The sequence below is a fragment of the Kitasatospora sp. NPDC096140 genome, from assembly GCF_040303045.1.
Classification (GTDB): Bacteria; Actinomycetota; Actinomycetes; order Streptomycetales; family Streptomycetaceae; genus Kitasatospora.
Genome location: NZ_JBEOUW010000016.1, coordinates 56,567 through 113,424, shown reverse-complemented (window position 1 = coordinate 113,424; position 56,858 = coordinate 56,567). Strand labels below are relative to the sequence as shown.

The following is a 56,858-nucleotide window of genomic DNA, read 5'->3' as shown; positions in this document are numbered from 1 at the left end:
CCTGCCGGTGGTCGCGGGGGACTCCGGGGGCGCCCCGGACGCGGTGCTGGAGGGCGAGACCGGGTACGTCGTCCCGGGCGGCTCGGCGTCGGCGTCGGCCGAGCGGATCGTGCGGCTGCTGCGTGACGAGGAGCTGCGCCGGCGGATGGGCGAGGCCGGGCGGCGGTGGGTGGAGCGCTCCTGGCGCTGGGACCTGCTGGCCGGGCGGCTGACCTCGCTGCTGGCGGCCTGACACGACGACGGGCCCCGCCTCCTTCCCGGGAGGCGGGGCCCGTCGTGGTACCCGGTCACTTCCGGTAGATGGCCTCGATGTCGGCCGCGAAGTCCTTGAGGACGACGTTGCGCTTCAGCTTCAGCGAGGGCGTCAGGTAGCCGCTCTCCTCGGAGAACTCGGTGTCCAGCACGCGGAACTTCTTGACCGCCTCGGCGTGCGAGACCGCCGCGTTGCCGTCGTCCACCGCGGCCTGCAGGGCGGCCAGCAGCTCGGGGTCCTGGGCGAGGTCGGCGGCGGTGGCGTCGGCGGGCTTGCCGTTGAGCTCCTTCCACTTCGGGAAGAAGTCCTGGTCGATGGTGATCAGGCAGGCGATGAAGGGCTTCCGGTCGCCGACCACCATGACCTCGCCGACCAGGGCGTGGGCCCGGATCCGGTCCTCGATCACGGCGGGGGCGACGTTCTTGCCGCCGGCCGTGACGATGATCTCCTTCTTGCGGCCGGTGATGGTCAGGTAGCCCTCGGAGTCCAGCGAGCCGATGTCGCCGGTGGCGATCCAGCCGTCCTTGAGGGTGTCGGCGGTGGCCTGCGGGTTGTTCCAGTAGCCGGTGAAGACGTGCGGGCCCTTGAAGAACACCTCGCCGTCCTCGGCGATCCTGACCGAGGCGCCGGGCACCGGCTGGCCGACCGTACCGATCTTCGGCTTGTCCCACGGGTTGAAGGTGGTGGCCGCGCAGGTCTCCGTCAGGCCGTAGCCCTCCAGGACGGTGAAGCCGATGCCCCGGTAGAAGTGGCCCAGGCGCTCGCCGAGCGGGGCGCCGCCGGAGATGGCGTGGGTGGCCCGGCCGCCGAGGGCGGCGCGCAGCTTGCTGTAGACCAGCTTGTCGAAGACCGCGTGCTTGAGCCGCAGGACCAGGCCCGCGCCGCCGGCGTCCAGCGCCCGGCTGTAGGCGATCGCGGTCTCGGCGGCCTTGTCGAAGATCTTGCCCTTGCCGTCGGCCTGGGCCTTGGCGCGGGCGGTGTTGTAGACCTTCTCGAAGACTCTGGGCACGCCCAGGATCAGGGTCGGCTTGAAGGCGGCCAGCTCGGCGGTGACGTCCTTGATGTCGGAGACGTGTCCGAGCTTCATCGGGGCCATCGCCGGGCAGATCTCGGCGATCCGGCCGAGCACGTGGGCCAGCGGCAGGAAGAGCAGCACGGAGCTCTCGCCGGTGGTGAACAGCGGGGCCAGGCGCTCGACGACGTTGCCGCACTCGGCCATGAAGTTGCCGTGCGTCAGCTGACAGCCCTTCGGGCGGCCGGTGGTGCCCGAGGTGTAGACAATGGTCGCGATCGAGTCGGAGGTGGCGGTCGAGCGGTACTCGGCGACGGTCCCGTCGGAGACCTCGCGACCGGCCTCGGCCAGCGCGGCGATCGCGCCCTGCTCGATCTGCCAGGTGTGCTTCAGCTCCGGGAGGCGGTCGCGGACCTCTTCGACCACCGCGTGGTGATGGTCGGTCTCGGTGAGCACGGCGACCGCGCCGGAGTCGCCGAGGATCCACTCCACCTGCTCGGCGGAGGAGGTCTCGTACACCGGCACGGTGATGGCACCGGCCGACCAGATCGCGAAGTCCAGCAGCGTCCACTCGTACCGGGTCCGGGACATGATGCCCACGCGGTCGCCCGGGCGGATGCCGGCGGCGATCAGGCCCTTCGCGGCGGCGTGCACCTCGACCAGGAACTGCGCGGCGGTCAACTCCTGCCACTGGCCGTCCACCTTGCGGCTGAGGACCGCGACGTCCGGGTGCCGCTCGGCGTTCTGGTGCACGAGGTCGGAGAGGTTACCGCCGCTCGGTACCTGGTAGAGGGCCGGAAGGCTGAAGTCGAGCAAGACTGCTCCTCGTTCGCGACGCTGCGGGACGGCAGGACGTTACTGCCCGGTAGGCAGCTTCGACCAGGGGGGTCGGGCCCGGTGTTCGAAGTGTCACACCCGGCCGGGTCCGACCAGGCCGTGACCGGGTCGTTCGAATGGCACCCTACGGTAGCCCTGCGGTGACCGGCCGGTAGCATGCCCCGCCGCCGCCCGCAGGGCACCGCCCGCGCGGCCGAGGGGATCCCCGGTCGCGATAGCCTGCTCCGGGCGGACCGGGCCGAGCGCGTCCCGGACGGACCGGCAGGCAGAGGGACGACGCGGAGGGCCATTCCATGGCGGAGCACACCAGGTCGAGCATCACCATCGACGCGACCCCGGCCACGGTCATGGCCGTGATCGCCGACTTCGCCGCCTACCCGGCCTGGACCGGCGAGGTCAAGGAGATCGAGGTCCTGGAGACCGGCGAGGGCGGCCGCGCCAGCCAGGTCCGGCTGCTCCTCGACGCCGGCGCGATCCGCGACGAGCACGTCCTCGCCTACACCTGGGACGGCGACCGCGAGGTTAGCTGGACCCTCGTCCGCAGCCAGATGCTCCGCTCGCTGGACGGCTCCTACACCCTCGCCCCGCTGGCCGGGAACCGCACCGAGGTGACCTACCAGCTCGCCGTGGACGTCAAGATCCCGATGCTGGGCATGATCAAGCGCAAGGCCGAGAAGGTCATCATCGACCGCGCCCTGGCCGGACTGAAGAAGCGCGTCGGGGACACCTCCGGCACGACGCCCTCCGAGGGCTGACACCGCGGAACGGGGGCCGACGGCATGACGGCGACACGCACCATCCTGGTCAGCGGCGACGCGGGCGCGCCCGCGGTGGCCGCCGCCACCGCCCTGCACGCCGCCCGGCGCGGCCACCGCACCTGGCTGCTGGCGGCCGACGACCCGCACCGCACGCTGGACGCCGTCCTCGGCACCCGGCTGGAGCCCGAACCGCTCGAATACGCGCCGGGCCTGGCCGTCTCCCGGATCGACGAGCAGGCCGCCTTCCGCTACGCGGTCGGCGAGCTCACCGGCCGGCTCAAGCCCGCCCTCGACCTGCTCGGCGCCGAACAGCTCGACCCCGAGGAACTCACCGCCCTCCCCGGCATCGCCCGGCTCGCCCTGCTGCGCGCCCTGCCCGCCGCCGACCAGGACGTCCTGGTGGTGCTCGCCCCGCCGCCCGCCGAACTGATCGCCACCCTCGCCCTGCCCGAGCAGCTGGCGCGCTACCTGGACCGGCTCGTCCCCGAGCAGCGGCAGGCCGCCCGGGCGCTGCGACCGCTGCTGGCCGGACTGGCCGGGGTCCCGATGCCGGCCGAGTGGCTGTACGAGGGGCGCGGCAAGGCCGCCGCGGCGCTCGCCGAGTCCCGCGCCGCGATCACCGACCCCGGTACCAGCGTCCGCCTGGTCGTCCCGGCCGACGGCCACCCGTACGAGGAACTGCGCCGGATCCGGGCCGGGCTCGCGCTGCACGGGCACCGGCCGGACGCCGTGGTCGTGCACGGCGCCCTGCCCGAGGCCGCCGTCTCCTCACCCGACCCCTGGCTCGCCGCGCTGGCCCGCCGCCGGCAGGAGGAGCTGGCCGGGCTCGCCGCCGGGACCGACGCCCCCGTCCTGGTCACCGACCTGGCCGACGCCACCCTGGAGGGCGTCGCCGACCGCCTGTACGGGGACGGCCCCGGGCCCGAGCGGCTCGACCCGGCACCCTGGACCGTCGAGGACCGGCTCGCCGCGGACGGCCTGCTGGTCTGGCACCTCGACCTGCCCGGCGCCGACCGGGCCGAGCTGGACCTGGTCCGCCGGGGCGACGACCTGGTGGTCGGCCTCGGCGCGCACCGCCGGGTGCTCGCCCTGCCCTCCGCGCTGCGCCGCTGCACGGTGGCCGGGGCCGGGCTGCTGGACGGCGTGCTCTCGGTGCGGTTCGCGCCCGACCCCGCGCTCTGGCCGCAGGGCTGACGGGCCGTGCGGCCTTTCCGGGGCGTACGGCCGGTCGGGTAGCGTCGGGCCGGAGGGCCGCGGGGTGCGGCCACGGCTGAGGAGGCGCCCGCGATGACCAGCACCGACGACCGCACCGAACCCGTCGGCGACCGCGCCGGGTCGGCTCGTGAGCACGCCGAGCACGCGGGCGGAGGCGCCGAGCACGCCGAGCACGCCGAGCACGCGGGCGGAGGCGCCGGGGCGGGCGACGGGCGGTCCGGGCCGCAAGCCGACGGTCAGGCTCACCCGTTCGGGCCGGAGCTCGGCCCGCTGGTGGACGAGGTGCGCAGGTTCGCCACCGCGCTCGGGGAGAAGGCCCAGGAGACCAGCGCCACCACCCTGATCACCCTCTCCGGCCTCGCCGACCGCCTGCGCACCCAGCAGCCGGAGGTCTACGGCCACCTCGCCGCCGCCGGCTCCGGGATCGCCGCCGCGGGCGCCGAGCTGCTGGCCGCCTACCGTGCGGCCGTGGTCGGGCACGAGAACCGCTGGACCGCCGGCCGTGGCGCGGCCGCCGAGAAGATCGACCTCGACGGGCCCGGCGGGCCGGACGGGTCCGACGGGACTGACGCACCGTCCGCCAAGCAGTGAAACCGTAACTTCCGGAGGGTGATCGCGTTGCTCTCGTGCGTCACGAGGACGGAGCCTAGATACGACTTTTGAAGAGTCGCGGCCCGGTTGCCCCAGAATTGTCTTCGAATAATGTATGCGAGGCTGTGTACGGGAGCGGACTTGGGCGGTACCGTTCCGTCCAGCGGGAACGAGTGAATAGCTGAGGGACACATGGCTCTGACCATCGGCGTCGATGTCGGCGGGACCAAGATCGCGGCAGGCGTGGTCGACGAGGCGGGCGCGATCCTGGCCCGGACCAGGGTGCCCACCCCGGCCGACCCGCAGTGGGCGGTCGATGCCATCGCGCAGGCCGTGCGCGAGCTCAAGGAGCAGCACCCCGGCGTCGCCGCGGTCGGCGTCGGCGCCCCCGGCTTCGTCGACAGCAACCGCTCCACGGTGATCTTCGCGCCCAACATCGACTGGGAGAACGAGCCGCTGCGCGGCCGCGTCGAGGAGCTCACCGGTCTCGACACGGTGGTCGAGAACGACGCCAACTGCGCCGCCTGGGCCGAGTTCCGCTTCGGTGCGGCCGTCGACCACCAGGACATGGTGCTGATCACCGTCGGCACCGGCATCGGCGGCGGCATCGTCCTGGACGGCCGGCTGCACCGCGGCCGCTTCGGCGTGGCCGGCGAGATCGGCCACCTCAACATGGTCCCGGACGGCCTGCAGTGCGGCTGCGGCGGCAAGGGCTGCTGGGAGCAGTACGGCTCCGGCCGGGCGCTGCGCCGCTACGGCCGGGAGAAGGCGGCGGCCGACCCGGTGCGCGGCCGACGGATGCTGGAGCTCAACGACGGCGTCGCCGAGACCATCCGCGGCATCCACATCACCGAGGCAGCCGAGGACGGCGACCCGCTCGCCCTGGAGTGCTACGCCGAGCTGGCCGACTGGCTGGGCCGCGGCATGGCCGACCTCGCCGCGCTGTTCGACCCGGGCGTCTTCGTGCTCGGCGGTGGCGTCTCCGACTCCGGCCGCCTGCTGCTCGACCCGGTCGCCAAGGCCTTCGAGCACTACCTGACCGGCGGCGTGCACCGCCCGCGTGCCGAGGTCGTGCTGGCCTCGATGGGTTCCGCCGCCGGCATCGTCGGCGCGGCGGACCTCGCCCGCATTCCCGCGTAGCCGCTTCCTCCCTTTTCACCCTCCCCGGGGCGCAACCCGCCCCCTCCCAGCCCGCCGGCGGCGGTGCGACCGGGCCCCGACCGATCCCGGACGCGCCGCCGCCGTCGCACGTCCGGCCCCCGCCGCGTACGGTCGGAGCCGGTGACGACGCACCCGGTGACGACGTACAGGGAGGGCCATGACCGCCGCGACCACGACCGCCGCGACCACGACCGAGGCGACCGCGACCGAGGCGAGCGCCGCGACGGCCGAACCGTTGCCGCCGGGCGGCCCGCGGCGGCTGCGCCTGCTCAGCTACAACGTCCGCTCGCTGCGGGACGACCGGCGGGCGCTGGCCCGGGTGATCCGGGCCTGCGCGCCGGACCTGGTCTGCATCCAGGAGTCACCGCGCTACTGGCGCCCCGAGGGCCAGGCGGCCGGGCTGGCCCGCAGCACCGGGACGGTCGTCCTGGCCGGCGGCGGCCGCACCGCCGCCGGGCCGCTGCTGCTCGGCCGACCCGGAGCGGCGGAGGTGCTGGGCGTGCACGACCGGCTGCTGCCCAAGACCCGCGGCCTGCACGCCCGGGGCTTCGCCACCGCGCTGCTGCGGCTGCCCGGCGCGGCGCCGTTCACCCTGACCAGCTGCCACCTGAGCCTCGACGCCGAGGAGCGGTACGGGCAGTTCGAGCTGCTGCTCGACCAGCTCGGTATCACCGAACACGGCGTCGTGGCAGGGGACTTCAACGAGCACCCGGACGGGCCGGGCTGGCGGCTGCTGGCCTCCCGGCTGCAGGACGGGTACCCGACCGCGCCCTGGGGCGGGGAGTACACCTCGGTGCCCGAGCGCCCCTACCAGCGGATCGACGGCGTCTTCGCCACGCCGGGGATCACCGTCCTGGGCTGCGGGGTGCCGCACGGACTGCCCGGTGTCACCGAGGCCGACCTGCGGGCCGCGACCGACCACCTGCCGGTGCTCGCGGTGCTCGAACTCCCCGAGGGCTGAGGGTCCGTCGGACCCTCAGCCTGCGGGCCGAACCAGCCCTAGACCCTCCCGCCGGGATGTGGCGGACGACGGACGCTAGACGACCGCGCCGTGGTCCGGATCCTCCGGCTCGTCCTCGTCGCGGTCCCGCATCCGGGCCACCAGGGTGACGAAGCCGCCGAGGAAGGAGGTGATCCCGACCCAGGCGGGCCAGCCGGAGATCTCGCGCCAGACCACCGCGTCGACCAGCAGCAGGGCGGGGCCGCCGAGCACGGCGAGCCAGGCGAACTTGGCGGTCACGTCGGCGGCGGGCAGCGGCGGGGGCTCCGGTGGGACGTAGTGGTCCTCGTCGGTCTCCTCGTCCAGCTCGAAGTCGCGCGGGCCGGCGCCGGAGGCCGGCATCACCGGTCGGCCGGAGCGGGGGCGGGGCTGCGGGGCGAGGTCGGACAGGTCCTCCCGGCCGGCGCTGCCGTCCTTGTAGCCGCCCTTGAGCTCGTTCTGCGCGCGGAGGTTCTCGACCTCGGGCCAGTTGGGGTTGTTGAGGTCGACCGGGTCGTCGAACTGGGCGATCAGGGCGGCGAAGATCTCGTCCTGCTCGGCCTGGCTGCGCTCGGGCGCACGGCGCGGCCGGGGCTCGGCGGGGGCCTCCGCCCCCGCGGTGTCCTCGGCGGCGTCCTTCCCGGCTGCGGACGCCGACGCGGAAGCGGCCGCGGACGTGGAAGCGGGCGTCACGGCCCCGTCCGCGCCGGTGTGCTCCGCCGGCGCACCGCCCAGGGTGCCGTCGTCGGTGCCGCCGTCGCCGGTGGCGCCGTCCCTCGTGCCGCTGTCCCTCGTGCCGCCGTCCTTCGTCGCGCCGTCCTCGCGGGGAGCCTCGTCCCCGCCGCCCGCCGTGCTGCTCTCGTGCACTTCCGGCCCTTCAGCCATGGTGATCATCCGATTCGACCCGGGTTGCGCCCGCCGCGTGCGCGGGGGCCAGCCGTCGGATGAAGTCCTGGCTGGCCGCGAATATTTCCGCCGCGTCGTGGTCCAGCGTCGCGACGTGGAAGCTGCGCTCGCACAGCCGCTCCGTCACGTCGGTCGAGGATATCCGGGCCAGCACCAGTTCCGAGTTGGCCGGAGAGACCACGTGGTCCTGCGGGCTGTGGAAGAGCAGCACCGGCTGGGTCACCTCCGGCAGCCGGCGCTGGACCTCCTGCCACAGCCGGCTCAGCGACCAGGCGGCGTGCAGCGGGGTCCGGTCGTAGCCGAACTCGGTCACGCCGTCCTTGGCGATGTCGTCGGCGATCCCGGGCAGGCTCGGCACCAGGTGGCGCAGCACCGGAAGCAGCACACTCGCGGGGGTGTCCGAGCGCACCGACGGGTTGACCAGCACCAGGCCGGACACCGCCGGACCGTGCAGCGCGGCGAGCCGCAGCGACAGCGCCCCGCCCATCGACAGCCCGAAGACGAAGACCCGCTCGCACTCGTCGGCCAGCGTCAGCAGCTCGCGCTCGACCTCGGCGTACCAGTCCTCCCAGCGGGTGAGCTGCATGTCCTGCCAGCGGGTGCCGTGGCCGGGCAGCAGCGGCAGCGAGACGGTGAACCCGGCCGCGGCCAGCTCCTCGGCCCACGGTCGCAGCGACTGCGGCGACCCGGTGAAGCCGTGACAGAGCAGGACCCCCACCGGTCCGCCGTGGTGGCGGTACGGTTCGGCACCGGGCAGCAACGACATGGCGGACTCCTTCGCGGGCGGGTGGCGCTGGGGGAGGGACGCTGGACGGGAAGCTGCTGGAATCCGCATCGTCCCACGCCCCGCGCCGGGTCGTACACCCCCGCCGGAGGCCGGGCGCAGGCCACTTCGGCGGGGCCGGGCACAGCGGGGGGTCGCGGGGCATTAGGATCGACCGGTCCGCATAACAGGAGGCCCGGGTTGTTCTACCGACTGATGAAGATGATCGTCGCGCCACTGCTTCGGATCTTCTTCCGGCCGTGGATCGAGGGTGAGGAGAACATCCCCACCGAGGGTGCGGCGATCATTGCGAGCAACCACCTGTCCTTCTCGGACTCGTTCTTCTTCCCCGCGCTGATCAAGCGCCGGGTCACCTTCATCGCGAAGGCCGAGTACTTCAACACCCCGGGCCTCAAGGGCCGGCTGACCGCCGCCTTCTTCAAGGGCGTCGGCCAGCTGCCGGTGGACCGCTCGGGCGTGCGCGGCGCCGGCGAGGCCGCGATCCGCAGCGCCATCGCGGTGCTGGACCGCGGCGAGCTGTTCGGCGTCTACCCCGAGGGCACCCGCTCGCCCGACGGCAAGCTGTACCGCGGCAAGGTCGGCGGTCTGGCCCGCGTCGCGCTGGCCACCGGTGCCCCGGTGATCCCGGTCGCCATGATCGACACCGAGAAGGTGCAGCCGCCCGGCCAGGTGGTCCCGAACTTCGGCATCCGCCCCGGCATCCGGATCGGCCGCCCGCTGGACTTCTCCCGCTACCACGGCATGGAGAACGACCGCTTCATCCTCCGTTCGGTGACGGACGAGGTGATGTACGAGATCATGCGGCTCTCCGGCCAGGAGTACGTGGACATCTACGCGACCGCTGCCAAGCGGCAGATCGCCGACGACAAGAAGAAGGCCGACGCCGAGCGCCGCGCCGCCGCCAAGGCGGAGAAGGCGGAGGCCGCCGAGGCCGAGAAGGCGGAGAAGGCCGCGGAGGCCGAGAAGGCGGCCGAGGCGGACAAGGACACCGGCTCGGCCTGACGGCCCGGCCGGGCCCGGGGGAGGGGCGGATGACGGACGGCGGCAGAGCCGGCGAGGTGGGCGGCACGGTGGCGGCCGGCGGCATGTCCGTCGAACTCCCGCTGTGGCGGGCCATCTCCTACTTCCGGGTGCTGGCCCTGTGCTACGCGCTGCTGCGGTACTTCAACTCGTACCTGCACTTCCTGCACCCCGTCGCCGGCTGGATCTTCCTCGGCGCGCTCACCCTCTGGACCCTCGCCACCACCCGGGCCTTCGCCAACCCGCAGCGCTGCACCTGGTACGTCCTGGGCGTCGACCTCGTCCTCGCCGTGACCGGCATCGTGATGAGCGGCCTGACCGACGCCCCGGCCCGGATCAGCCACGGCGCGCCCACCCTGCCCACCATCTGGGCCGCCGGTACGGTGCTCGGCTGCGCCGCGAAGGGCGGCTGGCGCCCGGCCGCGGCCGCGGGCTCGGTGATCGGGGTCGCCAACATCCTGGGCCACGGCGGGCCGACCGGCGACAACATCCACAACATCGTGCTGCTGATGGTCGCCGGGTGCGCGATCGGCTACGTGATCGAGCTGGCCCGGGCCAGCGAGGCCACGCTCACCCGCGCGCTCCAGGTCGAGGCGGCCACCCGGGAGCGCGAGCGGCTCTCCCGGGACATCCACGACGGCGTGCTGCAGGTGCTGGCGCTGGTCCAGCGGCGCGGCGCCGAGCTGGGTGGGGGGACGGACGGCGGCACCGGCGGCGGCGCGGACTTCGCGGAGCTGGGCCGCCTGGCCGGCGAGCAGGAACGCGCGCTGCGGACGCTGATGACCGGCGGCCCGATCCCGGCCCAGCGCGGGCCGCAGCAGCCCGACGCCGCCGAGCCGCGCGACCTCACCGCGCTGCTGCGCCCGTACGCCGACGAGCGGATCACGCTCTCCGCCCCCGGCACCCCGGTGCTGTTGCCCGCCCCGGCGGCGGGCGAGCTCGCCGCGGCGGTCGGTGCGGCCGTCGACAACGTCCGCCGGCACGCCGGCGAGGAGGCCCGGGCCTGGATCCTGGTCGAGGACGAGCCGGAGGCGGTCACGGTCAGCATCCGCGACGACGGCCCCGGGTTCGCCCCCGGCCGGCTCGGCGAGGCGGAGCGGGCCGGGCGGCTCGGGGTCTCCCAGTCCATTCGCGGCCGGCTGCTGGACCTCGGCGGCTCGGCCGAGCTGTACTCGGCGCCCGGGGAGGGCGTCGAGGTCGAACTGCGCGTCCCGAGGAAGGCCACTCCATGACCGACCAGCCGATGACGGATCAGCCGACCACCGACCGGCCGGTGCGGGTGATGGTGGTGGACGACCACCCGATGTGGCGGGACGCCGTCTCGCGCGACCTCGCCGAGGCCGGGCTGGACGTGGTGGCCACGGCCGGCGACGGCGAGGAGGCCGTCCGCCGCGCCCGCGCCTGCTCGCCGCAGGTCGTCGTGCTGGACCTCAACCTGCCCGGGCTGCCCGGCGCCGAGGTGTGCCGCCAGGTGGTCGCGCAGGACCCGGCGGTGCGGGTGCTGGTGCTGTCGGCCAGCGGGGAGCACCAGGACGTGCTGGAGGCGGTGAAGTCCGGCGCGACCGGGTACCTGGTGAAGTCCGCCGGGCGTGACGAGCTGCTGGAGGCGGTGCGCCGCACGGCGGTCGGCGACGCGGTGTTCACCCCGGGCCTGGCCGGCCTGGTGCTCGGCGAGTTCCGCCGGCTGGCGGCCGAGCCGGCCCCGGCGTCGTCGCCGGCCGCCCCGCGGCTGACCACCCGGGAGACCGAGGTGCTGCGGCTGGTGGCCAAGGGTCTGTCGTACCGCCAGATCGCCGACCGGCTGGTGCTGTCGCACCGCACGGTGCAGAACCACGTGCAGAACACGCTGGGGAAGCTGCAGTTGCACAACCGGGTGGAGCTGGTCCGGTACGCGATCGAGCAGGGCCTGGACGACGAGATCTGAGCGGTCCCGGGCGGGTGCGCCCGCCCGGGACCGGTCGACTCCTCAGCGCTGCGCGACCGCGGCCTCGCGCAGCAGGCCCGCCACGATGTCCACGCCCTCGCGGGTGAGCACCGACTCGGGGTGGAACTGGAGGCCGGCGAAGCCGGGCCCGCGCACGGCGTGGACGTCGCCGGTGGCGGCGTCCCGGGAGACCTCGATGCCCTCGGCGGCGAGCCCGGCCGCGTCGGCCTCCGTGCAGCGCGCGGTGAAGGTGTTGTAGAACCCGACCGTCCGCTTGGTGCCGAACAGGTCGATGCTCTCCTGCGCCCCCTGGTACGGGACGGCCTTGCGGCCGAGCGCCAGCCCGAGCTCGGCGGAGAGCAGCTGGTGGCTGAGGCAGACCGCGAGCAGCGGCGCCGGCCGGGTGCCGGCGCGGGCGGCGGCCAGCGCGTCCGCGACGATCGGCCGCAGCACCGCCATCTTGGGGTCGTCGGCGAGGGCCGGGTCGCCGGGGCCGGGGCCGAGCACCAGCGGGCCGCGGTGCGCCGCGACCAGTGCGCGCAGCTCCGGCGTGTCGTAGCGGACGACCGTCACCCGGTGGCCGAGCGAGCCGAGCAGGTGGGAGAGCATCGAGGTGAAGGTGTCCTCGCCGTCCACGACCAGGGTCTGCTCGGTCTCGGTGACCTGGGCCGGGGTCTGCATCCGCAGCCAGAACGGCGCGAGGCCGGCCCGGCGGGCGCCCAGCGCGGCCTGCACCCGGTGGTCGTCGGCGAGCCGGGGGCCGGTGGGGTGGGGCAGCCGGGCGGGTGCCGGCCGGGCACCGATCGCGGTGAGCACCCCGGCGGCCTTGGCGTGGGTCTCGGCGACCTCGGACTCCGGGACGGAGTGGCGCACCAGGGTGGCGCCGACCCGGACGACCAGCCGGCCGGTGGCCGGGTCGATGTCGGCGGTGCGGATGCAGATCGGCGAGTCCAGCAGCTGCCCGCCGCTGGCGGAACGTCCGATCAGGGCGAGCGCACCGGAGTAGTAGCCGCGCCCGGAGGGCTCGTAGCGCCGGATGACCCGGGTGGCGTTCTCGACCGGGCTGCCGGTGACGGTGGCGGCGAACATCGTCTCGCGGAGCACCTCGCGGACGTCCAGCGAGGTGCGCCCGCGCAGCTCGTACTCGGTGTGGGCGAGGTGGGCCATCTCCTTGAGCCGGGGCCCGAGCACCTGGCCGCCGAGGTCGCCGACCGTGCACATCATCTTGAGCTCCTCGTCCACGACCATGGTGAGCTCCTCCAACTCCTTCGGGTCGTGCAGGAACTGGAGCAGCGAGTCGATGTCGGAGCCGCCCGCCGGATAGCGGTAGGTGCCGGAGATCGGATTCATCACGACGGTGCCGCCGCTCTGCCGGACGTGCACCTCGGGGGAGGCGCCGACCAGGACGCGGTCGCCGGTGTGCACCAGGAAGGTCCAGTAGGCGCCGCGCTCCTGCTCCAGCAGCCGCCGGAACAGTGTGAGCGCGAGCTCCGGCCCGAAGTCCTCCAGGACGGCGTGGAAGTCGCGCCGGATCACGAAGTTGGCGCCCTCGCCGTTGCCGATCTCCTCCTCGATCACCCGGCGGACGATCGAGGCGTACGAATCGTCGTCCACGTCGAACGCGCCACCGGCAAGATTCACCGGCAACTGCGGTAGGGCGGAGGTGAATTCGGCCAACGGGAGAACGTGCTGCTCGGTGACCGCGAGGGCCTGCAAGGGGGTGCCGTCGTCGTGCGCCTCGAAACCGCGCTCGCGGATCTGCCGGTACGGGACGAGCGCGAGCAGGTCGTGCACCGGGGAGCCGCCGGCCGGGACGCCGTCGGGCACCGGGAGGTCGGCGAGGTGCTCGTAGCTGCCGACGGTGCCCAGCAGCACCTCGACGGTGTCCGGGGCGAGGCGGGGGGTGCGGCGGTGCAGCACGGCGAAGGCGGGGGCGCCGGGGGCGGTGAGACGGGTGAGCAGGTCGGTGGCGGTGGTCACGGTACGGCTTCCTTCCGGGTGGATGGCGAGGGCGGTGCTGGTTCCGCTCCCGGAGGGCCGTCTGCTCAGACGCCGACGGCCGCCCCGAGGGGCGGCCGTCGTGTTCGTCTAGGAACGCGCGATCGGTGGGCCACCCTTGGGGGAGGCCCACCACCAGGAGTGGTTGTGCGGCGCGTGCATGGGTCGAGCGTAGCGGATTCGGCAGGACGGGTGAGCGAGCTCACGCCTTTGTCCGAGATGTGTCTCACCCCTCGGGCAATGGTCACGAATCGCTCGTGTCACCCCGTAGCCTTGGCCGTGTGACCGCTACGACTGACACTTCGAGGGCTGCCCACTCCTGGCAGTCCCTGCCCGCGGCGCAGCAGCCTGAATGGCCGGACCAAGAGGCTCTGCGCAAGACCCTTGCCGAGCTCGCCGCCTATCCGCCGCTCGTCTTCGCCGGCGAGTGCGACCAGCTGCGCGCCCGGCTCGGAGCCGTGGCGCGCGGGGAGGCCTTCCTCCTCCAGGGTGGTGACTGCGCCGAGGCCTTCGACGGTGTCTCGGCGGAGCACATCCGGAACAAGCTGAAGACCCTGCTGCAGATGGCCGCCGTGCTGACGTACGCGGCCTCGGTGCCGGTGGTGAAGGTCGGCCGGATCGCGGGCCAGTACTCCAAGCCGCGTTCCAAGTCGACCGAGACCCGCGACGGCGTGACCCTGCCGGTCTACCGGGGCGACTCGGTGAACGGCTTCGAGTTCACCCCCGAGTCCCGCATCCCGGACCCGGAGCGCCTGAAGCGGATGTACAACGCGTCCGCCGCGACGCTCAACCTGGTGCGCGCGTTCACCACCGGTGGGTACGCCGACCTGCGCCAGGTGCACGCCTGGAACCAGGACTTCGTCCGCAACTCGCCGGCCGGCCAGCGCTACGAGCAGCTCGCCCGGGAGATCGACAACGCCCTGGCGTTCATGAACGCCTGCGGTGTCGCGCCGGAGGAGTTCAAGACCGTCGAGTTCTTCTCCTCGCACGAGGCGCTCGTCCTCGACTACGAGACCGCGCTGACCCGCGTGGACTCGCGCACCGGCGAGCTGTACGACGTCTCGGGCCACATGGTGTGGGTCGGCGAGCGCACCCGGCAGCTGGACCACGCGCACATCGAGTTCGCCTCGAAGATCCGCAACCCGATCGGCGTGAAGCTCGGCCCGACCACCTCGGTGGACGAGGCGCTCGCCCTGATCGAGAAGCTGGACCCGGAGCGCGAGCCCGGCCGCCTGACCTTCATCACCCGGATGGGCGCGGGCAAGATCCGCGAGCACCTGCCCACCCTGGTCGAGAAGGTCACCGCCTCCGGCGCCAAGCCGGTGTGGATCTGCGACCCGATGCACGGCAACACCTTCGAGGCCTCCAGCGGCCACAAGACCCGCAGCTTCGACGACGTCCTGGACGAGGTCAAGGGCTTCTTCGAGGTGCACCGCGCGCTCGGCACCCACCCGGGCGGCATCCACGTGGAGCTGACCGGCGACGACGTCACCGAGTGCGTCGGCGGCGGCGACGAGGTCATGGTGGACGACCTGCACCAGCGCTACGAGACGGCCTGCGACCCGCGGCTCAACCGCAGCCAGTCGCTGGACCTGGCGTTCCTGGTGGCGGAGATGTACCGGGGGCAGTGATCCCCGCGCACGGCCGGCCCCCGGGCCGGATGTGACGAAAGCCCCTCCGGTTTCGGGGTTCCCGAGCCCGGAGGGGCTTTTTCGTACCCGGATCGCCGGGTAAGGTGAGGCTTAGTGAGCTAAGGCAAGCCTTAGTCAAGATCCACTCGACGCTTCACCCCGGGAGAGACCGCGATGTACGTGTGCATGTGCCATGCGGTCACCGAGGACCAGGTGAAGAAGGCGATCGACGGGGGTGCCAGCTCCCCCCGCCAGATAGCGAAGGGCTGCAAGGCCGGCACCGACTGCGGATCCTGCGTGCGCCGGATCCAGGCGCTGCTCGGCGAGCACGGCGCCCGGCCCTGCCCGACCGCCCGGCTGGCCGCCAAGCTCGGCCTCGCCGACCCGCAGCCCGCGCAGCCGCAGCCCGCGCCCGCCGCGCCGGCGCCCGCCTCCGGCCCGATCGCCCCGGTGCTCCCGCTGCGCGCGGCCTGAGGCCTCAGGATTCCGGCTGCTCGATCAGCTGGGCGAGGTAGAGCGGCTCGCCGAGCTTCGCCAGCAGTTCCAGCTGGGTGTCGAGGTAGTCGATGTGGTGCTCCTCGTCCGCCAGGATGTCCTCGAAGATGTTCGCCGAGGTGACGTCGTTCTTGGCCCGCATCACCACGATCCCGCGCTTGAGCCGGTCGATCGCCTCGACCTCGACCTGGCGGTCGGCCTCGAACATCTCCTGGACCGTCTGGCCGATCCGCACGTGGAACAGCCGCTGGTAGTTGGGCAGCCCCTCCAGGAACAGGATCCGGTCGGTGAGCGTCTCGGCGTGCTTCATCTCGTCGAAGGACTCGTGCCGGGTGTACTTGGCGAGCTTCGTCCAGCCGAAGTTCTCCTGCATCTTGGCGTGCAGGAAGTACTGGTTGATCGCGGTCAGCTCGGCGGTGAGCTGCTCGTTGAGGAACTCGATGACCTCGGGATCGCCCTGCATGGCGGTGCCTCCTGCGCTCGTCCTGGGGTGGGTCCTGCGCTGGGAATCCTGGCACCGTGGCGGGAGGAAATTCCAGTAAGTTCACACTCACTAGGACATGTGTCGGAATATCCGATTTGGGCGGAGTGGGTGGACGGGCGGCCGACCGTTGGCCCGTACGGGCGGGGCGTGAATCCTCACAAAGGGGCGCGCGCCGGGGCTCGTCCGCCGTCTGTCACCATGGATCCATGGGTCAGTCCAAACACGAACCGCTGCAGCCGTCTGACCCGAGGCTCCCCCCGGGCCAGCGCGTGCAACGCGGCTGGCCCGCCCTGCACTACGGCCCGGTACCCCGCTTCAAGCCGCTGACCTGGGACCTCCAGGTGTTCGGCGCCACCGCGTCGGCGGAGAAGCACAGCTGGGACTTCGAGGCCTTCAACGCCCTGCCGCGTACCACCGTCGTCGCGGACCTGCACTGCGTGACCAAGTTCTCGGTGCTCGGCAACGAATGGACGGGCGTGTCGGCGGCCGCGGTGCTCGACCTGGTGCCCCCGGCCCCCGGCGTCACCCACGTGATGGTCTGGGCGGAGTACGGCTACAGCGCCAACCTCCGGCTGGCCGACTTCGCCGACCCGCGGACCCTGCTCGCCACCCACCGCAACGGCGAGGCGCTGACCGCCGAGCACGGCTTCCCGGTCCGGCTGGTCGTCCCGCAGCTGTACGCCTGGAAGGGCCCCAAGTGGGTCCGCGCGGTGGAGTACATGCGGGCCGACCGGCGCGGCTTCTGGGAGGAGCGCGGCTACCACAACCTCGCCGACCCCTGGCGCGAGCAGCGGTACTCCTACCAGGAGGAGCCGGGCGAGGGCCCGCTGCGCTGAGCCCGTCCGGCGGGGCCGCGGCGAGCCGCCCGGAGGCCGCGGCGGACCGCCGGGAGCCGGAAGCGGCCGGGGGCGGCTAGAAGAGCGAGAACCTGACCGTCACCGGGCTGTGCTGCGGGCGCCGCTCGCCGGCCGCCGGGGACTGGCCGTTGACCTTGACCGCGCCGAACACGTCCCAGCCGGTGGTCTGCATCGTGAAGCCCGCCGCCTGCAGCGCCTTCTGCGCCTCGTCCTTGGTCAGCCCGGTGACGTTCGGGACCGGCACCATGCCCTTGCTGACCACCAGCGAGACGGCGGCGTTCTCCTGCAGCTGCTGCCCGGCCGCCGGCGAGCTGCTGATCACCGAGCCCTCCGGCACGGTGTCGTCGTACGTCTCGGTCACACTGCCCCTGGACAGCTGGGCGCCGGCCAGGGCCGCCGCGGCGTCGGCGGCGCTCCTGCCGACGACGTCCGGCACCGCGATCCGCTTGGGGCCCTTGGAGACGGTGACGGTGATGCTGTCGCTGCGGCGGGCGCGCGCCCCCACCCCAGGGTCGGTGGAGATCACCTGCCCGGAGGGGACGGACTCGCTGAACGCCTCGACGAACCTGCCGTGCAGGCCCTCCTTGTCCAGGATCCGCTGCGCCTCGGCCCGGTCCTTGCCGAGCACTCCGGGCACCGCGCCGTACAAGCCCTCGGACAGCCCGTAGGTGGCGCCGCCGACCGCCAGCACCAGCGCGGTCAGCGCGGCGGCCCAGATCACCGCCTTGCGGGGGATCCGGCGCAGCACGCCGGGCCGGCGCTCGCGCACCGGGGCGGGCTCGTCGTACGGGCGCGGCTCGGTGAGCAGCTGGTCCATCAGCTCCGGCGGCACGTCCAGCACGCTGGTGCGTTCCGTCGGCGGGGCGTCGGCGGGCTGCGGCAGCGGCTCGATCACCGAGGTCGGCTCGCTGGTCGGGTAGCGCGGACTGGGCCGGGTGGAGGCCGGCGGCTCGGCGTCCAGCTCGGCCGGGGTGAGGGTGCGGCGGGCCCGCTGGAGCGCGGCGAGCAGCTCGACCGCGTCGTACGGGCGGCCGTCGGCGGCCCGGGCGCAGGCGGCGGCCACTATGGCGTCCAGCTCGGGGCCGACCGCGGGGGCGACCAGGGACGGGGCGGGGACGTCCTCGTGCAGGTGCTTGTACATGACCTGGACGGGGTTGTCGCCGGTGTGCGGGCGGCGGCCGGTCAGCATCTCGTACAGCAGGATGCCGGCCGCGTAGACGTCGACCCGCTGGTCGGTGGGGGCGTCCGGGAGGATCTGCTCGGGGGCCAGGTAGGAGACGGTGCCCAGGACCGTGCCGCCGGTGGCGGTGTCGGCCGAGGTGGGCGCGCCGTCGGCGGTGCCGAGCACCCGGACCAGGCCGAAGTCGGCGACCTTGACCAGGCCGCCCTCGGTGATCAGCACGTTCTCCGGCTTGACGTCGCGGTGGACCAGTCCGGCCCGGTGGGCGGCGCCCAGGGCGGCGAGCACCGGCTCCAGGACGTCCAGGGCGGCCCGGACGGAGAGCGCGCCGCGGTCGCGCAGCAGGTCGCGCAGGGTGCGGCCGGGGACGTACTCCATGGCGAGGAAAACGTTTCCGCCGTCCGCGCCCTGGTCGAAGACGTTGACCACGTTGGGGTGGGTGAGCTTGGCGACCGCCTTGGCCTCGCGGATGAAGCGGGCGGTGAAGCCCTCGTCGCCGGCGAGCGCCGGGTGCATCACCTTGAGGGCGACCACCCGGTCCAGCCGGGTGTCGGTGCCCTTGTAGACGGTGGACATCCCGCCGGTGGCGATGCGCTGCTCGACCCGGTACCGGTTGTCGAGCAGGGTGCCGATCAGGGGGTCGTGCAGTGCCATGTCCACCCGGCGAGTCTAGTGCCGGGCCGGGCGGCCGGACCCTGGGGACACCGCCTCAGGGCCCGGCTGTGCCCGGCTTGTGACACGCCGCCCGCCCGGGGCGCCGGCCGTTCAGAACGCCGGCCGTTCCCGGGTGTCCAGGTCGGCGCGGCCGGCCATCGCGGAGGAGGCCTCGGCGTGGAAGCGGCGCGGGATGCGGCCGGCGCGGTGGGCGAGCCGGCCCGCCTCGGCGGCGTGCCGCATCGCCTCGGCCATCAGCACCGGCTCCTGAGCCCTGGTCACCGCGGAGGCCAGCATCACCGCGGCGCAGCCCAGTTCCATGGCCAGCGCGACGTCGGAGGCGGTGCCGGCGCCCGCGTCCAGGATCACCGGGACACCCGCGCTCTCCACGATCAGCTGGAAGTTGTGCGGGTTGCGGATGCCGAGGCCGGAGCCGATCGGCGAGCCCAGCGGCATGATGGCGGCGCAGCCCACGTCCTCCAACTTGCGGGCCAGCACCGGGTCGTCGTTGGTGTACGGCAGCACCGTGAAGCCGTCGTCGACGAGGGTCTCGGCGGCGTCCAGCAGCTCGATCGGGTCCGGCAGGAGGGTCCGCTCGTCGGCGATCACCTCCAGCTTCACCCAGTCGGTGCCGAGCGCCTCGCGGGCCAGCCGGGCCGTCAGCACGGCCTCGCCGGCGGTGAAGCAGCCGGCCGTGTTGGGCAGCACGCGGATGCCGTTGCGGGTCAGCACGTCCAGGACGGAGCCCTGGGTGGAGGCGTCGACCCGGCGCATCGCGACGGTGGTCAGCTCGGTGCCGGAGGCGAGCAGCGCGCGCTCCAGGACCTCCAGGCTCGGCGCGCCGCCGGTGCCCATGATCAGCCGGGAGGAGAAGGTCGTCCCGGCGATGGTGAGCAGGTCGTCGGCCATCTCAGCCTCCCTGCACGGCGGTGAGGATCTCGATCCGGTCGCCCGCGCTCAGCGGCGTCTCGGACCACGAACTGCGGGGCACCACGGCCTCGTTGAGGGCGGCGGCGACGCCGGTGTTGGCCCGGCTCACGGTGGCCACCAGCTCGGCGAGGGTGGTCGTGGCGGGCAGCTCGCGGGGCGTGCCGTTGACGGTCAGGACGATCCCGGTCGGCGCCGTCCCGGCGGGCGCGGATCCGCGCGGCGCGGGCTCGGTGGGTGCGGTCGCGGTCGCGGTCGTCGCGGGTGCGGTCTCGGCCGGTGCGGATCCGGTCGGTGCGGTCTCGGTCATGCCTGGGCCTTCGTGGTGGAGCGGTCGGGGGAGAACCGGGTGGGGGTGAACGGCCTTGCCGACTCCGGGAGTTCGCCGGTGGCCAGGTACTCGGAGAGCAGGTCGGCGGTCACCGGGGTGAGCAGCACGCCGTTGCGGTAGTGGCCGGTGGCGGCGATCAGCCCGGGAAGGGCGGTCGGGCCGAGCAGCGGTGCGTTGTCGGGCGAGCCGGGACGCAGCCCGGCCGAGGTCTCCGCCAGCGGGAGTTCGGTGATCCCCGGGACCAACTCGTGCGCGTCGCGCAGGAGTTCGTACACCCCTCCGGCGGTGACGGTGGTGTCGTAGCCCTGCTCCTCGGTGGTCGCCCCGATCACCAGCTCGCCGTTCTCCCGCGGCACCAGGTAGACGTGCCGGCCGCGCACCACGGCGCGGACGTTGCGGGAGAGGAACGGCCGGAAGGCGTCGGGGACGCGCAGGCGCAGCACCTGCCCCTTCACCGGGCGGATCGCGGGCAGCACGCCCTCGGGCAGACCGGCCAGCCGGTGGCTGTGCGGGCCGGCGGCGAGGACGACCTGGTCGGCGGTCACGGTCTCGTCGGTGCTCAGCCGGGCGCCGACCGCGCGGCCGCCCTCGACCAGCAGCTCCACCGCTGCGGCGGGCCGGACGACGACGCCCGCCCGCTCCCCGGCCAGCAGCAGGGCGGCGAGCATCCGCCGGCCGTCCACCTGGTGGTCGTCCGCGACGTGCAGGCCGCCGCGCACACCGGGGGCGAGCATCGGCTCCAGCCTGCGGGCCTCCCGGCCGGTCAGCCACGTCGAGTCCAGGCCGAGCCGCTGGTGGAAGGCGTGCAGTTCGCGCAGCTCCTCGCGGTCGTCGGAGTCCAGCGCCACGGCGATCGTGCCGCAGCGCCGGTAGCCGGTGTCCTGGCCGCCGCTCGCCTCGGTGAGCTCGGCGGCGAAGGCCGCGTACCGCTCGTTGGAGGCCATGCCGAGCCGCAGCAACGGCTCCTCGCCGTACTGGAGCTCGGTGACCGGGGCGAGCATCCCGGCCGCGACCAGGCCCGCCCCGCCGCCGGGGGAGGGGTCGACCACGACGGTCCGCAGCCCGCGCTGCGCCGCCCGCCAGGCGACGGCGAGGCCGATGATGCCCCCGCCGATCACCAGGACGTCGGCGCGGACGTCCGATGGCATGCGTGTCAAAGCTGCTCTTCTCCCTTCGCCGGTATGACCCGGATCAGGTTCGGACGGTCGCAGGCCGTGCCAGCCCGCCTCTCAGCCCGGTTCGCCGGGCTCCCGTGATGGTGTCCCCACCATAACGCCGGGGCCGGGGGCGGCCGAAGGGCCGTACGAAGGGTGGGACGGCCCCCGGGCCGCCGCGTGGTGCTGAGTACAGTGACGGGCGTGGCAGAGCTGAGCGGAACGGATCAGGTGGTCGTCGTCGGAGCCGGGCTGGCCGGGGCGCAGTGCGCCCTGAAGCTGCGGCAGGGCGGGTGGCGGGGGCGGATCACGCTGGTCGGCGAGGAGCCGCACGCGCCGTACGACCGGCCGCCGCTCTCCAAGGACGTGCTGCTCGGCAAGAGCGACAGCACCGCCCTGGACATCGACTACGCGCACCTCGGCATCGAGGTCCGCACCGGCGTCCGGGCCACCGGCCTCACCCCCGGCGTGCTGCACACGGACGGCGGCGACCTCCCGTACGGCTCGCTGGTGATCGCCACCGGCGCCGTCCCGCGGGCCCTGCCCGGTGCCGAGCGGGCGCACCTGCTGCACACCCTGGACGACGCGCTGGCGCTGCGCGCGCTGCTGCGCCCCGGCCTGCGGCTGGTGCTGGTCGGCGCGGGCTGGATCGGCGCCGAGGTGTCCACCGCGGCCCGTGCGGCGGGCTGCGAGGTGACCGTGGTCGAGGCGGGCCCGGCGCCGCTGCCCGGCGCGCTGCCGACCGTGATCGGCTCGGCGATGGCCGCCTGGTACACCGAGGCCGGCGTCGACCTGCGCTGCGGGGTCGGCGTGGCCGCCGTCGAGCCCGGCGCGGTGCTGCTGGCGGACGGCTCGCACCTGCCCGCCGACGAGGTGGTGGTCGGCATCGGGGCCCGGCCCGCGACCGAGTGGCTGGCCGGCTCCGGCGTCGAGCTGGACGGCTCCGGCGCCGTCGTGGTGGACGCGCGGCTGCGCACCGGCCTGCCCGGGGTCTTCGCGGCCGGCGACTGCGTCAGCTACCCCTCGGCCCGGGCCGGGGCCCGGCTGGCCGTCCAGCACTGGGACCACGCGCTGCAGTCCGGCGAGGCGGTGGCCGCCGCCGTCCTCGGCGCGGACGCACCGCCGTACGACCCGGTGCCGTACTTCTGGTCGGAGCAGTTCGGGCGGATGGTCCAGTACGCGGGCCGGCACGCCGAGGGCGACGAGGTGCTGTGGCGCGGCGGCCCGCAGGACGACTCCTGGGCGGTGCTGTGGCTGCGGGGCGGCGTGCCGAGCGCGCTGCTGACCGTGGACCGGCCGCGCGACCTCACCCAGGGGCGGAAGCTGATCGAGCGCGGCACGGCGCTGGACCCGGCCCGCGCGGCGGACCCGGCGGTGCCCCTGAAGTCGGCGGTCGCCGGGTAGCGGCTGGTGCGCGACGGGCCGCCGAGGTGGCAGTCTGGTGACGTGAGCGAGATCGAAAGCAAGATTGAAGACCTGGTCCCCGAGTGGATGTACCTCCCCGACATCTCGGAGCAGTGGGGGGTGCGGGTCACCGAGGTGCGTGACCTGGTCCGCAGCGGCGGGCTGATCGCCGTCCGCCGGGGCCCGAACAAGTCGCTGCAGGTCCCTGCGGCGTTCATCGACGGCCCCGGGCTGGTCAAGCACCTGTCCGGCACCCTGACCGTGCTGCGCGACTGCGGGTACGACGACCTGGAGATCCTGGAGTGGCTCTTCACCGAGGACCCGTCGCTGCCCGGCAGCCCGATCCAGGCACTGAGGGAGAACCGCGGCACCGAGGTCAAGCGCCGTGCCCAGGCGATGCTGATCTGATGGCCGCGGACACGCTGCGCGCCCGCCTGGCGGACGCGCGCCTCTACCTGTGCACCGACGCCCGCCGGGAGCAGGGCGACCTCGCCGAGTTCCTCGACGCGGCGCTCGCGGGCGGGGTGGACATCGTCCAGCTGCGCGACAAGGGCCTGGAGGCCAAGCAGGAGCTGGAGGCCCTGGAGGTCTTCGCCGACGCCTGCCGCCGCCACGGCAAGCTGCTGGCCGTCAACGACCGCGCCGACGTCGCGCACGCGGCCCGGCCGGACGTGCTGCACCTCGGCCAGGACGACCTGCCGGTGCCGGCCGCCCGGGCGATCCTCGGCGAGGACGTCCTGATCGGCCGGTCCTGCCACGCCGAGTCCGAGGTGGACGCGGCGATCGCCGAGCCCGGGGTGGACTACTTCTGCACCGGCCCGGTCTGGCCGACCCCGACCAAGCCCGGCCGCCCGGCACCGGGCCTCGGCCTGGTCTCGTACGCGGCGAAGCAGGCCACCGACCGTCCGTGGTTCGCCATCGGCGGGATCGACCTCGGCAACCTGGACGAGGTGCTGGCCGCCGGTGCCCGCCGGATCGTCGTGGTCCGGGCCATCACCGCCGCGGAGGATCCGCGGGCGGCCGCCGCCGAGCTGTCCCGCCGCGTGCGGTCCAGCTGATCCCCGGCCGCCGCCGTCCTCAGTACTTGCGGACGGTGGCGGCCTCGGCCAGCGCCAGCAGGACCCCGCGGGCCCGCTCGTCCACCAGCGGGGCCGCCGCCAGCGCGGCCAGCGACTGCCGCATCAGCTCCTCGATCCGGCCCTCCACCAGCTCGGGCGCGCCGCTGCGGGCGACCAGCTCGCGCAGCCCGGCGACCTCCTCGGGCGCCAGGTCCGGCGCGCCGAGCCGCTCGTCCAGGTGCCGGGCGTCCGCGGCGGGCAGGCCGCGCATCGCGTGCGCGACCAGCAGCGTCCGCTTGCCCTCGCGCAGGTCGTCCCCGGCCGGCTTGCCGGTGACCGCGGGGTCCCCGAACACGCCGAGCAGGTCGTCCCGCAGCTGGAAGGCCTCGCCCAGCGGCAGCCCGAACGCCCCGAGGGCGTCCACCAGCTCCGGTCCGGCCCCGGCCAGCAGCGCGCCGACCTGCAGCGGGCGCTCGATGGTGTACTTCGCGGACTTGTAGTGCAGCACCGTCCGGGCGCGGTCCAGCGCGCCGTCGTCCGTCGAGTCGCCGGCCACCGGCTCCAGCACGTCCAGGTACTGGCCGAGCATGACCTCGGTGCGCATCAGGTCGAACACCGGCTTGGCGGCCAGGACGGCGGCCGGCTCCAGGCCCGAGCGCAGGAACAGCTCGTCGCACCAGATCAGCAGCAGGTCGCCGAGCAGCACCGCGGCCGAGGCGCCGTACTGCTCGCGGTCGCCGCGCCAGCCGCTGTCGCGGTGCAGCGCCTCGAAGCGGCGGTGGATCGAGGGCAGGCCGCGGCGGGTGTCGCTGCGGTCCATCAGGTCGTCGTGCACCAGGGCACTCGCCTGGAGCAGTTCCAGGGCGGCGGCGGCGTTGGCGATCCCGTCGCCCCCGGGGGGCGTGGCCGGGCCGCCGGCGGCGCGCCAGCCCCAGTAGCAGAAGGCCGGGCGCAGCCGCTTTCCGCCGTCCAGCAGGAAGTCGCGCAGCGCGTCGGAGGCGGGCACCAGCTGGGGCGAGATCTTGCCGAGCAGCGCGGACTGGCCGTCCATGAACGCGGCGAGCGCGGCGTTGACGCGTGTGCGGACGTCCTCCACGTCAATGGGGTTGGCCGGCCGGGTGCTGGACGAGGTCACGATGGGGCTCCGCTGGTTCTCTGGGGTGCAGCAAGCGTAGCGGGGCGGCCGGGAACGGGCGTGCGAGCGGGCCCGCGGGGGTGGTGCGACGGGGTCGGCGGACGCGGTGCGAGCGGCCCGGAAGGGACGGCGGGGGCCAACCGGAATGCCGTCCATCAGTTGTCTCAATCCGTGGAACCGAGTTGTCCGGCCTCCTCGAAGGCCGGATAGCCTGCCAGCATGGCACTCGGAATCGCTTCCACGAGAGCGGATCGCGCACTGACCGTCCGCGAGCTCCTGGCGGCCGGCAAGCGCTCCTTCTCCTTCGAGTTCATGCCGCCGCGCACCGAGGTCGGCGAGCAGAAGCTCTGGGACGCCATCCGTCGACTCGAACCGCTCGACCCGAACTTCGTCTGCATGACGTACGGCGCGGGCGGCTCCTCGCGCGAGCGCACGGTCAACATGGTCGGCCGGATCGCCACCGAGACCACGCTCACGCCGGTCGCGCACCTGACCGCCGTCGACCACTCGATCGCGGAGCTGCGCAACATCATCGGCCAGTACGCGGACCAGGGCGTGCGCAACGTCCTCGCGGTCCGGGGCGACCCGCCCGGCGACCCGATGGGCGAGTGGGTCAGTCACCCCGACGGCGTCACCTACGCGTACGAGCTGGTGGAGCTGATCAAGGGCATCGGCGACTTCTGCGTCGGCGTCGCGGCCTCGCCCAACATGCACCCGCGCTCGACGAACTGGGACGACGACATCCGGCACTTCGTGGCGAAGATCCGCTCCGGGGCCGACTACGCGATCACCCAGATGTTCTTCGAGGTGGACGACTACCTGCGGCTGCGCGACCGGGTGATCGCCGCGGGCTGCGAGACGCCGATCATCCCGGAGATCATGCCGGTCACCAACGCCAAACAGCTGGAGCGCTTCCCGCAGCTCAGCGGCTCGGCCTTCCCGGCCGACCTGGAGGCCCGCCTGCGGGCGGCCATCGACGACCCGGCGGCGCTGCGGGCCGTCGGCATGGAGCACGCCACCGCGATGGCCGAACGGCTCCTCGCCGAGGGCGCGCCCGGTCTGCACTTCATCACGCTGAACCACTCGACGGCGACGCTGGAGATCTACCAGAACCTCGGGCTGCACCAGCGCTGAGGTCCCGCGGCCGGCCCGAGCAGGCCGGGTCCGGTCGTCCGGGTGGTCCTTGCGACCGGCGTGCTGACGCTGGGCGTTCACGGGCCCGTCACCGTCCCGACGGTGGCGGGCTCGGTCGTGTGCGGTCGGTACCGGGTGCGCCGGGAACGCGATGCGGTACCCCGGCCGTTGAACCGGTACAGTCGCCGCACACCCGCGGCGGACACGTGCGGGCACGCGACTGGAGGTAGCGGGCGGATGGGCATCGGATACCTGCTGCTGTACGCCGCGTTGGCGGTGGTGGCGCTCTGGCTGGTCGCCGAGGTGCTGCTGCAGAACCGGGCGCCGGTGCACTGGCGGGTCCTGGCCCTGGTCGGCTTCCTGGGCGTGGCCGGCGGGATGGGCGCCGGGTCGGTCGTGGTGATCGGGGCCGGTGCGGCGCTGTTCGCGGTCGGCCAGACCTTCGTCACGCTGTCGGTCAAGCGCGGCTACCGCGACGGCTGGTCCCTGCGGAAGGCCGACGGCAGTCTGCCGGGCCCGCTCGCCAAGGTGCCGCTGCTCGGCGCCCTCACCGGCGGTGGGGCCGCGGTGGCGGCGGCCGTGGTCGCCGCGGAGCGGATCGGCGAGGTCAGCGCGGTCGAGGAGCCCCCGGCCTTCGAGCCGACGCCGACGCCGATGCCCGAGGACGAGCCGCAGGTCGAGCAGACCGCCGCGTTCGAGATGCAGGAACTCGCCCAGGACGGCATCTACGCCCCCGCCTACTACGAGCAGCAGCAGCCGCAGCAGCAGGTCCAGGACCCGTACGCCGCCACGGCCTACCAGGGCGGCTACGACCAGCAGCAGTGGCAGACCCAGCAGCAGCCCGCCTTCGCCTACGACCAGTCCTACGGCGGCTACCCGCAGCAGGACCTGCAGCAGGACCCGTACGGCGCCTACCAGCAGCAGGGCCAGCAGCCGGGCCAGCAGCAGGACCCGTACGCGGGCTACCAGCAGCAACAGCAGACCTGGGACCCGAACGCCCACCAGCACCAGCAGCAGTGGCAGCCCCAGCCCGACCCGCAGGCCCAGGGCATCCCGCAGCAGCAGGCGTACGACCAGAACTACGGCTACCAGCAGCAGAACACCTGGCACCAGGGCTGACGACCCGGGGTGGTCGGGCGGGCCCTTAGGCCGGCCCCACCAGGTTGGCGGCGATGCAGGCCGACATGCCGACGCGGGCCAGCCCGCCGCCGGGGTGGGCGGTGCCGCCGATCAGGTAGAGGCCGGGGACCGGGGACTCGTTGGCGGTCCTCAGCCAGCCCCCGTCCGCTCCGGCCAGCACCGGCAGGGCGACCGAGCCGCCCGGGGCGCCGGTCTCCCGGCGGGTGTCCTCCGGGGTGCGCACGACCCGCCACAGCACCCGCTCGCGCAGGCCCGGCACGGCCGCGTCGACGTGGGCGAGCAGCCGGTCGGCGTAGCGCTCGGCGACACCGGGGGCGGTCCAGTCGACGACGCCCTGCGCCGGGACGGTCGCGGTCAGCACCACGCTCTCGTGCGCGTCGTCGGGGCGCAGCGCGGGGTCGTCCGGGCGCAGCACCTGCACCGTGGGGCGCTCGCACAGCGGGCCGGCGCCGGTCAGGGCCCGCTCCTCGGCGGCGAGGTCGGGCGTGTGCACCACGGTGCGGTGGGCGGTGCCCTCCGGCCGGGCGCCGCGCAGGGCGAGCAGCACGCAGAACCGGCCGGGCGCCCCGGACGGCCGCCACGCCCCGGCCGGCTTCCCGGGCCACTCGGCCAGGCCGCGGCCGAACAGCGCGTCGGCGTCCATCGCCGAGAGCACCAGATCGGCCTCGATCCGGCCGTCCGGCGTCTCGACGCCGCGGGCGCGGCCGTCCTCGACGACGACCCGGGTGACGGGCGTGTCGAAGCGGAAGTCGACCTTGCGCAGCTCGCAGCGCCGGTACACCGCCTCCGCGAGGGCGCGCAGGCCGCCCCGGACGTACCAGACGCCGAAGGACTGCTCCATGTACGGCAGCACGGTGGCCCCGGCCGGGGCCAGGCCCGGGACGAAGCCGTAGCGGACCGCGGACTCGAACAGCAGGGCGGTCAGGCCGGGGTGCCCGTCCAGTTGCCGCGCCGCCACGTCGTGGAGGGTCCACGGGGCGGCGCGGCGCAGCCGGGCCAGGCCGGTGCGCGGCGGGACGGGGTACGGGTCGGTGCCCAGGAAGCCCCGGTCGGCGGGGAGCGGCTCTTCGAGCAGCGGGCGGCGGGTGGCCTCCCAGACCGTCCGGCCGTCGTTCATCACCGCGCTCCAGCGGGCGCCGGAGCCGGCCCCGAAGGCCATGTCCAGGGCCTGGCTGACCCCGCCGCGGGAGGCGTTGGGCAGGGTGACGGCGGTGCCGTCGGGGAACAGGTGCCGGCTCTCCGGATCGACCGGGGCCAGCTCGACCAACTGCTCCAGCGGCTCCTTGCCGGTCTTCAGCGCGAGGTCGCGGTACACCGCGGGGAGGGCGAGCAGCCCCGGTCCGGTGTCGAAGGCGAAGCCGTCGCGCTCGTGGCGGCCGACCATGCCCCCGTACGTACCGCTCGCCTCGCAGACCGTCACCCGGTGGCCGAGGGTCGCCAGCCGGGAGGCCGCCGCGAGCCCGCTCATTCCTGCGCCGATGATGACGATCCGTGCCATGGCACCCGATCCTAGGGGCCCCGGGGGCCCGGCTCAGACCCCCGGCTGCCGGGCGTACGCGCCCTGCACGCCCTGCGCGGCCTGCGCGGCCTTGGCGGCCCGGCGCTCGCGACGGCGGGCCCGGAAGGCGCGGATCTTGCCGATCACCAGGCGGACCAGCAGCAGCCCGGCCACCAGGACCACGGCGGCGATCGAGGCGGCCAGCCACGGGTGGAAGATCGCCAGGGTGACCAGGCCGGCCACCGAGAGGTCCTCCGCCATGCTGACCACGATGTTGCTGGCCGGCTCGGGGGAGGTGTTGACGGCCATCCGCAGCGAGGCCTTCACCAGGTGGCTGACCAGCGCCGTCGTCCCGCCCATCGCACCGGCCACGACCTCGCTCAGCGAGCCGGGGTCGTTGCTCGCGATCAGGACGCCCACGGTGGCGCCGGCGATCGGCCGGATCACGGTGTGCACGAGGTCCCAGACGCTGTCCACGTACGGGATCTTGTCGGCCACCGCCTCCAGCGCGAACAGCACGGCGGCCACGACCAGCACGTCCGTGCGCTCCAGCGCGTGCGGCACCGACTGCGCGTCGGCGAACCGGCCCAGCAGGCCGAGCAGCAGCACCACCGCGTAGGCGTTGATGCCGCTGGCCAGTCCGCTGGTGAAGATCAGCGGCAGGATCGTCATGGCCTCCCCCTTCTCGTGAACCGGGCCGGTTCCGCCCGGCCCCGCCGTACCGTACCGGGAGCCGGGACGCCGTACGGCCCGGGGCCGGTTCCGCGCGGGGTCTGAGTACGGATACTCAGATCCGCGGTTGAGTACGTCAGCGGATGGCCTCCGACCTGCGGAGACGGGAGAGTGGTGGCATCCGGGAGGAGCGGCGCGTCGGGCGCCGCCCCGCCCGGGTGGCGGATCCGTCCGTCCCTCCGGCCGTGAGTGCCGGGGGACGGCGGCGGAGATCCGCGAAACGGGGCTGGTCACGGTCCCCGCACCGCCGACACGGGGCGGCGGAGCGGGCCGGGGGGAGACCGGCCACGGGGGAAGTTCGTCACCGCCGCCCGTGGGGGGACGGCGGAGCGACGGCACACGGCGGCGGCGCGGACCGGGGGAGGGCCCGCGCCCGCCGCCGATCGCGTTTCCCGGGCTCCGTCCCGGAACGGACGGATTGTCAGTGGTGCCGTTCACGATGGAGGGGCACGGACCACCCGGTCCGCGCACTGCCTCGGAACGGGGGAGACCATGACCATCAGCCGTCCTGAGCCCGTCACCGCCCGCCTCCACTCCGCCGCCCACCCGTACACCCCGGACCAGCCGGGCGGACGCCCCGGCGGTGGGGACGTCCACCCCGTGGTCCGCCGGATCGCCGCGCCGCCGGCCGCCCTCGACCTGCTCGCCGACGCCCACCGCACCCTCGCCCGCGCCCGCGCGCTGGAGGACCCGCTGGAGCGCTACGCCACCGCGCACCTGGCCGCGCTGCGCACGGTGGCGGCCGTCCTGGCGGTGCGCGGGCGCCCGGAGAAGAACCCGCGCCGGCGCAAGGCCATCCGCAGCGCCTGGGAGGTGCTGCCCGAGGTGGCTCCGGAGCTCGCCGAGTGGGCGCTCTACTACGGCGCCGGCGCCCGCCGCCGGGCCGCCGCCGAGGCCGGGATCCGGGGTGCCGCGTCGGCCCGCGACGCCGACGACCTGATCCGCAACTCCGCCCTGTTCCTGCGCCTGGTCGAGCGGCTGCTGGGCCTGCGGGCGGTCCCGCCCGCGCCCCGGCTGCCGCTGGACGGCGACGAGCCGCCGGGCGCCGCCGGACCGGCCACCCGTAAGGTGGAGGCAACCTGATCGAACTGCACGTGCCAAGGAGCCGCACCTTGTACCCGACGCGTCCCCGCAGTGCCCTGCGTACCGCCGTGGTGTGGGAGGTGGTGCGGGCAGCCCTGGAGAAGCGGGCGGCCGAGCTGGAGCAGCCGGTGCTCGACGTGGTCGACACCGGCGGCGGCACCGGCAACTTCGCCGTGCCGGTGGCCAAGCTCGGCCACCGGGTCACCGTCGTTGACCCGAGCCCGGACGCCCTGTTCGCGCTGGAGCGCCGGGCGGCCGAGGCCGGCGTGACGGACCTGGTGCGCGCCGTCCAGGGCGACACCCAGACGCTGCCCGAGCTGGTCGCCCCCGGCACCGTGGACGCGGTGCTCTGCCACGGCGTGCTGGAGGTCGTGGACGACCCGGCCGAGGCGCTCGGCAGCCTGGCGGGCACCCTGCGCAAGGGCGGTCTGGTCAGCCTGCTGGCCGCCAACCGCAACGGCGCCGTGCTGGCCCGCGCGCTGGCCGGCCACTTCAACGAGGCCCGCACGGTGCTCTCCGCCACCGACGGCCGCTGGGGCGAGAACGACCCGATGCCGCGTCGCTTCACCGGTGAGGAGCTGTCCGGCCTGGCCGAGGCCGCCGGTCTGCGGGTGGAGTCGGTGCACGGCGTCCGGGTCTTCGCCGACCTCGTCCCCGGGGTGCTGGTGGACACCGAGCCGGGCGCGCTGGAGGCGCTGCTGAAGCTGGAGGAGGCCGCCGCCGAGCAGCCCGCCTTCCACGCCGTGGCGACCCAGCTGCACCTGCTGGCCACCCTGGCCTGAGCCCCCCCGCCGGGCCTCCGCGAGACCTCCGCGAGACCTTCGCCGCCGCACGGTTCGCACACCGTACGGCGGCGGTTCGCGTGCCCGTCGCCCGCCGGTTCCCCGGCCCGGCCGACCGGCCGGTTTCCGCTCTCCTGCGGCGAAGCTGCCCAGGTCCGGACCGATTCCAACGGATCGGGCACTTGTCCGGGGTGTGGCCCGTTGACACCGGTGCGGCCGGGCCCGGTCGAAGTGGCCCGTCCCACGCGGCGCAGACCACTCCGTAACAGGCTCACGGACCGTATGATCTGGGTAAAGCCGGAAAGCATGACAGCCGGATGCGTGGGGCATATGGACGACACGGGCCGGGCCCCCCGCACAGGCGTCCGACCGTGTTGCCCCAAGGCTGATTGGACTTGCCTCCCCGACCGGGGTGGGCGGACCGGTCGCACCCGCGACCGACGAGTAGGAGGACTCCGTGCCGCTCTCGGAGCACGAGCAGCGACTGCTCGACCAGATGGAGCGAGCGCTGTATGCCGAAGATCCCAAATTCGCGTCGGCGCTTGAGGGAACCGGGCTGCGCACCTACACCCGTCGGCGGGTCTACCTGGCCATTGCCGGATTCGTGGTGGGGATCGGGCTCTTGATGGGCGGCATGGTCGTTCCGGACCAGATCTGGGTCAGCGTCGTGGGCTTCCTGGTGATGCTCGGGTGCGCGGTGTTCGCCGTGACCGGCTGGCGCCGCGGGCCCGCGGCCCAGGGCTCCGGGCCCCGCCAGGCCGCTGCCCCGCGCCGCAAGGCCGGGATGATGGACCGGGTCGAGCAGCGCTGGCAGCGCCGCAGGGACGAGCAGACCGGCGGCTTCTAGCCACCGGGCCGTACGGCGCATCAGGACCGAAGACGCCGGGGGCGGGCAGTCGACCGACTGCCCGCCCCCGGCGTCTGCCGTGTCCGGGGCTAGGACTCCCGGGTGTCCGACCCGGGAGCGTCCGGCCCGGGGGTGTCCTGCCCGGGCCGCCGGGTGAGGACCCGCCGGACCGGGGCGGAGACCGCCTCGACCGCTCCGGCCACCGTGGTACCGACGGTCGTCCGGGCCGCCCGCAGCGCGTCGGAGATCCGCCACCACAGCTGCGCCGAGGACGGCGGCAGCAGCAGCGCCCGGGCGCGCCCGGCCCGGCCGACGCCCGCCCGCAGGCCGCGCCGGGCGGTGTGCACGTCGGCGGCCAGCGGCGCCTCGGTGACCTGTCCGGGCGGGGCGTACAGCACCCGCTCGGTGGCCAGCGCCAGCCGCCCGGTGGCGGCCGCGGCGTCCGCGTCCAGGTCCGCCTTCTCGGTGATCCGCCGGGCGGCCGACCGCGGGGTGCGTGACTCGTCCGGGGGAATTCCGATGTCCCAGGCGGAGTCGACCAGCTCGTCCCAGGCGGCCAGCACCTGGGCGTCGGTCAGCTCCGCGGGACCGCTCCCGCCGGGCCGGCGCCGCCCGCCGCCGCCGAGCCGACGACGGCGTACGGCCGTGCGCCAGAGCATCGGCGAGAGCAGCAGCGCGATCACCGCCAGCACCGCGGCGAAGGTGCCGAGCACCTGCCCGGACAGCAGCCAGGACTCCTCGGTGGGCTTGGCGGCGGTCTTGCCCTTGGGCCCGCAGTCGCCCAGCTGACGCTGCTTGGCGGTGCAGTCCGAGCTGCTGGACGGCGCCGGAGCGGCCGACGCGCTCTGCGGGGCCGCGGTCGCGTGCTGGGTCGGCGCGGTGGTCGGCGCGCTGGACGCCTCGGTGTAGTGGGTCGGAACGCCCCGGCTCGGGGTCGGCTCGAAGCGCAGCCAGCCGTAGCCCGCGAAGTACAGCTCGGGCCAGGCGTGGTACATCCGGCCGTTCACCGAGTAGACGTTGCCGCCCTTGGTGTCGCCGGGGGTGAAGCCCACGGCGACCCGGGCCGGGATCTTCAGCACGCGGGCCATCGCCGCCATGGTGGAGGCGAAGTGCACGCAGAAGCCCCGGCGGTCGCGCAGGAAGACCGTGATGGCGTTGCTGCCGGTGCCGGCCGCGACCGTGGTGTCGTACTTGAAGTCCGGCCCGGTGAACCAGTTCACCAGGGCCACCGCCCGGTCGTAGTCGTTCTGTGCGCCGCCGGTGACCGTCCTGGCCTGCTCGGCGACCACGCTCGGCAGGTCGGCCGGGACGGCGGTGTAGCGGTCCCGGATGTCCTGCGGTGCGGCGGCGGCCTGGCGCAGCTCGTTCGCGGTGGGCCGCAGGTCCAGGGCGCTCACGTGGTAGCGCAGGCCGTGCATCGCCTTGTCGTTGGCCGGCACGACGGTGCGGGTCAGCGGGTCGAGCTTCCACTCCCCGCGGTTGGGCAGCTGGACGGAGGCGGCCGGGTAGGGCATCGGCAGCCAGCTGTTCTGCAGCCGGTCGCTGACCTGGAAGTCGCCCTCGATCCGGGGGACGTTGGCGTTGCGCAGGCCCTCGGGGTTCGGCATCGAGACCGGGAGGTCGTTGACCGTGGTGCTGCTCAGCCGCCAGCTGGTGCCGTCGAACTGGTCCAGCGAGCCCGTCCGGAGGTAGGTCTGGTCGGCCACGTCGCTGTCCATGGTGTAGGTGAGCAGCTCGGCGTCGGTGGGCCGGGTGATCGCGGCCTCCAGGCTGACCAGCGGGTCGAGGGTGCTCGCCACGCCCCCGCCGGCGCCCTTGCCGGAGCTTCCGCCGGAGCCGGAGTGCAGCAGCCCGAGGTCCCAGTGCGGCAGGACGACGGGGAGCAGCATCGCCACGGCGAGCGCCAGGATGCCGACCTGCTGGCCGCCCGGGCTGACCCGGCCGGAGCTCACGGTGCCGCGCGGGGTGCCGCGGAAGACCCGGCCCCAGCGGGAGACCCGGTCCTGGCCCTCGGCGAAGAGCAGCACCAGGTAGCCGACCGCGGCGAGCGCGAACCAGAACCAGCTGCTGTGGTCCCCGGCCAGGATGTTGCCGATCGAGTAGAGCGCCAGCAGCGGCAGCCCGGCCAGCGCCGAGCGGCGGTAGGTCACCGCGACGGTGTCCACTGCGACGGCGATCAGGCCGACCGCGGAGACCAGGATCAGCCGCAGGCCGGCCGTGGGAGGTGCCGGGATCGCGTACTGCTGTATGTCGTCCAGACCGGAGGCGAAGACCTGGTCCAGGACCCGCAGCGCGGACGGACCGGGCAGCGCGGTGCCGGAGAAACCGACGACCATCAGCAGGAGCAGCACCAGCAGCTGCCCGACCGGCACCGTCCAGCGGTACAGCGGGGAGCGCCGCAGGCCGGCGCCGACCGCGGCGAGGACGGCGATCACCAGGACGGCGTGGGTCAGCCAGCTGCGCGAGGTCAGCAGCGGGAGCATGCAGAGCGAGGCGAGCACGGTGGCCAGCGCCGCGTAGACGGTCAGTTTGGCCCGGGTGGTCACGCGCCGGCCTCTTCTCGGTTGGGGGCGGTCGTCTTGGCGCCTTCGGCGGCCCGCCACAGGTCCGGAACGGAGTCCCCGGCGCGCACCGGGATGACCGTCCAGCCGGCCTCGCGCAGCTTCCGGACCCGGGCACGGAACTCGTCGCCCCCCGTGCCCGGGGCGAGCATCCGCAGGCCGGCCCAGGTGCCGGTGTCCAGCAGGAAGGCGATCGCCCCGCCGGTGCGGCTGCGCAGCCGGCCCAGCCGGGCGGTCTGCGTGTCGTCCAGCTCGCCGAGGATGGCGACCAGCAGGCCCTCGCCGCCGGTGCGCAGCGGCTCCTCGGCGCGGGAGAGCGTGCCGCCGTCGGACAGGTCGGCGACCGCGAGGGCGTCCAGGATCAGCCCGGAGGTGTCGGCGGCGTTGTTGTGGCCGCCCGCGCCGGGCCCGGGCACCGCGAGGCCGGTGTCGGTGAGCAGCTGGGTCTGGTAGCCGCGCTCCAGCAGGTGCGTGGCGACGGAGGCGACGCAGCTGACCGCCCACTCGAAGGAGGAGGCGGGGCCGCTGCCCCGGTGGCCGATCTCCCGGGTGTCCAGCAGGACGGTGGCCCGGGCCTTCTGCGGCTGCTCCTCGCGGCGCACCATCAGTTCGCCGTACTTGGCGGTGGAGCGCCAGTGCACCCGGCGCAGGTCGTCGCCGGGCCGGTACTCGCGCAGGATCACGTCGTCGTTGCCGGCCAGGGCCAGCGTGCGGCTGTGGCTCTCGCCCTGGCCGAGCCACTCGCCGCTGAGCCGGACGTACGGCAGGGCCTGGACCAGGGGGACGACGGTGAGCACGTCGGAGGCGGTGAAGGCCCGGGTCACCTCGCACATCCCGAACGGGTCGGCCAGTCGCAGCTGCAGGGGCCCGAGCGGGTAGCGGCCGCGCAGGTCGGAGCGGACCCGGTAGGAGACCTCGCGGTAGCCGCGCGGCTCGACCCGGTCCAGCACGAAGCGCGGGCGCGGCCCGAGCACGTACGGGACCTTGTCCTCCAGGAGCAGCAGGCCGGTGGGCACCCGGGAGACGTTGTCGAGCCGCAGGTGGACCCGGGCCTCCTGGCCCGCGATCGCCCGGCGCGGGCTGAGCCGGCGGCCGCTGGCCACCCGGTAGCGGGTGTTGGCGACCACCACCACGGCGACCAGCGGGAGTGCGGAGAGCAGCACGCCCACCCGCAGCAGGGCGTCCTGGTCGAGCAGGTAGGCGCAGACCACCGCGGTGATCCCGGCGGCGAGGAAGGACCGGCCGCGCGTGGTGAGGCCGCGGAACCCGGCCCGCAGCCCTGACGCGGCGTCGGACTGGGCCACCTCAGCCCCTCCGGACGGCCGGGCCGCCCTGCGGGCGCGGCAGCGGCAGCCGGGCGACCAGGTCGGCCACGATCTGCTCGGAGGTGCGGCGGCTGAGCTGGGTCTCGGCGGTCGGCATCAGGCGGTGCGCGAGGACCGGGACGGCGAGGCGCTGGAGGTCGTCCGGGGTGACGTAGTCGCGGCCGTCCAGCGCGGCGGCGGCGCGGGCGGCCCGGACCAGGTGCAGGGTGGCGCGCGGCGAGGCGCCCAGGCGCAGCTCGTGGCTGTTTCGGGTGGCGCCGACCAGGTCGACGGCGTAGCGGCGGACCGGGTCGGCGATGTGCACGCTGCGGACCAGGTCGACCAGCTTGAGGATGTCGGAGGCGTGCGCGACCGGCTGGAGGTCCTCCAACGGGCTGGCGCCGGCGTGCACGTCCAGCATCGCGAGCTCGGCCTCGGGGCTGGGGTAGCCGATCGAGATCCGGGCCATGAAGCGGTCGCGCTGGGCCTCCGGGAGGGGGTAGGTGCCCTCCATCTCGACCGGGTTCTGGGTCGCCACGACCATGAACGGCGAGGGCAGCTCGTAGCTGGTGCCGTCGATGGTGACCTGGCGCTCCTCCATGGACTCCAGCAGCGCGGACTGGGTCTTGGGCGAGGCGCGGTTGATCTCGTCACCGACCACGATCTGGGCGAAGATCGCGCCCGGGCGGAACTCGAAGTCGTGCCGCTGCTGGTCGTAGATATTGGTGCCGGTGACGTCCGAGGGCAGCAGGTCGGGCGTGAACTGGATGCGGCGCACGGTGCAGTCGACCGAGCGGGCGAGCGCCTTGGCCAGCATGGTCTTGCCGACGCCGGGCACGTCCTCCAGCAGCAGGTGGCCCTCGGCGAGCAGGACGGTCAGGGCGATCCGGACGGCCTCCGGCTTGCCCTCGATCACGCTCTCGACGTTGGCGCGGACCCGGTCCACGACCGCGGCGAGTTCGGGGAGCCCGACCCGCTGGTGCCCGTCCGTCCTCTGCTCGCCCCCCGCAGGACCGCCGAGACCGGCCTGATCGTTGTAGCTCGTCACCCGTTTACGCTCCCTGGCACCCTGTGCCCGCCCCGTCCCGAGGCCGGACCCCACCCCATGCTTGACGCGGCCGTCCCGGGGTCGGTTCCGATGGCGGATCCGGCGTCGGGGAGGCGGCCTGCGGCCCGGCCGCCCCAGGTGGTTCGGGGTCCGACCGGCAGGCGCATTCTCCCCCGCGCGGTGGCCAGAAGTCACCATTCGGCCGACCCCGAATGCCCGGGCACGGCTCGACCGCCCCCGGGTGCTCCCGGACCTCCCTAGTCGATCTCGCGCAGCAGGCCGGTGTGGACGTCGAAGACGAAGCCGCGCACGTCGTCGGTGTGCGGCAGGAAGGGCGAGGTGCGGACGCGCTGCATGGACTGGCGGACGTCGCCGTCGAGGTCCACGAAGGACTCCACGGCCCACTGCGGGCGCTGGCCGACCTCCAGCTCCAGCTCGCGGCGGAAGTCCTCGGTGAGCCCGAGCAGACCGCAGCCGGTGTGGTGGATGAGCGCGATCGAGCGGGTGCCGAGGGCGCGCTGGCTGATGGTCAGGGACCGGATGGTGTCGTCGGTGACGACCCCGCCGGCGTTGCGGATGACGTGCGCGTCGCCCAGTTCGAGGCCGAGCGCCGCGAACAGGTCGAGGCGGGCGTCCATGCAGGCCACCACGGCGATCTTCTGCACCGGGCGGGCGTCCATGCCGCCGTCCTGGAAGGTCACCGCGTACTCGCGGTTGGACGAGACGAAGCGGTCGATGATCGTGGGGTGGGCAGGGGCGGCAGCGGCGTTCGGCGCGGGCCGGTCGGGGGTCACTGTCATGTCGGCGACGTTAGTGCCGATCCGGTGTCCGCGGTGGGGTGGAGAGCTACAGAACAGGCGGCTGTGATCGAGTGCATAGCCACAACCGGAGGGTTTGTCCGAGCTGGTCCCGGATGGGTCGTACGCGGTCGCGGGGCGGGGGGCGCGCGGCGGTCGTCGAGGGCCCCCGGGTCGGGCGGCCCGGGGGCCACCCCAACGGCCGCGACCTGCAGTGATCCGTACCGCCGCCCGGGTGGTGCGCCGGAGCGGACCATTGACTGGCAGGGCCCGGGCGATAGAGTTTGCGGCGCAGTGGAGCACACCCGTCGGGGCCCGTCAACCGGGCTTTCCCGGCCGGTGCGGCCCGGTCGACGCGGTCCGTGGCCTCCACCCGCTCCGTGCCCACCTGGCGCACCTTCCCCGGCGCCGGGCGGTCACGACCTTCCCCTTGAGCGGGCGGGGACCACGGGCCGCTTCGTCGTGCCGGGACACGGTGGGCGAGAATGGTCGCAGCTCCCGGACGTCGGGCTGCTCCGCACCGAGGAAGGGCGCCACCGCGCATGACCACCAACGAACCGGGCCCCAAGCACGTTCCGGTGATGCTGCAGCGGTGCATGGACGCACTGGCGCCGGCGATCTCCCGTCCCGGCGCCGTGGTGGTGGACGCCACCCTCGGCCTCGGCGGGCACAGCGAGGCGCTGCTCACCCAGTTCCCGGAGGTCCGGCTCGTCGCGGTGGACCGTGACCCGCAGGCGCTGAAGCTCTCCGGCGAGCGGCTGGCCCCGTTCGGCGACCGGGCGACCCTGGTGCACGCCGTCTACGACGAGATCCCCGAGGTGCTGGAGCGGCTCGGCATCGACCGCGTGGACGGCGTCCTGTTCGACCTCGGCGTCTCCTCGATGCAGCTGGACGAGGCGGACCGCGGTTTCGCGTACGCCCAGGACGCTCCGCTGGACATGCGGATGGACCAGACCCGGGGGATCAGCGCGGCGGAGGTGCTGAACACCTACAGCCACGGCGACCTGGCCCGGATCCTCAAGGTCTACGGGGAGGAGCGGTTCGCCGGGAAGATCGCCTCGGTGATCCTGCGGGAGCGGGAGAAGGAACCGTTCACCAACAGCGCGCGTCTGGTCGAGTTGGTGCGCAACGCCATTCCGGCGGCGACCCGCCGCACCGGTGGGAACCCGGCGAAGCGGACGTTCCAGGCGCTGCGGATCGAGGTCAACGGCGAGCTGGAGGTCCTGGACCGGGCGATCCCCGGGGCGCTGGACGCCCTCGCGATCGGCGGTCGGATCGTGGTGATGTCCTACCAGTCCCTGGAGGACCGCCTGGTGAAGCAGTACCTCGCCGCCGGGGCGACGAACACCGCCCCGCCGGGGTTGCCGTTCATCCCGGAGGAGCACCAGCCCTGGCTCAAACTGATCACCCGCGGTGCCGAGCAGGCCACCGAGGAGGAGATCGAGGAGAACCGGCGCGCCGCGCCCGTGCGGCTGCGGGTGGCGGAGAGGATCAGGGACCGACGCAAGCGGGGCTGACGAACCGGCCCGGCGGGGTCCGAAGGGCGGAGGGAAGGCAAGTGGGGCCGGTGGCCGGTGTGGTCCGGGCGGGGCGGGGAGGACTCCCCGGACAGGGCAGGGCACGCATCACGGTCCGGCCGGGTAAACGCCCGGTCCGGGGGCGCACGCCGTTCGCGGTGCTCGTCGTGGTGCTGCTGGCGGCGGGCCTGCTCGGGCTGCTGGCGCTGAACACCGCGCTCAACGAGGGCTCCTTCGAGCTGTCCCGACTGCAGAAGCAGACCACCGTGGCGACCGACGAGCAGCAGAGCCTGCAGCACCAGATCGACCAGAGCTCGGCCCCGGACGCGCTGGCCAGGCGCGCCGCCGAGCTGGGCATGGTCCCGGCCGGGGGGATGGCGTTCCTGGACGTCCCGAACGGCGGCAAGGTGGTCGGCACGCCCGGCCCGGCGCAGGACAGCCCGCCGGTCAAGCGCTCGACGGCCGAGCCCTGGCCGACGAAGCCCGTACCGGGCGGCGCCCAGCCGAGCGCCGGGCCGTCACCGGCCGCCCAGCCGCCGGCTCCGGCGGCCGCGCCGACCGCTCCGCCCGTCCCCGCCACTCCGACGACGGCGGCCTCGGCCGGTGACTCGGTGATCCAGCTCAACCCGGCCCCGACCGCGCAGCCGAGCGGGGGTGCCGGTCGATGACGACGCCCCGTCAGCCCTCCGGAGGCTCCGGCTCCGGCAACGGCCGCCGCCCGGTGCCCCGGGGCGCCGCGCCGCGCGGCCAGTCCGCCGCCGGCCGCACCCCGTCCGCCAAGGGTCAGCCCGCCAAGGGCCAGTCCGCGAAGGGGCAGCCGGTGCGCGGCCAGTCGGCGAAGGCCCAGCCCGGCAAGGCCGCGGCTGGTCGGACGACCCCGCGCACACCGCAGCCGCGAAGCCCCGAGGGCCGTCCGCCGGCCCGCAGTCAGGCAGCGGTGCGGCCGCGCCCCAAGAGCCGGCTGCCACAGCGCGCCAAGGCCCTGAAGCTGGCCGAGCCGAAGCGCCGGCTCCGGGTGATCACCGTGGTGATGTCGCTGGTGTTCTCCGTCTTCGCGGGCCGCCTGGTCCAGCTCCAGCTGGTCGACGCGGACGCGCTGGCCGCCGACGCCAACACCAACCGCTACCTGAACATCCCGATCACCGCCGAGCGCGGCTCGATAACGTCGGCCGACGGGGTGGCCCTGGCCGCCACCGTCGACGCGTACGACATCACCGCCGACCCGGCGATGTTCACCCCGGCCGCGACCGGCATCCCGGACGCGCCGGAGCAGGCGGCCGCCCTGCTGTCGCCGATCCTCGGCGTGCCCAAGGAGCGGATCGCCGCCGACCTGCACACCCCGAAGACCCGTTACAAGCGGCTCGCCGCCCAGCAGACCCCGGCCGCCAAGAACCAGATCAGCGACCTCAAGTCGAGCCTGGAGAAGCAGGTCGGCTCACGGGCCTGCCAGCTCCAGAAGAAGCAGCTCGGCAAGCCCGCCGACCAGGGCGGGCGCACCCGGGTGGACAACGAGTGCGCCAACCCGCTGGCCGGGGTGTTCAACCGGGAGACCCAGAAGCGCGTCTACCCCGCCGACGGGCTGGCCGCCAACCTGGTCGGTTTCGTCAACGGCGAGGGCGCGGGCGCCGGGGGCCTGGAGCTGCAGTACCAGCAGCAGCTGGCCGGCAAGGACGGCCACAGCAGCTATGCCCAGGCGGGCGGACGGCTGGTGCCCACCGCCGGGGGCTCGATGGACCCGGCCGTGCCCGGCAGCGATGTGAAGCTGACCGTCAACCGGGACATCCAGTGGGCCGCCCAGCGGGCGATCACCGACCAGGTGGCCAACTCCGGTGCGGAGAAGGGCTACGTGGTGGTCCAGGACGTGAAGACCGGCCAGGTCCTCGCGATGGCCACCGCGCCCGGCTTCAACCCGAACGACCTGAGCCTGTCCAAGCCGGCCCAGCTGGGCAACCCGGCCCTGGTAGACGCGTACGAACCGGGCAGCACCGCCAAGCTGATGAGCCTGGCCGCCGTCCTGGACTCCGGCAAGGCCACCTGGGACACCAAGGTCACCGTCCCCAACCGGCTGGTCCGGGCCGGCCAGCAGTTCAAGGACGACGTCAACCACGACCCCTGGTACCTGACCCTGGCCGGGGTGCTGGCCAAGTCCTCCAACATCGGCACCATCGAGGCGATCGAGACCCTCGGCGGCGGCGACCAGCTCCAGGCCAACAAGGTGCTGGACGCCTACATGCGCAAGTTCGGCGTCGCCCAGCCGACCGGCCTGAACTTCCCCGGGGAGGCCTCCGGGATGCTCAAGAAGCCGGAGGACCTGGTCGCCTCGGAGAAGTACAACATCTCCTTCGGCCAGGGGCCGCTGCAGATGAACGCGCTGCAGGCCACCTCGGTCTACTCGACCATCGCCAACGGCGGGGTGCGGGTCGCGCCCAGCATCGTGCAGGGCATCACCGGCCCGGACGGCAAGTACAGCCCGACGCCGGCGGGTGAGCAGACCCGGGTGGTCAGCGAGCAGACCGCCAAGACCCTCACCTCGATGCTGGAGTCCGTCGTCGACGACGAGCAGGGCACCGGCGGCAAGGCCGCCATCCCCGGCTACCGCGTCGCCGGCAAGACCGGCACCGCCGACCGGGGGGCCGCCAACGGCGTCGGCTACGACGGCTACACCGCCTCGTTCATCGGCTTCGCCCCGGCCGACGCCCCCCGGGTCACCGTCTCCTGCACCCTCCAGGGCCCGGTCAACGGCCACTTCGGCGGGCAGCTGTGCGGGCCGGTGTTCAAACAGGTGATGGAGTTCACCCTGAAGACCCTGCAGGTCCCGCCGAGCGGCAGCCAGGCGCCCAACCTGCCAGTCGAGTGGAAGCCGTGAGCGAGCATGAGCAACGAGCGGGCCGGGCTGGACGACGGCGCGGCGCAGGGCCGGTTTGGCCCTGGGCACCCTTCGGCGGATAGCCTTCGCGCCGTGCCGAAACCCGATCAAACCACCGTGAGTCCACCCCGCCCGACCGGGACCGCCGCTCTGCCGCTCACCGAGCTGGCCGTCCGGCTCGGTCTCGCGCCCGTCGAGGGCGGTGCCGTCACCGGCGTCACCCACGACTCCCGCGCGGTCCGCCCCGGCGATGTGTACGTGGCCTTCCCTGGCGCCAACCACCACGGCGCGGCCTTCGCCGCCAAGGCCGCCGAGTCCGGTGCGGTGGCCGTGCTCACCGACCGGGCCGGTGCCGACCTGGCGGCCGGCACGGGCCTTCCGCTGCTGGTCGTGGAGCGGCCGCGGGCCGTCATGGGCGAGCTCGCCGCGATCGTCTACGGCAGCCCCTCCGAGCGGCTGCTGATGATCGGGCTGACCGGCACCAACGGCAAGACCACCACCTCGTACCTGGTCGAGGGCGGTCTGCGCGGCGCCGGGCGCCACCCCGGTGTGATCGGCACCGTCGAGATGCGGGTCGGCGACGAGCGGATCAAGAGCGAGCGCACCACCCCCGAGGCCACCGACCTGCACGCGATCCTCGGCGTGATGGCCGAGCGCGGCGCCGACGCGGTGACCATGGAGGTCTCCAGCCACGCCCTGGTCTTCGGCCGCACCGACGGCGTCGCGTACGACGTCGCGCTGTTCAACAACCTCACGCCCGAGCACCTCGACTTCCACCCGGACATGGAGGACTACTTCCAGGCGAAGGCCCGGCTCTTCCAGCCCGGCAAGTCCCGCCGCGGTGTGGTCAACGTGGACGACGAGTACGGCCGCCGGCTCGCCGCCGAGGCCAAGATCCCGGTGACGACCTTCTCCGCGGCCGGCGACCCGCAGGCCGACTGGCGGGCCGTGGACGTCGTGCTCGGCCCGGTCGGCTCCACCTTCCGGGTGCTCGGCCCGGACGGCGCCGAGGCCGATGCCGCCGTCCCGCTGCCCGGCCCGTTCAACGTCTCCAACGGGCTCGCCGCGATCACCCTGCTGGTCGCCGCCGGGCTGCCGCTGGAGCAGGCCGTGGCCGGCGTCGCCGCCGTCCCCGGCGTGCCCGGCCGGCTGGAGCGGGTCGACGCCGGCCAGCCGTTCGTCGCCGTCGTGGACTACGCGCACAAGCCGGACGCCCTGCAGGCCGTCCTCGCCTCGCTGCGCGAGGTCACCAAGGGCCGGCTGCACGTCGTCGTCGGCTGCGGCGGCGACCGCGACCCGCACAAGCGCGGCCCGATGGGCGCCATCGCCGCCCGCCTCGCCGACACCGCCCTGCTGACCAGCGACAACCCGCGCAGCGAGGACCCGCTGGCGATCCTCGCCACTATGCTGACCGGCGCCGCCGGGGTGCCCGAGGCCGAGCGCGGGGACGTCCTGGTCGTCCCCGACCGGGCCGAGGCGATCCGGCTGGCCGTCACCCGCGCCCAGGCGGGGGACACCGTGCTGGTGGCCGGCAAGGGCCACGAGCTCGGCCAGTACGTACGAGACGAGATCCGCCCCTTCGACGACCGGGAGGTGCTGCGCGAGTCCATCGCGCGGACCACCGCCGTGCGGGGCGACCGAGGAGTAGAGCAGCAGTGATCGCACTGACCCTCGCCGAGGTGGCCGCCGCAGTCGGGGGCACCCTGGACGGCGCCGATCCGGACACCCTGGTCACCGGCCCGGTCGAGGTCGACTCGCGCAGGGTGAGCCCCGGCGGCCTGTTCGCGGCCTTCGTCGGCGAGAACGTGGACGGCCACGACTACGCGGCCACGGCGATCGACGCCGGCGCCGTCGCGGTGCTGGCCTCCCGCCCCGTCGGCGTGCCCGCCGTCCTGGTCGACAGCGTGGTGGAGGCGCTCGGCAGGCTGGCCCGTACCGTGGTCGCCCGCGCCGAGGGCACCGCCGTGGTCGCGCTGACCGGCTCGGCCGGCAAGACCAGCACCAAGGACCTGATCGCGCAGGTGCTCCAGCGCCACGGTGCGACCGTCTACCCGCCGGGCTCGCTCAACAACGAGATCGGCCACCCGATGACCGCCCTGCGGGTCGAGGCCGGCACCCGGCACCTGGTCATGGAGATGGGCGCCCGGCACAAGGGCGACATCGAGTACCTCACCTCGATCACCCCGCCCCGGGTCGGCGTGGTGCTGAACGTCGGCACCGCCCACGTCGGCGAGTTCGGCTCCAAGGAGGCGATCGCCGAGGCCAAGGGCGAACTCGTCGAGGCACTGCCCGCCGACGGGGCGGCGATCCTCAACGCGGACGACCGGCTGGTGCGCGCGATGGCCTCCCGCACCAAGGCGAAGGTGGTCCTCTTCGGGGAGTCCCCGGACGCCCACGTGCGGGCGACGGACGTTCGCCTGGACGCCACCGGACGGCCATCGTTCACGCTCACCACCCCAGCCGGTTCCGCGCCCGTGCAGCTGCGCCTGTACGGTGAGCACCACGTCTCGAACGCCCTCGCCGCCGCCGCGGTGGCGGTGGAGCTCGGGATGTCCGTCGACGACACCGCCGCCGCCCTGGGCGAGGCGGGTGCGCTGTCCCGCTGGCGCATGGAGGTCGTCGACCGGGCCGATGGTGTCACCGTCGTCAACGACGCCTACAACGCGAACCCCGACTCGATGCGGGCCGCGCTGCGGGCGCTGGTCTCGATGGGGGGACGCGGTCCGGAGCGCCGCCGTACCTGGGCGGTGCTCGGCGAGATGCGGGAGCTCGGCGAGGAGAGCCTGGCCGAGCACGACGCCATCGGGCGGCTCGCCGTCCGGCTCGACGTCACCAAGCTGGTGGCGGTCGGCGGACGCGAGGCGGCCTGCATGGAACTCGGCGCGAGGAACGAAGGTTCGTGGGGTGAGGAGTCGGTGCTGGTGTCCGACGCGGACGCGGCGGTCGAGTTGCTGCGCAGTCAGCTGCGGCCGGGGGATGTGGTCCTGGTGAAGGCTTCCCGTTCGGTGGGGCTGGAGAAGGTGGCCGAGGCCCTCCTTGCGGACGGTGATGCCCGATGATGAAGCAGATCCTCATCTCCGGGATGATCGGCCTGATCCTCTCGCTGATCGGCACGCCCGCCCTGATCAAGCTGCTGGCCCGTCAGGGCTACGGCCAGTACATCCGCGACGACGGCCCCAAGGCGCACCACAGCAAGAAGGGCACGCCCACCATGGGCGGCATCGCCTTCATCCTGGCGACCCTGATCGCGTACTTCGCCACCAAGGCGATAACGGGCGAGTCCCCGACCGCCTCGGGGCTGCTGGTGCTCTTCCTGACCACGGGCCTCGGCCTGGTCGGCTTCCTGGACGACTACATCAAGGTGGTCAAGCGCCGCTCGCTCGGTCTGCGGGCCAAGGCGAAGCTGGCCGGCCAGTCCATCGTCGGCCTGGTCTTCGCGGTCCTGGCACTGCAGTTCCACGACGACCGGGGGCTCAGCCCGGCCTCGCAGTCGCTGTCCTTCGTGCGCGACTTCAAGTGGTCGATCGGCCCGGTGCTGTTCGTCATCTTCGCGTACTTCATGATCGCGGCGACCTCCAACGGCGTGAACCTGACGGACGGTCTGGACGGCCTCGCCACCGGCGCCTCCGTGATGGCCTTCGGCGCCTACACCTTCATCGGGGTCTGGGAGTACGGGCAGAGCTGCGCCTACTTCCTCTCCGCGACGAACGCCTGCTACGACGTCCGCGACCCGCTGGACCTCGCGGTGGTCGCGGCCGCCCTGATGGGCTCCTGCTTCGGCTTCCTGTGGTGGAACACCTCGCCCGCCAAGATCTTCATGGGTGACACCGGCTCGCTCGCCCTCGGCGGCGCCCTGGCCGGTCTGGCGATCTGCTCCCGCACCGAGCTGCTGCTCATCCTGCTCGGCGGCCTCTTCATGATCATCACCCTGTCGGTGATCATCCAGGTCGGCTCCTTCCGGATGACCGGCAAGCGCGTCTTCAAGATGGCACCGCTGCAGCACCACTTCGAACTCAAGGGCTGGAGCGAAGTCCTGGTCGTGGTCCGCTTCTGGATCATCCAGGGCCTCTGCGTGGCCGTCGGCCTCGGCCTCTTCTACGCGGGATACCGGACCGGATGATCAATCCTGATTTCACTGAGCTGCCCGTCGTCGTCGCCGGACTCGGCGTCTCGGGCATCAGCGCCGCGCGCGTCCTGCACGGCCTCGGCGCCCGCGTCACCGTCGTGGACGGCGGCAGCGGGCCGGGCCTGGTCGCCCGGGCCGCCGAGCTGGAGGCGCAGGGCGTCGCCGTGCGCCTCGGCGACGGCGCGAGCCTGCCCGAGGGCACCGAGCTGATCGTCACCTCGCCCGGCTGGGCGCCGGACAGCCCGCTGTTCGCCGCCGCCGGGGCGGCCGGGGTGCCGGTCTGGGGCGACGTCGAGCTCGCCTGGCGGCTGCGCAAGCCGCTGCCGGGCACCGGCGAGCCCGCCCCCTGGCTGGCCGTCACCGGCACCAACGGCAAGACCACCACCGTCCAGATGCTCGCCTCGATCCTCACCGCAGCCGGCAGGCGCGCCGCCGCGGTCGGCAACGTCGGGGTCTCGGTGCTGGACGCGGTGCTCGCCGAGGAGCCGTACGACGTGCTCGCCGTCGAACTCTCCAGCTACCAGCTGCACTGGGCGCCCTCGCTGCGCCCGTACTCGGCCGCGGTGCTCAACCTGGCGCCCGACCACCTCGACTGGCACGGCTCGATGGAGGCGTACGCCGCCGACAAGGGCCGGATCTACGAGGGCAACGTCGTCGCCTGCGTGTACAACCTGGCCGACCCGGCCACCGAGGCGCTGGTCATGGCGGCCGACGTCGAGGAGGGCTGCCGGGCGATCGGCTTCGGCCTCGGCGCGCCCGGCCCGTCGAACTTCGGCGTGGTGGACGGGCTGCTGGTGGACCGGGCCTTCGTCGAGGACCGGGCCAAGAACGCCGCCGAGCTCGGGGCCGTCGAGGACGTGAACCCGCCGGCGCCGCACAACATCGCCAACGCGCTCGCCGCGGCGGCGCTGGCCCGGGCGTATGGCGTCGAGCCGAAGGCCGTCCGGGAGGGCCTGCGGGCCTTCCGCCCGGACGCCCACCGGATCGCCGAGGTCGGCGTGGTCCGCGAGGTCACGTACATCGACGACTCCAAGGCCACCAACACCCACGCCGCGGCCGCCTCGCTGGCGGCCTACCGGCCGATCGTCTGGATCGCCGGCGGCCTCGCCAAGGGCGCGACCTTCGACGACCTGGTGCAGGGCGCGGCCGAGCGGCTGCGCGCGGTGGTGCTGATCGGGCAGGACCGGGCGCTGATCCGCGAGGCGCTGGAACGACACGCTCCGGATGTGCCCGTGATCGAGGCGGCCGAGGGCCAGACTGGCGCGGTGGCGATGGCCGAGGTCGTCCGCACGGCCGCGTCGCTCGCCCGATCGGGTGACACGGTGCTGCTGGCCCCGGCCTGCGCCTCGATGGACATGTTCACCAACTACGGCGAGCGCGGCGACATGTTCGCGGCGGCCGTCCGGGAGCTGGCGGACGCCGGGGAGTAGGGCTGCGGCACCGGCGGAGGAGCCGCAGCGGACGGAGAGCGGGGAGTGGTGGCGGGGCAGGGCAGGGCGGAATCCGGCGTGCGCGAGCAGGACGCCGCCGAGCCGTGGCGAGTGATCTCCGCCACCACGACCAAGTACAAGTCGGCCGGTCCGCTGGCCCGTGTCCAGGCCTTCCGGGCCCGGCTCGGGTACTGGCTGGACCGGCCGCTCACGCCGTACCTGCTGATCATCGGAAGCACCCTGCTGCTGGTCGTGCTCGGCCTGATGATGGTCTTCTCGGCCTCGCAGATCCTCGCCCTGAACCAGCACCACTCGGCCCAGTACTACTTCCTCAAGCAGCTGATCGCGGCCATCCTCGGCCTGGTCCTGCTGATCTGCTTCGCCTCCGTCCCGGTGGCGGTGCTGCGGGTGATCACCTACCCGGTGATGATCGGGGTGATCGGCGCGCTCACGCTGGTCGCCGTACCGGGCATCGGGGTGCGGATCAACGGCAACCAGAACTGGCTGGATTTCGGCTTCTTCCAGTTCCAGCCGTCCGAGTTCGCCAAGCTCGCGCTGGTGCTCTGGGGCGCCGACCTGCTCGCCCGCAAGCAGAAGGCCGGCACCCTGAACTCCTGGAAGCACCTGCTGGTGCCACTGGTGCCCGGGGCCCTGCTGCTGCTCGCGCTGATCATGTTCGGTGGCGACATGGGCACCTCGATGATCCTGGTCGCCATGGTGTTCGCGCTGCTCTGGATGGTCGGAGCGCCGCTGCGGCTGTTCGTGGCGACCGTCGGCGTGGCGGTGGTGGTCTGCACCGCCCTCGTCGTCACCGTCCCGCACCGGGCGGAGCGGCTGGGCTGCATCGGCGTGACCAAGCTCGACCCCGAGGGCGCCTGCTTCCAGGCCCTGCACGGGGTCTTCGCGTTCGCGAACGGCGGCGGCTTCGGCACCGGCCTCGGTGCCGGCGTCGAGAAATGGGGCCAGCTGCCCGAGGCGCACACCGACTTCATCTTCGCCGCGACCGGCGAGGAACTGGGCCTGGTGGGGACGCTGTCGGTGATCGGTCTCTTCGCGGCACTAGGCTACGCGGGTATCCGTGTGGCCATCGGCACGAAGGACTCGTTCGTCAGGTACGCCGCGGGAGCCGCCACCACCTGGATCATGGCGCAGGCCATGATCAACCTGGGGTCGGCGCTGGGACTGCTGCCCATTGCGGGCGTCCCGCTCCCGCTGTTCTCCTACGGCGGTTCCGCCATGCTGTCGGCCATGTCCGCGATCGGTGTGCTGCTGTGCCTGGCACGCAGCACCTCGGGCGCGAAGGCGGCCCTGGCCGCCCGGAGCAAGAACTCCCGGATCAGGAAGCGACTGGCCCGGGTGCTGCCACGACGACGAACCACAGCGCGCCCGGCCCCAGGGCCGGCACGCAGGGAGCGGTGAATTTCGGTGCATGTCGTACTCGCCGGCGGGGGGACCGCCGGTCACATCGAGCCGGCCATGGCCCTCGCGGACGCCCTCCGCAGGCACGACCCGTCCATCGGGATCACCGCCCTGGGCACCGAGCGCGGTCTGGAGACCCGACTGGTACCCGAGCGCGGCTACCAGCTGGAGCTCATCCCGGCCGTCCCGCTGCCCCGCAAGCCCACCCCGGAGCTGATCACCGTCCCCGGCCGGCTGCGCGGCACCGTCCGGGCCGCCCAGGAGATCATCGAGCGGGTCAACGCGGACGCCGTGGTCGGCTTCGGCGGCTACGTCGCGATGCCCGCCTACCTGGCGGCCAAGCGGGCCGGCGTGCCGATCGTGGTGCACGAGGCGAACGCCCGCCCGGGCCTGGCCAACAAGATCGGCGCCCGCTACAGCGACTTCGTGGCCGTCTCCACGCCCGACAGCAAGCTGCGCGACTCCCGGTACATCGGCATCCCGCTGCGCCGGACCATCGCGACCCTGGACCGCAACGCGGCCCGTCCGGAGGCCCGGCACTACTTCGGCCTCGACCAGCGGCTGCCCACCCTGCTGGTCTCCGGCGGCTCCCAGGGCGCCCGCCGGCTCAACGAGACGGTCACCGCGATCGCCCCGCGGCTGCAGCAGTACGGCGTGCAGATCCTGCACGCGGTCGGCCCGAAGAACGAGCTGCCGCAGGTCGCGGACGTCCCCGGGATGCCGCCGTACCGCCCGGTGCCGTACCTGGACCGGATGGACCTCGCCTACGCGGCGGCCGACATGATGCTCTGCCGGGCCGGCGCCATGACGGTGGCCGAGCTGGCGGCCGTCGGCCTGCCCGCCGCCTTCGTCCCGCTGCCGATCGGCAACGGCGAGCAGCGGCTGAACGCCCAGCCGATGGTCAAGGCCGGCGGCGGCCTGCTGGTGGACGACGCCGAGCTGACCCCGGACTGGGTGCTGCAGAACGTGCTGCCGGTGCTCACCGACCCGCAGCGGCTGTGGGACATGAGCCGGGCCGCCGCCGAGTTCGGCCGCCGGGACGCCGACGACCTGCTGGTCGGCATGGTCTACGAGGCGATCCAGGCCCACCGCGGCGGCCGCCGCCGTGGCTGACGGCCGGCCCGCCGACCCGCTCGAAGCGGAGCTGGAGGACGAGGAGTCCGCTCCTCGCCTCCGGCTCTCCCGGCGGGGCATCGTGGTGCTGGGGGCGCTCGGCGCCGCGGTGCTGGGCGGGCTGGCCTGGCTGGTGTTCTACTCGTCGGTGCTGGACGTGCGCAGTGTCGCCGTCCAGGGCGCGACCGACGACAAGCTGACGGCGGCCCAGGTCCGCGACGCGGTCGGCGGGCTCGGCGACGGCCCGCTGGCCCGGGTGGACCTGGACGACGTCCGGCGCCGGGTGGAGGCGATCCCCCGGGTGGCGAAGGCCGAGGTGTGGCGGGGCTGGCCGCACACCCTGCAGGTGAAGGTCGCCGAGCGCAAGGCGGTGGCCGCCGTCAAGGGGGAGGACGGCCGGTTCACCCAGGTGGATGCCGCGGGCGTGAGCTTCGCCACCGAGGCGGCTCCGCCGGACGGCGTGCCGGTGGTGGAGCTGCGGCTCAGTCAGCAGGCTAACGACGTGGACGGGGTGATCTCCCGTTCGCAGCTGGTCCAGGGCGCGGTCTCGGTGGCCGCCGGGCTGCCGCCGGAGGTCGCCAAGCGGGCCGGCGCGGTGCTGGTGCACTCGTACGACGACATCGAACTGCAGCTCAGCGGGGGTGCGACGGTGCGCTGGGGGAGCCCGGAACAAATCGACCGGAAAGCCCGGGTGCTGGTGGCACTGATGAGTCAGAAGGGTACGAACTTCGACGTGACGGCGCCTGAGGCGCCGGCGGTGTCGGGATGATCCGGTAGGTTCTGTGCCAGAGGGAGGGGTTGACGCCTCGAAGTGTCGGCCCGACCCTTGGTGGTCACCCCGGTTTCCTAAGCCGGCTGATGATCACATAGGCTCAAAAGAAAAAGGGAAGCTCGGCGTGTGTCGTTGAAACACGTGCCTGGGGCCACCTAGTGTCCTGTGTCACCAGACTGTGTCCCTTGGTGATGTGACGGAGGCACAGTACTAACCCTAAAGGTCAAGTTTAGGGTTGGGGTCGGCGGTCGGCATTTCGGACATTCAGTCAGGAACCAGGCCTCCCTACCCATCGACATCCGTCGGAACGGACCCTCGCCGGGCCGGGCCGACCCGGAAATTCGAGGCGAGAGGCCTTCGACGTGGCAGCACCGCAGAACTACCTCGCAGTCATCAAGGTCGTCGGTATCGGCGGCGGTGGTGTCAACGCCATCAACCGGATGATCGAGGTCGGTCTCAAGGGCGTCGAGTTCATCGCGATCAACACCGATGCGCAGGCCCTCCTCATGAGCGACGCCGACGTCAAGCTCGATGTGGGCCGTGAACTCACCCGGGGCCTCGGCGCCGGCGCCAACCCCGAGGTCGGCCGCAAGGCGGCCGAGGACCACCGCGAGGAGATCGAGGAGGTCCTCAAGGGGGCCGACATGGTCTTCGTGACCGCCGGCGAAGGCGGTGGCACGGGCACGGGCGGCGCGCCCGTCGTCGCCAACATCGCGCGCTCCCTGGGCGCCCTGACCATCGGCGTGGTCACCCGTCCGTTCACCTTCGAGGGCCGGCGCCGGGCCAACCAGGCCGAGGACGGCATCGCCGCCCTGCGCGAAGAGGTCGACACCCTCATCGTGATCCCCAACGACCGGCTGCTGTCCATCTCGGACCGCCAGGTCAGCGTGCTCGACGCGTTCCGCTCGGCCGACCAGGTCCTGCTCTCCGGTGTCCAGGGCATCACCGACCTGATCACCACCCCGGGCCTGATCAACCTCGACTTCGCGGACGTCAAGTCCGTCATGTCGGACGCCGGTTCGGCGCTCATGGGCATCGGCTCGGCCCGCGGTGAGGACCGCGCCAAGGCCGCCGCCGTGATGGCCATCTCCTCGCCGCTGCTGGAGGCCTCCATCGACGGCGCCCGCGGCGTGCTGCTCTCCATCTCGGGCGGCTCCGACCTCGGTCTGTTCGAGATCAACGAGTCGGCCCAGCTGGTCAGCGAGGCCGCCCACCCCGAGGCCAACATCATCTTCGGTGCGGTCATCGACGACGCGCTCGGCGACGAGGTCCGGGTCACCGTCATCGCGGCCGGCTTCGACGGCGGGCAGCCGCCGGCGATCGTCCGCGAGCCGGTGGTCAAGTCCACCGCCGCGCCGGAGCGTCCGGCCACGCCGCCGGCCGCCCCGGAGCGCCCGGCCGGCCGCCCGTCGTACGGGAGCATCGGCTCGGTGACGTCCCGCTCCGAGGGCGAGTCCCCGGCCGCCTCGCCGAGCCGGTCGGCCGAGACTCCGGCCGCCACGACCGCGTCCGCCCCGGTGCCGCCGCAGGTCCAGCCGGTCCGGCAGCCGTACGTGGAGAGCCCGGCGGAGGAGCTCGACGTCCCGGACTTCCTTAAGTGATCGATCACGCAGTACACGCGGGTGCTCACTTCGCCTTCACCGACCGGTGGGGCGGGGTGAGCACTTCGCCGTACGGGGAGCTCAACCTCGGCGGCGCCGTGGGGGACGACCCGCAGGCCGTCCGGGAGAACCGGGCGCTCGCCGCCCGCGAGCTGGGGCTCGAACCGGCCGACGTGGTGTGGATGAACCAGGTGCACGGCGCCGAGGTCGCGGTGGTGACGGAGCGCCAGCCGCTCGGGGAGGCCCCGACGGTGGACGCGGTGGTCACCGACCGGCCGCTCGCGCTGGCGGTGCTGACCGCCGACTGCACGCCGGTCCTGCTGGCCGACCCCGTGGCGGGCGTCGTGGGCGCGGCCCACGCCGGCCGGCCCGGGCTGGCCGCCGGGGTGGTGCCCGCGGTGGTCCGGGCGATGGTCGAACTGGGGGCCGAGCCCGGGCGGATCACCGCCGCCACCGGCCCCGCGGTCTGCGGCCGCTGCTACGAGGTCCCGGCCGGGCTGCGCGACGAGGTCGCGGCCGTGGTGCCGCAGGCCTTCGCCGAGACCTCCTGGGGGACCCCGGCCCTGGACGTGCCGGAGGGAGTCGCGGCCCAGCTGGCCGCGACGGGGGTCAACGAGGTGGTGCGGTCATCCGTCTGCACCCTCGAATCCGCCGATCACTACTCCTATCGTCGTGAGCAGCGCACGGGCCGGCTCGCGAGCTACGTCTGGTTGGGCTCTGATCACTGATGACGAACGACATCTACGGACCGTTCCCGGGCGGGCCCGGCCCCTTCTTCCCCGATGAGAGGTGGCTGGCCGCACTGACCGGGGGCCGGCGGGCCCGGTACGAGGAGCTCGGGACCAACCTTGAGGTGGTCGAGCGCCGGATCGCGGCCGCCTGTGCGGCCGCCGGGCGCGCCCGGGACGAGGTCACGCTGATCGTCGTCACCAAGACCTACCCCGCCGAGGACAGCGCGCTGCTGGCCGGACTGGGTGTGACGGACGTCGCGGAGAACCGCGACCAGGACGCCGCACCCAAGGCGGAACAGTGCAGAAACCTTCCTCTTGACTGGCACTTCGTCGGTCAGCTGCAGACCAACAAGGTCCGCTCGGTCGTCGGGTACGCGAACCACGTGCACTCGGTGGACCGGCTGCGACTGGTGGAGTCGCTCTCCGCGGCCGTGCTGAAGTCGGAGCGTCCGGAGCTGGGCTGCCTGGTGCAGGTGGCGCTGGACAAGGAGCACGGCGAGGGGGTGCACCGGGCCGGGGTCGCGCCGGAGGACGTCGCGCGGCTGGCCGACGCGATCGCCGACACGCCCGGGCTGCGGCTGGACGGTGTGATGACCGTCGCTCCGCTGGCCGGTCCGCTGGCCGGGGACCCGGCCGCCGCCTTCGATCGGCTGGCGGAAATCGCAACCGCCGTACGGACGGACCATCCTGCTGCCACCATGGTCTCCGCAGGGATGAGCGGTGACCTTGAGCAGGCGATTGCCGCCGGAGCGACACATGTGCGCGTCGGAACGGCGGTACTCGGAGTGAGGTCACCCCTCAGGTAACGTCACCGAGTAAGTAGATCAGACTGCAGGACAAAATAGGACAGAATCTAGCAGCTCTCCGGAGCGCTAGCGAACCGTGGATCGCAGCTCCGCGGGTCCCACTCCACGAATCCTGACGGGCCGTCGGCCTGACGTGCCGTCGTGGATGGACCGCGGAGTCCGCAGGCAGGGCCGTACGGCCCGGGCCGCCGGGACGGAGCCGGTCCGCACGGAGCGAGCGAAGCGAGCGACCACCGGAAGGGACGCGGCTTCGCGGAGCAGCCACCGAGCGCCAGCGAGGTGGCCATGAGCGGAGGAGACAGGAGCATGGCCGGCGCAATGCGCAAGATGGCGGTCTACCTCGGCCTCGTGGAGGACGAGACGTACGACGGCCAGGGGTACGACCCCGACGACGACTACGACGCGGACCCCGAGCCGATCCGGACGGGACAGCGGACCGAGGACATTCCCCGGCCGGCCGCCGCGGCCGCCGCCACGCCCGCACCGGTCTCCTCGATCACCCCGCAGCCGGTGCCGGCGGCGGTGCCGATCCGGCAGGAGACCCCGAGGATGGCCCCCGTGTCGTCCATCACACCCGAACGCCGCCACAACCTGGAGAAGAGCGCCCCGGTGATCATGCCCAAGGTAGTGAACGAACGAGAGCCCTACCGCATCACCACGCTGCACCCGCGGACCTACAACGAGGCCCGTACCATCGGGGAACAGTTCCGTGGCGGCACTCCTGTGATCATGAATCTGACCGAGATGGACGACACGGACGCGAAGCGGCTCGTAGACTTCGCCGCTGGACTCGTCTTCGGTCTGCACGGCAGTATCGAGCGCGTGACGCAGAAGGTGTTCCTGCTGTCGCCTGCTAACGTCGATGTCACGGCGGAGGACAAGGCTCGGATCGCCGAGGGTGGGTTCTTCAACCAGAGCTGACCCGGCCACGACTTTACGTGTGGATCTGATCAACAGTGGTTGGCGACAGGTGACGAGCGGCGGGCCCCAGGGCTCGGGACCGGGGAGAGGGAAACGCGATGGACATCGTGTGGGCGGTGCTCTACTACGCCCTGACCGTCTTCCTGGTGTTCCTGCTCGTGCGGCTGGTCATGGACTGGGTCTTCCAGTTCGCGCGTTCGTGGCGGCCCGGCAAGGCCATGGTCCTGGTCCTGGAGGCCACGTACACTGTCACGGATCCGCCGCTCAAGCTTCTTCGGCGGCTCATTCCGCCGTTGCGTTTCGGGGGCGTGGCGCTCGACCTGTCCTTCTTCGTACTGATGATCATTGTGTATGTCCTGATCTCGCTTGTGCACCCCTAGTCGTAGGTGAGCGATGCGACAGGATGCCGGTGTGCCGACGATCACGTTGAGGTGAAGAGATGCCATTGACCCCCGAGGACGTTCGGAACAAGCAGTTCACGACCGTCCGCCTGCGTGAAGGCTATGACGAGGACGAGGTCGATGCCTTCCTCGACGAGGTCGAGGCGGAGCTGACCCGCCTCCTCCGGGAGAACGAGGACCTGCGCGCCAAGCTGGCCGCCGCGACTCGTGCCGCCGCGCAGAACCAGGCCAACCTGCGCAAGGAGCCGCCGCAGGAGGCCCCCCGCCAGGGTGGCGCCCCGGTGCCGGCCGCCATATCCGGCCCGCCGGTCCCCGGCCAGCAGGGCCCGGGCGGCCCGCAGCAGATGGGCCCCGGCGGCCCGCAGCAGATGGGTCCGGGTGGTCCGCAGCAGATGGGCCCCGGTGGCCCGCAGCAGCAGATGGGCAACCAGCCCCTCGGCCTGCCCGCCGGCTCCGCGCCGCAGCTCCCGCCGGCCGGCGGCCCGCAGCAGCAGATGAACCAGACCATGGGCGGCCAGCAGCAGCTGGTCCAGCCGATGGGCGGTCAGATGCTGCAGCCCATGGGCGGCCCCGGTGGCCCGCAGCAGATGGGCAACCCGATGGGCCAGGGCATGGGCCAGGGTATGGGCCAGGGCATGGGTCAGCAGCAGATGCAGCAGATGGGCGGCCCCATGGGCGGCCCGCAGCAGATGGGCGGCCCCATGGGCGCCCCGATGCAGCAGCAGGGTCCCGGTGGCGACAGCGCCGCCCGCGTCCTGGCGCTCGCCCAGCAGACCGCCGACCAGGCGATCTCCGAGGCCCGTTCCGAGGCCAACAAGATCGTCGGCGAGGCGCGCAGCCGCGCCGAGGGCCTGGAGCGCGACGCCCGTGCCAAGGCCGACGCCCTGGAGCGGGACGCGCAGGAGAAGCACCGCGTCGCGATGGGCTCCCTGGAGTCCGCGCGGGCCACGCTGGAGCGCAAGGTCGAGGACCTGCGGGCCTTCGAGCGTGAGTACCGCACGCGCCTGAAGTCGTACCTGGAGACCCAGCTGCGCCAGCTGGAGTCGCAGGCCGACGACTCGCTCGCTCCGCCGCGGATCCCCGCCACCGCGTCGCTGCCGCCGGCGGCCTCGTCGATGACGCCGGCCGGTGCGGGCTCGATGGGCAGCGGTGCGCCGAGCTTCGGTGGCAACCAGCCGTCCTTCGGTGGCAGCTCGCCGTCCTTCGGCGGGAACACCTCCTTCGGTGGCAACGCCCCGGCGCCCAGCTTCGGGCAGTCCAACGGCGGCAACAGCGGTGCTCCGCAGATGCAGCCGGCCGGGATGACCCAGCCGATGGCGGCCGTCCGGCCGCAGCCGCCGCAGCCGATGCAGCAGGCTCCGGCGCCGATGCGGGGCTTCCTGATCGACGAGGACGGCGACAACTGAGGTTGTAGCAGGACCTTCCGAGGGCGCCCCCTCTCCGACTTCCGGGTCGGGGAGGGGGCGCCTTTCGTATGCCCG

General features: G+C 73.5%; 52 protein-coding genes and 1 riboswitch (1 of these 53 cut by a window edge). Of the genes, 36 read left to right on the top strand and 16 right to left on the bottom strand.

The window, feature by feature from the left end:
- Nucleotides 1-232, top strand: the 3' portion of a protein-coding gene (locus ABT048_RS18875) for a glycosyltransferase family 4 protein (protein ID WP_350522533.1). The gene continues 905 nt to the left of window position 1, outside the view; only the last 232 of its 1,137 coding nucleotides appear in the window; the start codon falls outside the window, past its left edge; it ends in the stop codon at nt 230-232.
- A gap of 55 nt (nt 233-287) precedes the next feature.
- Here ABT048_RS18875 and ABT048_RS18870 read toward each other — a convergent pair whose 3' ends face one another.
- Nucleotides 288-2,081: an AMP-dependent synthetase/ligase gene (locus ABT048_RS18870; RefSeq protein ID WP_350522532.1), complete on the bottom strand. Its 1,794-nt coding sequence runs from the start codon at nt 2,079-2,081 to the stop codon at nt 288-290.
- 314 nt (nt 2,082-2,395) lie between these two features.
- On the opposite strand from ABT048_RS18870, the gene ABT048_RS18865 reads away from it, so the two are divergent.
- The 5 genes from ABT048_RS18865 to ABT048_RS18845 all read left to right on the top strand — a co-directional run bounded on the left by ABT048_RS18865 (nt 2,396) and on the right by ABT048_RS18845 (nt 6,788).
- A complete protein-coding gene (locus tag ABT048_RS18865) occupies nt 2,396-2,857 on the top strand; it encodes an SRPBCC family protein (RefSeq protein ID WP_350522531.1) in 462 nt (153 codons plus the stop codon).
- A 24-nt stretch (nt 2,858-2,881) separates the two neighbouring features.
- Nucleotides 2,882-4,054 carry an ArsA family ATPase gene (locus ABT048_RS18860; protein WP_350522530.1) on the top strand — a complete coding sequence of 391 codons (1,173 nt, stop codon included), beginning with the start codon at nt 2,882-2,884 and terminating at the stop codon, nt 4,052-4,054.
- 93 nt (nt 4,055-4,147) lie between these two features.
- Entirely contained in the window at nt 4,148-4,666 is a 519-nt protein-coding gene (locus ABT048_RS18855; RefSeq protein ID WP_350522529.1) for a DUF5304 family protein, read from the top strand.
- 192 nt (nt 4,667-4,858) lie between these two features.
- A complete protein-coding gene (locus tag ABT048_RS18850; RefSeq protein WP_350522528.1) occupies nt 4,859-5,806 on the top strand; it encodes an ROK family glucokinase in 948 nt (315 codons plus the stop codon).
- Nucleotides 5,807-5,984: 178 nt separating this feature from the next.
- A complete protein-coding gene (locus ABT048_RS18845) occupies nt 5,985-6,788 on the top strand; it encodes an endonuclease/exonuclease/phosphatase family protein (RefSeq protein ID WP_350522527.1) in 804 nt (267 codons plus the stop codon).
- 75 nt (nt 6,789-6,863) lie between these two features.
- Here the strand turns inward: ABT048_RS18845 and ABT048_RS18840 are convergent, their stop codons facing one another.
- Nucleotides 6,864-7,691, bottom strand: a complete 828-nt coding sequence (locus ABT048_RS18840) for a hypothetical protein (protein ID WP_350522526.1) — start codon at nt 7,689-7,691, stop codon at nt 6,864-6,866.
- Nucleotides 7,684-8,478 carry an alpha/beta hydrolase gene (locus ABT048_RS18835; protein WP_350522525.1) on the bottom strand — a complete coding sequence of 265 codons (795 nt, stop codon included), beginning with the start codon at nt 8,476-8,478 and terminating at the stop codon, nt 7,684-7,686. Before ABT048_RS18835 ends, ABT048_RS18840 begins: the two co-directional genes overlap by 8 nt.
- 198 nt (nt 8,479-8,676) lie before the next feature.
- On the opposite strand from ABT048_RS18835, the gene ABT048_RS18830 reads away from it, so the two are divergent.
- The 3 genes from ABT048_RS18830 to ABT048_RS18820 are packed head-to-tail and all read left to right on the top strand — an operon-like array spanning nt 8,677 to nt 11,440.
- Entirely contained in the window at nt 8,677-9,498 is an 822-nt protein-coding gene (locus tag ABT048_RS18830) for a lysophospholipid acyltransferase family protein (RefSeq protein WP_350522524.1), read from the top strand.
- A 29-nt stretch (nt 9,499-9,527) separates the two neighbouring features.
- On the top strand, nt 9,528-10,748 hold the full coding sequence (gene macS / locus ABT048_RS18825; protein WP_350522523.1) for a MacS family sensor histidine kinase: 1,221 nt from the start codon (nt 9,528-9,530) through the stop codon (nt 10,746-10,748).
- A complete protein-coding gene (locus ABT048_RS18820) occupies nt 10,745-11,440 on the top strand; it encodes a response regulator (protein ID WP_350522522.1) in 696 nt (231 codons plus the stop codon). Before macS ends, ABT048_RS18820 begins: the two co-directional genes overlap by 4 nt.
- A 42-nt stretch (nt 11,441-11,482) precedes the next feature.
- On the opposite strand, the gene ABT048_RS18815 is transcribed toward ABT048_RS18820, so the two are convergent.
- On the bottom strand, nt 11,483-13,420 hold the full coding sequence (locus ABT048_RS18815; protein ID WP_350522521.1) for an anthranilate synthase family protein: 1,938 nt from the start codon (nt 13,418-13,420) through the stop codon (nt 11,483-11,485).
- A 299-nt stretch (nt 13,421-13,719) separates the two neighbouring features.
- Between ABT048_RS18815 and ABT048_RS18810 the strand changes: the two genes are divergently transcribed.
- Nucleotides 13,720-15,069 (top strand): class II 3-deoxy-7-phosphoheptulonate synthase, encoded by a 1,350-nt coding sequence (locus ABT048_RS18810; RefSeq protein WP_350522520.1) that lies wholly within the window; start codon nt 13,720-13,722, stop codon nt 15,067-15,069.
- A gap of 174 nt (nt 15,070-15,243) precedes the next feature.
- The gene (locus tag ABT048_RS18805) at nt 15,244-15,543 is read left to right on the top strand and encodes a (2Fe-2S)-binding protein (RefSeq protein ID WP_350522519.1); all 300 of its coding nucleotides are present in this window, start codon (nt 15,244-15,246) and stop codon (nt 15,541-15,543) included.
- 4 nt (nt 15,544-15,547) lie between these two features.
- Here the strand turns inward: ABT048_RS18805 and bfr are convergent, their stop codons facing one another.
- Nucleotides 15,548-16,027, bottom strand: coding sequence for a bacterioferritin (gene bfr, locus ABT048_RS18800; RefSeq protein WP_097238253.1), 480 nt, complete (start codon nt 16,025-16,027; stop codon nt 15,548-15,550).
- A gap of 227 nt (nt 16,028-16,254) precedes the next feature.
- Here bfr and ABT048_RS18795 point away from each other — a divergent pair, with 227 nt between their 5' ends.
- On the top strand, nt 16,255-16,884 hold the full coding sequence (locus tag ABT048_RS18795; RefSeq protein WP_350522518.1) for a sulfite oxidase-like oxidoreductase: 630 nt from the start codon (nt 16,255-16,257) through the stop codon (nt 16,882-16,884).
- A 76-nt stretch (nt 16,885-16,960) separates the two neighbouring features.
- Here the strand turns inward: ABT048_RS18795 and pknB are convergent, their stop codons facing one another.
- From pknB to thiO, 4 genes are all read right to left on the bottom strand, one after another.
- Entirely contained in the window at nt 16,961-18,739 is a 1,779-nt protein-coding gene (gene pknB, locus ABT048_RS18790) for a Stk1 family PASTA domain-containing Ser/Thr kinase (RefSeq protein WP_350522606.1), read from the bottom strand.
- 111 nt (nt 18,740-18,850) lie between these two features.
- On the bottom strand, nt 18,851-19,648 hold the full coding sequence (locus ABT048_RS18785; RefSeq protein ID WP_350522517.1) for a thiazole synthase: 798 nt from the start codon (nt 19,646-19,648) through the stop codon (nt 18,851-18,853).
- A gap of 1 nt (nt 19,649) precedes the next feature.
- Nucleotides 19,650-19,976, bottom strand: a complete 327-nt coding sequence (gene thiS / locus ABT048_RS18780) for a sulfur carrier protein ThiS (protein WP_350522516.1) — start codon at nt 19,974-19,976, stop codon at nt 19,650-19,652.
- Nucleotides 19,973-21,145 carry a glycine oxidase ThiO gene (gene thiO, locus ABT048_RS18775; RefSeq protein ID WP_350522515.1) on the bottom strand — a complete coding sequence of 391 codons (1,173 nt, stop codon included), beginning with the start codon at nt 21,143-21,145 and terminating at the stop codon, nt 19,973-19,975. The genes thiS and thiO overlap by 4 nt, the downstream gene beginning before the upstream one ends.
- Before the next feature lie 3 nt (nt 21,146-21,148).
- Nucleotides 21,149-21,261: riboswitch (TPP riboswitch) on the bottom strand.
- A gap of 85 nt (nt 21,262-21,346) precedes the next feature.
- On the opposite strand from thiO, the gene ABT048_RS18770 reads away from it, so the two are divergent.
- From ABT048_RS18770 to thiE, 3 genes are read left to right on the top strand one after another with little or no spacing between them, the layout of a single operon-like run.
- A complete protein-coding gene (locus ABT048_RS18770) occupies nt 21,347-22,555 on the top strand; it encodes an NAD(P)/FAD-dependent oxidoreductase (protein ID WP_350522514.1) in 1,209 nt (402 codons plus the stop codon).
- Between the two features lie 42 nt (nt 22,556-22,597).
- Entirely contained in the window at nt 22,598-22,963 is a 366-nt protein-coding gene (locus tag ABT048_RS18765) for an Rv2175c family DNA-binding protein (protein WP_350522513.1), read from the top strand.
- On the top strand, nt 22,963-23,613 hold the full coding sequence (gene thiE / locus ABT048_RS18760; protein WP_350522512.1) for a thiamine phosphate synthase: 651 nt from the start codon (nt 22,963-22,965) through the stop codon (nt 23,611-23,613). The genes ABT048_RS18765 and thiE overlap by 1 nt, the downstream gene beginning before the upstream one ends.
- Before the next feature lie 19 nt (nt 23,614-23,632).
- Here thiE and ABT048_RS18755 read toward each other — a convergent pair whose 3' ends face one another.
- Entirely contained in the window at nt 23,633-24,748 is a 1,116-nt protein-coding gene (locus tag ABT048_RS18755) for a polyprenyl synthetase family protein (protein WP_350522511.1), read from the bottom strand.
- Between the two features lie 219 nt (nt 24,749-24,967).
- On the opposite strand from ABT048_RS18755, the gene metF reads away from it, so the two are divergent.
- Entirely contained in the window at nt 24,968-25,882 is a 915-nt protein-coding gene (gene metF, locus ABT048_RS18750; RefSeq protein ID WP_350522510.1) for a methylenetetrahydrofolate reductase [NAD(P)H], read from the top strand.
- 237 nt (nt 25,883-26,119) lie between these two features.
- On the top strand, nt 26,120-27,001 hold the full coding sequence (locus ABT048_RS18745) for a hypothetical protein (RefSeq protein ID WP_350522509.1): 882 nt from the start codon (nt 26,120-26,122) through the stop codon (nt 26,999-27,001).
- A gap of 25 nt (nt 27,002-27,026) precedes the next feature.
- Here the strand turns inward: ABT048_RS18745 and ABT048_RS18740 are convergent, their stop codons facing one another.
- Both ABT048_RS18740 and ABT048_RS18735 read right to left on the bottom strand, forming a co-directional pair.
- Entirely contained in the window at nt 27,027-28,520 is a 1,494-nt protein-coding gene (locus ABT048_RS18740) for a phytoene desaturase family protein (RefSeq protein WP_350522508.1), read from the bottom strand.
- A gap of 33 nt (nt 28,521-28,553) precedes the next feature.
- A complete protein-coding gene (locus tag ABT048_RS18735) occupies nt 28,554-29,192 on the bottom strand; it encodes a DUF4126 domain-containing protein (RefSeq protein WP_350522507.1) in 639 nt (212 codons plus the stop codon).
- 552 nt (nt 29,193-29,744) lie between these two features.
- Between ABT048_RS18735 and ABT048_RS18730 the strand changes: the two genes are divergently transcribed.
- The 3 genes from ABT048_RS18730 (at nt 29,745) to ABT048_RS18720 (ending at nt 31,964) form a co-directional block, all read left to right on the top strand.
- Entirely contained in the window at nt 29,745-30,335 is a 591-nt protein-coding gene (locus ABT048_RS18730) for an SAV_6107 family HEPN domain-containing protein (RefSeq protein ID WP_350522506.1), read from the top strand.
- Between the two features lie 29 nt (nt 30,336-30,364).
- Nucleotides 30,365-31,117 carry a methyltransferase domain-containing protein gene (locus ABT048_RS18725; protein WP_350522505.1) on the top strand — a complete coding sequence of 251 codons (753 nt, stop codon included), beginning with the start codon at nt 30,365-30,367 and terminating at the stop codon, nt 31,115-31,117.
- A 457-nt stretch (nt 31,118-31,574) separates the two neighbouring features.
- On the top strand, nt 31,575-31,964 hold the full coding sequence (locus ABT048_RS18720) for an SCO2097 family morphological protein (protein ID WP_350522504.1): 390 nt from the start codon (nt 31,575-31,577) through the stop codon (nt 31,962-31,964).
- 89 nt (nt 31,965-32,053) lie between these two features.
- Here the strand turns inward: ABT048_RS18720 and ABT048_RS18715 are convergent, their stop codons facing one another.
- The 4 genes from ABT048_RS18715 to ABT048_RS18700 form a co-directional block, all read right to left on the bottom strand.
- Entirely contained in the window at nt 32,054-34,510 is a 2,457-nt protein-coding gene (locus tag ABT048_RS18715) for a transglutaminase TgpA family protein (RefSeq protein ID WP_350522503.1), read from the bottom strand.
- Nucleotides 34,507-35,829, bottom strand: coding sequence for a DUF58 domain-containing protein (locus ABT048_RS18710; RefSeq protein ID WP_350522502.1), 1,323 nt, complete (start codon nt 35,827-35,829; stop codon nt 34,507-34,509). Before ABT048_RS18710 ends, ABT048_RS18715 begins: the two co-directional genes overlap by 4 nt.
- A gap of 1 nt (nt 35,830) precedes the next feature.
- Nucleotides 35,831-36,775, bottom strand: a complete 945-nt coding sequence (locus ABT048_RS18705; protein WP_350522605.1) for an AAA family ATPase — start codon at nt 36,773-36,775, stop codon at nt 35,831-35,833.
- Nucleotides 36,776-37,134: 359 nt separating this feature from the next.
- Entirely contained in the window at nt 37,135-37,677 is a 543-nt protein-coding gene (locus ABT048_RS18700; RefSeq protein WP_350522501.1) for a beta-class carbonic anhydrase, read from the bottom strand.
- A 539-nt stretch (nt 37,678-38,216) separates the two neighbouring features.
- Here ABT048_RS18700 and rsmH point away from each other — a divergent pair.
- From rsmH to ABT048_RS18620, 16 genes are all read left to right on the top strand, one after another.
- A complete protein-coding gene (gene rsmH / locus ABT048_RS18695; protein WP_350522500.1) occupies nt 38,217-39,191 on the top strand; it encodes a 16S rRNA (cytosine(1402)-N(4))-methyltransferase RsmH in 975 nt (324 codons plus the stop codon).
- A gap of 158 nt (nt 39,192-39,349) precedes the next feature.
- The gene (gene ftsL / locus ABT048_RS18690; protein ID WP_350522499.1) at nt 39,350-39,859 is read left to right on the top strand and encodes a cell division protein FtsL; all 510 of its coding nucleotides are present in this window, start codon (nt 39,350-39,352) and stop codon (nt 39,857-39,859) included.
- Nucleotides 39,856-42,057: a peptidoglycan D,D-transpeptidase FtsI family protein gene (locus ABT048_RS18685; RefSeq protein ID WP_350522498.1), complete on the top strand. Its 2,202-nt coding sequence runs from the start codon at nt 39,856-39,858 to the stop codon at nt 42,055-42,057. The genes ftsL and ABT048_RS18685 overlap by 4 nt, the downstream gene beginning before the upstream one ends.
- Before the next feature lie 93 nt (nt 42,058-42,150).
- Nucleotides 42,151-43,716 carry a UDP-N-acetylmuramoyl-L-alanyl-D-glutamate--2,6-diaminopimelate ligase gene (locus ABT048_RS18680; protein ID WP_502894030.1) on the top strand — a complete coding sequence of 522 codons (1,566 nt, stop codon included), beginning with the start codon at nt 42,151-42,153 and terminating at the stop codon, nt 43,714-43,716.
- The gene (locus ABT048_RS18675; protein ID WP_350522496.1) at nt 43,713-45,116 is read left to right on the top strand and encodes a UDP-N-acetylmuramoyl-tripeptide--D-alanyl-D-alanine ligase; all 1,404 of its coding nucleotides are present in this window, start codon (nt 43,713-43,715) and stop codon (nt 45,114-45,116) included. Before ABT048_RS18680 ends, ABT048_RS18675 begins: the two co-directional genes overlap by 4 nt.
- Complete coding sequence (gene mraY / locus ABT048_RS18670) at nt 45,116-46,177, top strand: phospho-N-acetylmuramoyl-pentapeptide-transferase (protein ID WP_350522604.1); 1,062 nt, start codon at nt 45,116-45,118, stop codon at nt 46,175-46,177. The genes ABT048_RS18675 and mraY overlap by 1 nt, the downstream gene beginning before the upstream one ends.
- Nucleotides 46,174-47,613, top strand: a complete 1,440-nt coding sequence (gene murD, locus ABT048_RS18665; RefSeq protein ID WP_502894029.1) for a UDP-N-acetylmuramoyl-L-alanine--D-glutamate ligase — start codon at nt 46,174-46,176, stop codon at nt 47,611-47,613. The genes mraY and murD overlap by 4 nt, the downstream gene beginning before the upstream one ends.
- 78 nt (nt 47,614-47,691) lie before the next feature.
- Nucleotides 47,692-49,032 carry a putative lipid II flippase FtsW gene (ftsW, locus tag ABT048_RS18660; RefSeq protein ID WP_402802412.1) on the top strand — a complete coding sequence of 447 codons (1,341 nt, stop codon included), beginning with the start codon at nt 47,692-47,694 and terminating at the stop codon, nt 49,030-49,032.
- 6 nt (nt 49,033-49,038) lie between these two features.
- Complete coding sequence (gene murG, locus ABT048_RS18655; protein ID WP_350522495.1) at nt 49,039-50,145, top strand: undecaprenyldiphospho-muramoylpentapeptide beta-N-acetylglucosaminyltransferase; 1,107 nt, start codon at nt 49,039-49,041, stop codon at nt 50,143-50,145.
- Nucleotides 50,138-50,914: a cell division protein FtsQ/DivIB gene (locus ABT048_RS18650; protein ID WP_350522494.1), complete on the top strand. Its 777-nt coding sequence runs from the start codon at nt 50,138-50,140 to the stop codon at nt 50,912-50,914. Before murG ends, ABT048_RS18650 begins: the two co-directional genes overlap by 8 nt.
- A 365-nt stretch (nt 50,915-51,279) precedes the next feature.
- A complete protein-coding gene (gene ftsZ / locus ABT048_RS18645; protein ID WP_350522493.1) occupies nt 51,280-52,518 on the top strand; it encodes a cell division protein FtsZ in 1,239 nt (412 codons plus the stop codon).
- Nucleotides 52,515-53,246, top strand: coding sequence for a peptidoglycan editing factor PgeF (pgeF, locus tag ABT048_RS18640; protein WP_350522492.1), 732 nt, complete (start codon nt 52,515-52,517; stop codon nt 53,244-53,246). The genes ftsZ and pgeF overlap by 4 nt, the downstream gene beginning before the upstream one ends.
- The gene (locus ABT048_RS18635; RefSeq protein WP_350522491.1) at nt 53,246-54,055 is read left to right on the top strand and encodes a YggS family pyridoxal phosphate-dependent enzyme; all 810 of its coding nucleotides are present in this window, start codon (nt 53,246-53,248) and stop codon (nt 54,053-54,055) included. The genes pgeF and ABT048_RS18635 overlap by 1 nt, the downstream gene beginning before the upstream one ends.
- Nucleotides 54,056-54,361: 306 nt before the next feature.
- Nucleotides 54,362-54,976: a cell division protein SepF gene (locus tag ABT048_RS18630; RefSeq protein WP_030060144.1), complete on the top strand. Its 615-nt coding sequence runs from the start codon at nt 54,362-54,364 to the stop codon at nt 54,974-54,976.
- Between the two features lie 98 nt (nt 54,977-55,074).
- Nucleotides 55,075-55,356 (top strand): YggT family protein, encoded by a 282-nt coding sequence (locus tag ABT048_RS18625; protein ID WP_030060143.1) that lies wholly within the window; start codon nt 55,075-55,077, stop codon nt 55,354-55,356.
- A 59-nt stretch (nt 55,357-55,415) separates the two neighbouring features.
- Nucleotides 55,416-56,783: a DivIVA domain-containing protein gene (locus ABT048_RS18620; RefSeq protein WP_350522490.1), complete on the top strand. Its 1,368-nt coding sequence runs from the start codon at nt 55,416-55,418 to the stop codon at nt 56,781-56,783.
- Nucleotides 56,784-56,858 lie beyond the last annotated feature (75 nt).

Coding starts and splice junctions, on each gene's coding strand:
- ABT048_RS18745 (WP_350522509.1), top strand. CDS start 26,120: ATGGGCATCGGATACCTGCTGCTGTACGCCGCGTTGGCGGTGGTGGCG.
- ABT048_RS18820 (WP_350522522.1), top strand. CDS start 10,745: ATGACCGACCAGCCGATGACGGATCAGCCGACCACCGACCGGCCGGTG.
- macS (WP_350522523.1), top strand. CDS start 9,528: ATGACGGACGGCGGCAGAGCCGGCGAGGTGGGCGGCACGGTGGCGGCC.
- ABT048_RS18795 (WP_350522518.1), top strand. CDS start 16,255: ATGGGTCAGTCCAAACACGAACCGCTGCAGCCGTCTGACCCGAGGCTC.
- ABT048_RS18730 (WP_350522506.1), top strand. CDS start 29,745: ATGACCATCAGCCGTCCTGAGCCCGTCACCGCCCGCCTCCACTCCGCC.
- ABT048_RS18840 (WP_350522526.1), bottom strand. CDS start 7,691: ATGGCTGAAGGGCCGGAAGTGCACGAGAGCAGCACGGCGGGCGGCGGG.
- ABT048_RS18700 (WP_350522501.1), bottom strand. CDS start 37,677: ATGACAGTGACCCCCGACCGGCCCGCGCCGAACGCCGCTGCCGCCCCT.
- ABT048_RS18630 (WP_030060144.1), top strand. CDS start 54,362: ATGGCCGGCGCAATGCGCAAGATGGCGGTCTACCTCGGCCTCGTGGAG.
- ABT048_RS18850 (WP_350522528.1), top strand. CDS start 4,859: ATGGCTCTGACCATCGGCGTCGATGTCGGCGGGACCAAGATCGCGGCA.
- murD (WP_502894029.1), top strand. CDS start 46,174: ATGATCAATCCTGATTTCACTGAGCTGCCCGTCGTCGTCGCCGGACTC.
- ABT048_RS18835 (WP_350522525.1), bottom strand. CDS start 8,478: ATGTCGTTGCTGCCCGGTGCCGAACCGTACCGCCACCACGGCGGACCG.
- thiO (WP_350522515.1), bottom strand. CDS start 21,145: ATGCCATCGGACGTCCGCGCCGACGTCCTGGTGATCGGCGGGGGCATC.
- ABT048_RS18620 (WP_350522490.1), top strand. CDS start 55,416: ATGCCATTGACCCCCGAGGACGTTCGGAACAAGCAGTTCACGACCGTC.
- ABT048_RS18845 (WP_350522527.1), top strand. CDS start 5,985: ATGACCGCCGCGACCACGACCGCCGCGACCACGACCGAGGCGACCGCG.
- pknB (WP_350522606.1), bottom strand. CDS start 18,739: ATGGCACTGCACGACCCCCTGATCGGCACCCTGCTCGACAACCGGTAC.
- ABT048_RS18735 (WP_350522507.1), bottom strand. CDS start 29,192: ATGACGATCCTGCCGCTGATCTTCACCAGCGGACTGGCCAGCGGCATC.
- metF (WP_350522510.1), top strand. CDS start 24,968: ATGGCACTCGGAATCGCTTCCACGAGAGCGGATCGCGCACTGACCGTC.
- ABT048_RS18855 (WP_350522529.1), top strand. CDS start 4,148: ATGACCAGCACCGACGACCGCACCGAACCCGTCGGCGACCGCGCCGGG.
- ABT048_RS18740 (WP_350522508.1), bottom strand. CDS start 28,520: ATGGCACGGATCGTCATCATCGGCGCAGGAATGAGCGGGCTCGCGGCG.
- ABT048_RS18685 (WP_350522498.1), top strand. CDS start 39,856: ATGACGACGCCCCGTCAGCCCTCCGGAGGCTCCGGCTCCGGCAACGGC.
- mraY (WP_350522604.1), top strand. CDS start 45,116: ATGAAGCAGATCCTCATCTCCGGGATGATCGGCCTGATCCTCTCGCTG.
- rsmH (WP_350522500.1), top strand. CDS start 38,217: ATGACCACCAACGAACCGGGCCCCAAGCACGTTCCGGTGATGCTGCAG.
- ABT048_RS18860 (WP_350522530.1), top strand. CDS start 2,882: ATGACGGCGACACGCACCATCCTGGTCAGCGGCGACGCGGGCGCGCCC.
- ABT048_RS18625 (WP_030060143.1), top strand. CDS start 55,075: ATGGACATCGTGTGGGCGGTGCTCTACTACGCCCTGACCGTCTTCCTG.
- ABT048_RS18865 (WP_350522531.1), top strand. CDS start 2,396: ATGGCGGAGCACACCAGGTCGAGCATCACCATCGACGCGACCCCGGCC.
- ABT048_RS18635 (WP_350522491.1), top strand. CDS start 53,246: ATGACGAACGACATCTACGGACCGTTCCCGGGCGGGCCCGGCCCCTTC.
- ABT048_RS18785 (WP_350522517.1), bottom strand. CDS start 19,648: ATGGCCGACGACCTGCTCACCATCGCCGGGACGACCTTCTCCTCCCGG.
- bfr (WP_097238253.1), bottom strand. CDS start 16,027: ATGCAGGGCGATCCCGAGGTCATCGAGTTCCTCAACGAGCAGCTCACC.
- thiS (WP_350522516.1), bottom strand. CDS start 19,976: ATGACCGAGACCGCACCGACCGGATCCGCACCGGCCGAGACCGCACCC.
- ABT048_RS18805 (WP_350522519.1), top strand. CDS start 15,244: ATGTACGTGTGCATGTGCCATGCGGTCACCGAGGACCAGGTGAAGAAG.
- thiE (WP_350522512.1), top strand. CDS start 22,963: ATGGCCGCGGACACGCTGCGCGCCCGCCTGGCGGACGCGCGCCTCTAC.